The sequence below is a fragment of the Pseudomonas sp. IPO3749 genome (assembly GCF_013386605.1).
In the GTDB taxonomy this organism is placed as follows: domain Bacteria; phylum Pseudomonadota; class Gammaproteobacteria; order Pseudomonadales; family Pseudomonadaceae; genus Aquipseudomonas; species Aquipseudomonas azotoformans_A.
This window is the reverse complement of sequence record NZ_JACARN010000037.1, coordinates 1-56,183: the sequence shown is the minus strand read 5'-3', so window position 1 is coordinate 56,183 and position 56,183 is coordinate 1. Positions and strand designations below refer to the sequence as shown.

The following is a 56,183-nucleotide window of genomic DNA, read 5'->3' as shown; positions in this document are numbered from 1 at the left end:
GCCTTTGTTGCGCTCCATCACGCGCTTGAGCACCTGGGCTTCGCGCTCGGGCCGGTAGAACACCGGCACTTCGCCTTCGGCCAGGGACGCCATCTTCACCCGTGCCACTTCCTGGGCGCACCGCGCACGTTCACTGATCAGCTCCAGGACTTTCTCGTCCAGGCTGTCAATGCGTACGCGCAGGGCCTTGAGTTCTTGCTCAGACATTAGCCGTGTTCCTTTTCGAACTCTGCCATGTAGGCAACCAACGCGTTGATCGCGTGGATGTCGACGGCGTTGTAGATGGAGGCGCGCATGCCACCCACCGAGCGGTGGCCCTTGAGGTTGAGCAGGCCGCGCTCGTCGGCACCAGCCAGGAACGGCTTGTCCAGGCGGTCGTCAGCCAGGCGGAACGGTACGTTCATCCACGAGCGGTCGGTGAGGTTGATTGGGTTGCTGTACAGGCCGCTGGCGTCGATGAAGTCGTACAGGGTGCGCTTCTTCACTTCGTTGAGCTTGCCCATGGCGGCCACACCGCCCTGCTCTTTCAGCCACTCGAACACCAGGCCGGAGAGGTACCAGGCAAACGCCGGCGGCGTGTTGTACATCGAGCCGTTATCGGCCGCGACCTTGTAGTTGAGCATGGTCGGGCACAGCGAACGGGCGCGACCGAGCAGGTCTTCGCGGATGATGTTGACCAGGATGCCGCTCGGGCCGATGTTCTTCTGCGCGCCGGCGTAGATCATGCCGTACTTGGAGACATCGATAGGACGCGAAAGGATGTCCGAGGACATGTCGCACACCAGCGGCACGTCACCGACTTCCGGCACCCAGTCAAACTCCAGGCCGCCGATGGTTTCGTTCGCGACATAGTGCACGTAGGCAGCGTCCTTCGACAGCTTCCACTCGTTCTGACCGGGAATGGCGAAGTAGTCGTACGGCTTGGCGGTACCCGCGACATTCACGTGACCGTAACGGGAAGCCTCTTCAATGGCCTTCTGGCCCCAGATGCCCGTGTCGATATAGTCAGCCGTGCCGTCTTCCGGCAGCAGGTTCAGCGGGATCTGGGCGAACTGCTGGCTGGCGCCGCCCTGCAGGAACAGCACTTTGTAATTGGATGGGATGTCCAGCAAGTCGCGCAGGTCCTGCTCGGCCTTGGTGGCGATGGACACGAACTCATCGCTGCGATGGCTCATTTCCATCACGGAGAGGCCTTTTCCATGCCAGTCGAGGAGTTCACCCTGCGCACGCTGCAGGACTGCTTCAGGAAGCGCCGCGGGACCGGCACAGAAGTTATAGGCTCTCTTGCTCACATCCAATCTCACTCTGATCTGGTGGGGTGGTGCAATAAACGGGTGTTTCAATACTTTCAGAAGGGACAAACAACAAGGGGGCGAATCTTCATCCGCCCCCTGTGTGTCCGCTTATTCCTGCGGTTCTTCTTCGTCTGCGGCAGCGTCGAGGGTCGGCTCGTCGACGTTGTCATCGCCGGCTGCGATCACCTCGCCGTCAAACTCTTCACCTTCCAGCTCTTCGCCTTCGACTTCCGACGGCTCCTGGACACGCTCCAGGCCAACCAGTTTTTCGTCCTTGGCCAGCTTGATCAGGGTCACGCCCTGTGTGTTACGGCCCAGGCTCGACACTTCAGCCACACGGGTACGTACCAGGGTGCCCTGGTCGGAAATCAGCATGATTTCCTCGCCGTCGAGCACCTGCACCGCGCCGACCAGACGGCCGTTGCGGTCGTTGCTGACCATGGCAATCACGCCCTGGCCGCCACGCTTGTACTCCGGGAACTCGCTGATGGCCGTACGCTTGCCGTAACCACGCTCGGAAGCGGTGAGGATCTGGCTGCCTTCTTCCGGGATCAGCATCGAAATCAGCTTCTGCCCTTCCGGCAGGCGCATGCCGCGTACACCGCGGGCGGTACGGCCCATGGCACGAACGTCGGATTCCTTGAAGCGCGTGACCTTGCCGCCGTCGGAGAACAGCATGACTTCACGCTCGCCATCGGTAATGGCAGCGGAGATCAGTACGTCACCTTCGTCCAGCTCCAGGGCGATCAGGCCCACGCTGCGCTGACGGCTGAAGGATTCCAGCGGGGTCTTCTTCACAGTGCCTTTGGCGGTGGCCATGAAGATGAAGTGACCTTCGGTGTATTCCTCGACCGGCAGCATGGTGGTGATGTATTCATCACTGTCCAGCGGCAGCAGGTTGACCAGCGGACGACCACGAGCGGCACGGGACGCTTCCGGGATTTCGTAGGTTTTCAGCCAGTACACCTTGCCTTTGCTGGAGAACAGCAGCAGCGTGGTGTGGCTGTTGGCGACCAGCAGGTGAGCGATGTAGTCCTCATCCTTCACGCCGGTAGCCGATTTACCTTTACCGCCACGACGCTGGGCCTGGTACGCCGCCAATGGCTGGGTCTTGGCATAGCCACCGTGGGAGATGGTCACCACACGCTCTTCTTCCGGGATCATGTCACCCAGGGTCAGGTCGAGGCGGGCATCGAGGATCTCGGTGCGGCGCACGTCGCCATATTCGGCGCGGATCACTTCCAGTTCTTCGCGGATCACTTCCATCAGGCGCACGGCGCTGCTGAGGATGCGGATCAACTCGCCGATCTGGTTGAGGATCTCCTGGTACTCGGCCAGCAGCTTCTCGTGCTCCAGGCCGGTCAGGCGGTGCAGGCGCAGTTCCAGGATGGCCTGGGCCTGTTCCGGGGACAGGAAGTACTTGCCTTCGCGCAGGCCGTATTGCGGGTCCAGGGTCTCTGGACGGCACGAATCGGCGCCGGCACGCTCAACCATGGCCACCACGGCGCTGGATTCCCAAGGGGTGCTGATCAGCGCTTCCTTGGCTTCCGACGGGGTTGGCGAGGCCTTGATCAGGGCAATGACCGGGTCGATGTTCGACAGCGCAACCGCCTGGCCTTCCAGGATGTGGCCGCGTTCGCGGGCCTTGCGCAGTTCGAACACGGTACGGCGGGTCACTACTTCACGACGGTGACGAACGAAGGCTTCCAGCAGATCCTTGAGGTTCAGGATGCGCGGGCGGCCGTCGATCAGTGCAACCACGTTGATACCAAACACGCTTTGCAGCTGGGTCTGGGCGTAGAGGTTGTTGAGGATCACCTCAGGCACTTCGCCACGACGCAGCTCGATCACCACGCGCATACCGTCTTTGTCGGACTCGTCGCGCAGCTCGGTGATGCCTTCGAGCTTCTTCTCTTTAACCAGCTCGGCGATCTTCTCGATCAGACGCGCTTTGTTCAGCTGGTACGGGAGTTCAGTGATAACGATCTGCTGGCGGCCACCGACCTTGTCGATGTCTTCGATCATCGAGCGGGCGCGCATGTAAATGCGGCCGCGACCGGTGCGGTAGGCTTCGATGATGCCGGCGCGACCGTTGATGATCGCGGCGGTCGGGAAGTCCGGGCCGGGGATGTATTGCATCAGCTCATCGACGGTCAGCTCAGGGTTGTCGATGAGGGCCAGGCAACCGTCGATGACTTCACCGAGGTTGTGCGGCGGGATGTTGGTCGCCATGCCCACGGCGATACCGCTGGAACCGTTGACCAGCAGGTTGGGGATCTTGGTCGGCATGACGGCCGGGATCATTTCGGTGCCGTCGTAGTTCGGCACCCAGTCCACGGTTTCTTTATGCAGGTCGGCCAGCAGCTCGTGCGCCAGCTTGGTCATGCGCACTTCGGTGTATCGCATGGCCGCGGCGTTGTCGCCGTCGACCGAACCGAAGTTGCCCTGACCGTCTACCAACAGGTAGCGCAGGGAAAACGGCTGGGCCATCCGAACGATGGTGTCGTACACCGCAGTGTCGCCGTGGGGGTGATACTTACCGATCACGTCACCGACAACACGGGCAGATTTCTTGTACGGCTTGTTCCAGTCGTTACCCAGCTCGCTCATCGCGAACAGCACACGCCGGTGCACGGGCTTCAAGCCATCGCGCGCATCAGGCAGTGCCCGACCGACAATTACGCTCATCGCGTAGTCGAGGTAGGACTGTTTCAGCTCGTCTTCGATATTGACCGGGAGGATTTCTTTGGCCAGTTCGCCCATGAGAAGCCTGATTCCTTTTTCGGGTGAAACCTCGTCACATCCATATGGGACGAACGAAGCTCGCCGCTGCCGGCAGAGTGCCTGACAACGACTTACGACAAATCAACGAGTTATGACACGGATCTGCACGTTATAGGCCACCCCTCGGGGCAACCCTGGAAACCGCCGGATGTTATCACAATCGCCGCCACGCACCTATCCCCCTGATGCGCATGGAGCATAGTAAGTTGACGGATGACAGGCTTGAGGGCGACGAGAGGGGCTCAGAGCTGGATCCAAGCCCAATTTTGAAGACGAATTGGCTTAATGCAGGCGCTTACGGCACATCAACTTGGCCAGCTTGGCAGTGTCCGGCCGTTCGACCACGCCTTTTTCGGTCACGATCACGTCGATCAGGTCGGCCGGGGTCACGTCGAACACCGGGTTGTAGGCGCTCACATCCGCAGCAAAACGCTGGCCGGCGACTTCCAGCAACTCGCCGGTATCGCGCTCTTCCAGGGCGACGTCATCACCCGTGGCCATCATCAGGTCCAGGGTTGAACTCGGCGCCACCACCATGAAACGCACACCGTGGTGCATCGCACACACCGCCAATTGGTAGGTGCCGATCTTGCTGATCACATCGCCATTGGCAGCAATGCAATCGGCGCCGACGATCACCCAGGTCACGCCCTTGGTCTTGAGGATGTGCGCGCCTGCAGAATCGGCATTCACCGTCACCGGGATGCCCTCGCCCGCCAGCTCCCAGGCGGTCAGCCGCGAACCTTGCAGCCAAGGCCGGGTTTCATTGGCGTAGACCTGCTCGACCATGCCTTCCAGGTACGCCGCACGAATCACCCCGAGCGCCGTCCCCACGCCGCCGGTCGCCAGGGCGCCTGCGTTGCCGTGGGTGAGGATGGCCTGGGCATTGCCCTGGTGCTTGCGGATCAGCTCGACGCCCAGTTGGGCCATGGTGAGATTGGCTTCGCGATCACTTTCATGGATGGCGATGGCTTCTGCCTCCAGCACCGCCAGCGAATCGGCGTGCTTTTTGACGCGGTCCAGGCGGTCGCGCATGCGTTTCAACGCCCAGAACAAATTCGACGCGGTGGGTCGGGCATCGGCCAGCAGTGCGTAGTCTTCTTCCCACGCAGCCTGCCAGTCACCACCCTCGGCGATGCGCTCACGGGCGGCCAGCACCAGGCCATACGCGGCGCTGATACCAATGGCCGGCGCACCGCGCACCACCATCGAACGAATGGCGGCCGCCACGTCATCGACCGTCACGCAGGCCACCCAGTTTTCCCGGGACGGCAAGGCACGCTGATCGAGCAGGTACAGCGCGCCATCACGCCAATCGATGGCCTTCACTTTCTCCGCTGCCAACAGTCGATCGCGCATCCCTTACTCCGCACTCATAAACAAAGCCGCCGATTATAGCGATCCGCCAGCCAGGACGCTCGGGTATACTTCGTCCTTCTTTTATAGCTGCCTGGGAAGAAGCCTGCGATGACCGCCACTGCCGCCCCGCTCGACTTATTGTTGCTGCCAACCTGGCTGGTGCCTGTCGAACCGGCCGGAGTGGTGCTCAAGGAACACGGGCTGGGCATCCGCGACGGGTGCATCGCGTTTATCGGCCCACGGGCCGCAGCGTTGAAGCTTTCGTCCAACGAAGTGCGCGAACTGCCCGGCATGCTGCTCAGCCCCGGCTTGATCAACGCCCATGGGCATGCGGCGATGAGCCTGTTTCGCGGCCTGGCCGACGACCTGCCGCTGATGACCTGGCTGGAAAAACATATCTGGCCCGCCGAGGCCAAGTGGGTTGATGAAGCCTTCGTGCGCGACGGCACCGACCTGGCCATCGCCGAACAGCTCAAGGGCGGCATCACCTGTTTCTCCGACATGTACTTCTACCCCAAGGTCGCCAGTGACTGCGTGCACAACAGCGGCATGCGCGCGCAGATTGCGATCCCGATCCTGGACTTCCCGATCCCCGGCGCCAGCACCGCCGATGAAGCGATTCGCCAGGGCGTCGAGCTGTTCGGCGACCTCAAGCACCACCCACGCATCAAGATCACCTTCGGCCCGCACGCGCCCTACACCGTGTGCGACGACAACCTGGAGAAAATCCGCGTTATCGCCGAAGAGCTGGACGCCGCCATCCACATGCACGTTCACGAAACCGCCTTTGAAGTGCAGCAAGCCGTCGAGCAGACCGGCGAACGGCCATTAGCGCGCCTGGGTCGCCTCGGGCTGTTGGGGCCGCGCTTCCAGGCGGTTCATATGACCCAAATCAGCGAGGATGACCTGGCTTTGCTGGTAGAAAGCAACACCAGCATCATTCACTGCCCGGAATCGAACCTGAAACTGGCCAGCGGCTTCTGCCCGGTGGAGCGCCTGTGGCAGGCTGGCGTGAACGTTGCCATCGGCACCGATGGCGCCGCCAGCAACAATGACCTCGACCTGCTGGGTGAAACCCGTACCGCAGCGATGCTGGCCAAGGCCGTCGCCGGTTCGGCCACCGCGCTGGATGCCCATCGCGCCCTGCGCATGGCCACCCTCAACGGTGCACGGGCCATGGGCCTGGAAAGCGAGATTGGCTCGCTGGAGGTCGGCAAGGCGGCGGATATCGTCGCCTTCGATCTGTCGGGGCTGGCGCAACAACCGATCTACGATCCGGTCTCACAGCTTATATATGCCACCGGACGCGATTGCGTGAAACACCTTTGGGTCGCCGGCAAGCAGTTGCTCGACGACCGGCAATTGACCCGCATGGATGAACAACAGTTGACCGCCACGGCCATTGCCTGGGGCCAACGCATCAGCGGGCACAGCGAATAACGAAGGTTTTGAACCCCTGGGTTCAGGACTGACCCAACGATTTATCAGATTTAGAGGATTCACCATGAGCAACGTCGACCACGCCGAAATCGCCAAGTTCGAAGCCCTGGCTCACCGCTGGTGGGACCGCGAAAGCGAGTTCAAGCCACTGCACGACATCAACCCGCTGCGGGTCAACTGGATTGACGAGCGCGTCAACCTGGCCGGCAAAAAGGTGCTGGACGTGGGCTGCGGCGGCGGCATCCTCAGCGAAGCCATGGCCCAGCGCGGCGCCACCGTGATGGGCATCGACATGGGCGAAGCCCCGCTGGCCGTGGCCCAGTTGCATCAGCTGGAATCCGGCGTGAGCGTGGAATACCGCCAGATCACCGCCGAAGCCCTGGCCGAAGAGATGCCCGAGCAGTTTGACGTGGTCACCTGCCTGGAAATGCTCGAACACGTGCCGGACCCGTCCTCGGTGATCCGCGCGTGCTTCCGCATGGTCAAGCCGGGCGGCCAGGTGTTCTTCTCCACTATCAACCGCAACCCCAAGGCCTACCTGTTCGCGATCATCGGCGCCGAATACATCATGAAGCTGCTGCCGCGCGGCACCCATGACTTCAAGAAATTCATCCGCCCGTCCGAGCTGGGCGCCTGGAGCCGCCAGGCCGGGCTGACCGTCAAGGACATCATCGGCCTGACCTACAACCCGCTGACCAAGCACTACAAGCTGGCCAACGACGTTGACGTCAACTACATGATCCAGACCCTGCGCGAGGAGTGAGCCTGTGAAGTTGCGAGCGGTTCTCTTCGACATGGACGGTACCCTGCTGGATACCGCGCCGGACTTTATCGCCATCTGCCAGGCCATGCGCGCCGACCGCGACCTGGCGCCGATCAACCCCCAGCACATCCGCGATGAAATTTCCGGCGGTGCAAAGGCGATGGTGGCCGTGACCTTTTCCATGGACCCGGAATCCCCAGGCTTTGAGGAGCTGCGCCAGGAATTCCTCGAGCGCTACCTCAAAGGGTGCGCGGTCCACAGCAAACTGTTCGACGGCATGGCCGAGCTGCTGGAAGACATCGAGAAGTCCAAGCTGGTCTGGGGCGTGGTCACCAACAAACCCCTGCGTTTTGCCGAGCCGATCATGCAGCAACTGGGCCTGGCCGAGCGCTCGGCGCTGCTGATCTGCCCCGATCATGTGAAGAACAGCAAGCCGGACCCGGAGCCAATGATCCTGGCGTGCAAGATGCTCGACCTGGACCCGGCCAGCGTACTGTTCGTGGGCGATGACCTGCGCGATATCGAGTCCGGCCGCGACGCCGGCACCCGCACCGCAGCGGTCACCTACGGCTATATCCACCCGGACGACAACCCGCGCCACTGGGGCGCCGATGTGGTGGTGGATCACCCGCTGGAACTGCGCAAGGTGCTGGATAACGCACTGTGCAGTTGCTAATCAAGGCTACTTGCGGCTGATGCGCCTTTGTGGCGAGGGAGCTTGCTCCCGTTGGCCTGCGCAGCAGGCCTATCTTTTGGGGCCGCTTCGCGCCCCAGCGGGAGCAAGCTCCCTCGCCACAAAAGCCCTGGCTGCGATCAATCACATGGATTTTCTGTGAATTCTGTCGAGGTTGTTTATGTTTGATTACTCTGCACGTCCAGAACTGCTCAAAGGCCGGGTGATCCTGGTGACCGGCGCCGGTCGCGGGATAGGCGCCGCGGCGGCAAAAACCTACGCCGCCCACGGCGCCACCGTGCTGTTGCTGGGCAAGACCGAAGCCAACCTGGCCCAGGTGTATGACGAAATCGAAGCCGCGGGCCAGCCGCAACCGGTGGTGATCCCGTTCAACCTGGAGACCGCCCTGCCCCATCAATACGATGAGCTGGCCGCGATGATCGAAAAGGAATTCGGCCACCTCGACGGCCTGCTGCACAACGCCTCGATCATCGGCCCACGTACGCCGATCGAGCAGTTGTCCGGTGAGAATTTCATGCGGGTGATGCACGTGAACGTCAACGCGATGTTCATGCTGACCAGCACTTTGTTGCCGCTGCTCAAGCTGTCCCAGGATGCGTCGGTGGTGTTCACCTCCAGCAGCGTTGGGCGCAAGGGTCGGGCTTACTGGGGCGCCTATGGCGTGTCGAAGTTTGCGACTGAGGGCTTGATGCAAACCCTGGCCGATGAGCTTGAGGATGTGGCCGCGGTACGCTCCAACAGCATCAACCCAGGTGGCACGCGCACCAGCATGCGCGCCCAGGCGTATCCGGGGGAAAACCCGATGGAGCGGCCTGCTCCGGAAGAGATCATGCCGGTGTACCTGTACCTGATGGGGCCGGACAGTGCCGGCATCAACGGCCAGGCGTTTGACGCGCAATAACAGGTACGCAAGAGAACTAAATGTGGGAGCGGGCTTGCTCGCGAAAGCGGAGTGTCAGTCAAAAAATTACTGACTGATGTACCGCTTTCGCGAGCAAGCCCGCTCCCACAGTTGTATGCAGTGCTCTCTGGATCTTAGTTTTTCACCACTTCCTCAAGGGTGAAACGCCCCAGCGGGTTTTGCAGGAAGTTGCTCACATTCTTGCGTGAGATGTTGATGTACGGGCTGTAGTACAAGTCGATCCAGTTCACGTCCTGTTTCGCCAGTTTCTGCAACTCGACATACATCTGCTCGCGCTTGACCGGGTCCGCCTCGATGCGCGCCTGTGCCACCAGCGCCTTGACCTTGTCGTTCTTGTAGCGGGTCATGTAGTTCTGGTTGGTGTCGTGGCCCAGCACGAAGGTGGTCTTCTGGTCCGGGTCAAGGATGTCGTTGGTCCAGTACATCACCGAAATGTCGTACTCACCGTCCACCAGCATCTGCCAGCTCTGGGTCGGGTCGACCTTTTGCAGGTTGGCGGTCACACCGACCTTGGCCAGTTGGTCCTTGATGATCACCGCAATCTGCTCGTCGGCTTCGTTGCCGGCGTTGACCACGTAGTTGAGCTTCAAGTCCTTGGCACCGGCCTGCTCCAGCAACTTCTTGGCGGCGGTCGGATCGTACGGGCGTTGCAGGTTGTTGGCGTAGTGGTAGAGCGAGCCCTTTGGAATGTAGGAATAAGCCACGGTGCCTTGACCGTAAGTGGCGGTCTTCACCAGCGATTGTTTGTCGATGGCCATGTCCAGCGCCTGACGCACCTCCGGCTTGGCCAGCAGGCCGTGCTCGTGGTTGATCAGCAGGTGATCCTCACGGGTGGACGGGTCGGCGTGGATCACCACGTTCTTGTCTTTCTTCAGCTCTTCGACCCGCGAGAAGGGTACAAAGATCGCCGTGTCCAACTCGTTGTTCTGCACCATGCGCATGCGCGTGTTGTCGTCGGTCACGGAGACCCACTCCACGCCATCCAGGCTGACGTTCTTGGCCTGCCAGAAGTTCGGGTTCTTCTTGAGGATCACTCGATCCCCCTTGCGCCACTCGTCCACGGTAAACGCGCCGGAGGTCACCGGGTTTTCCGAGTAGGCGTCTTCGCCCATTTTGGTCATGGCTTTTTCCGACAGGATCGACACCGTTGGCGACGCCAATTGCGAGAGGAAGGCTACCGCCGGCGTCTTCAGGGTGACCACCAGGGTTTTCGGATCAGCCGCCTTGGCCGTGTTGATCAAGTTGAACGGATCGGCCCACAGCGAGGCCTTGTTGTCGCGGATGCGCAGCAGGCTGAACGCGGCGTCGTCAGCGGTGATCGCCGAGCCGTCGGAGAACTTCGCATCACGCAGTTTGAAGGTGTAGGTCAGGCCATCCTTGGAAATGTCCCAGCTTTCGGCCAGGCCCGGTTCCATCTTGGTGCCCAGGTTGTCGACGCGTACCAGGGTGTCGTAGACGTTGGCGAATACCCAAGTGTCGCGGTTTTGTGCGCTTTTGATCGGGTCGAACGTGGTGCTGTCTTCACGGCAGCCGATGGTCAGGACGCCGGCGGCGTGGGCCAGCCCGGCAGTGAGGGACCATGCGGTCAATGTAGCGGCGGCGAGCAACTTCAAGTGGCGCGATTGCATGTCATAACTCCTTGTTCATGAATGGCAGGGAAGGGTCAAAGCAAAGGTTCTTCAAGCACGCAACTGTACCGATGCTCGTGCAGGAAATGCGTCGGCGGCAACACCACGGAACACAAGGCTCGGGCATGCCGGCAACGCGGGTGGAAGGCGCAGCCTGTAGGCAAATTCAGCGGACTCGGCGGTTCACCCGGCAAGGGTTCGGCAGGCAATGGCCGATGGGGATCGATCTCGGGAATCGCCTGGATCAACGCCGCCGTATACGGGTGACGTGGCGCGGTAAAGACCGCCTCCACTGGGCCCTCCTCGACGATCTTGCCCAGGTACATCACCGCCACGCGGTCGCACAAACGACGGACGATGGCCAGGTCATGGGCGATGAACAGGATCGCCAGGTTCATGCGCTGTTGCAGTTCCAGCAACAGGTTGATGATCTGGCCCTGGATCGACACATCCAGCGCCGCCACACACTCATCAGCGATGATCAGCCGTGGCTCCACCGCCAGTGCCCGGGCAATGCCGACGCGCTGGCATTGCCCACCACTGAGTGAGCCGGGTTTGCGGCTGGCCAGTTCGGGGCGCAGGCCGACCAGGTCAAGCAGTTCATTCACGCGCGCCGGAACCTGCTCCGGCGCGACTTTGCGCTGCACCCGCAACACTTCGGCAATCGTCTCGCCGATGGTGTGGCGCGGATTCAGCGCGGCATACGGGTCCTGGAAGATCATTGCGGTTTCATGGCGCAGACGAGTGATGTCGATGGCGCTACCGTGAGCCATGTCGATGCCATCAAACAACACCTGCCCGGCGCTGATCGGATTGAGGTGCAGGATGGCGCGACCCAGGGTGCTTTTGCCGCTGCCAGACTCACCGACCAACCCCAGGGTTTCACCCGCCGCCAGGTCTAGCGACACGCCGTTCACCGCCCTCACCCACTGTTTGTTCAAACCAAACAAACCGGTGCCGGATGCGCCAAACTTCACCTCAAGGTCCTTGATCTGCAACAGGCTCATGGGTGCACTCCCAAGGGGTAATGACAGGCGACTCGCGCGCCTTCCGGCAACACCTCGGTGCACAAGGCGCCGACCTGTGGGCAACGCGGGTTGAAGCGGCAGCCGGCGGGCAATGCGTCCAGCAACGGAGGCTGCCCAGGGATCGTGCGCAGCAACGCGTGGCCACTGCTGTGGGCGGGCTGGCAATCAATCAAGCCTGCGGTGTAAGGATGTTGCGGATGCGCCAGCAAATCATATTTGCTGCCGTGCTCACACAGGCGCCCGGCGTACATCACGGCGATGGCGTCGCAGGTTTGCGCGACCACGCCGAGGTCGTGGGTAATCATGATGATCGACAAACCGCGCTGGTCGCGCAATTCCAGCAACAGCCGCAGGATCTGCGCCTGCACCGTTACATCCAGGGCCGTGGTGGGTTCGTCGGCGATCAGCACTTTCGGGTTGCAGCCCAGGGCCACGGCGATCATCGCGCGCTGGCGCATGCCACCGGAAAACTCGTGGGGGTAGTTATCGACCCGCGCCTGGGGATCGGGGATGCCCACCTGGCGCAGCACGTCAATGGCTTGCAGCCGTGCGTCTTTTTTCGAGGCGCCTTGGTGCAGGCGAATGCCCTCGGCAATCTGCTCACCGATGCGCATCAAAGGGTCGAGGTGGCTGCTGGGGTTCTGGAAAATCATGCCCAACTGACCGCCGCGCACGGCACGCATGCCGGCGTCATCCAGTGACAATAGATCCTGGCCGGCCAGCCTTACGGCACCGCCTTGCACCCGCAGATTGGGGGAAGGCAATAAACGCATCAGGCCGCGACAGGCCATGGTTTTGCCCGAGCCGCTTTCCCCGACCAGGCCGAGGATCTCGCCCTCGGCCAGATCGAAGGACACGCGATCCACCAAGGTCACATCCCGCCCGGCGTTGTTGGCGATCACACTGAGGTCGCGCACTTGCAACAGGCTCATGAGCGATCCCCCAGCACTTGCGCCACGCCATCAGCGAGCAGGCTAAAACCCATGGCCAGTGTCACGATGGCCAGGCCCGGAAAGGTGCAGATCCACCAAGCGGTGGTGATGAAGGCCTGCCCTTCGGCCACCATCGTGCCCCATTCGGCGGTCGGCGGTTGCACGCCCAGGCCCAGGTAGCTCACGGCAGCACCATTGAGTAGCACCAACACCGCGTCCGACATGGAAAACACGATGGAGCCGAACATCGCATTGGGCAGCAGGTGCCGGAACAGAATCCGCCCATGGCCAAAGCCCAGGCTCTTGGCGGCCAGGGCAAAGTCGCTTTCCTTGAGCACCAGGATCTGCGAGCGGATCAGCCGCGCATACGACACCCAGCCCACCAGCGCCATGGCGATATAGAAACTCTTCAAGCCCGGACCGAGGATGGCCATGATCGCCAACATCAACACCAGGAACGGAAATGCCAGGATCACATCGATCACACGCATGCAGACACTGTCAAAACGCCCGCCGATGTAACCGGAGACTGCGCCAATGAAGGTGCCGATCATGAACGGGAAGATCACTCCGACGATGGCCAGTTGCAGGTCAATACGTGCGCCCCAGATCACCCTGGAGAGGATGTCCCGACCATAGTTATCCGTACCAAACGGATGAGCCAGGCTAGGTCCGAGCAAACTGAAATCCGTGTTCTGCGCAATCGGGTCGTAGGGTGCGATCCACGGTGCAAACACCGCAAGCACCAGCCACGCCAGCAGAATCAGCAAGCCCCACGCCGCCGTCAGCCGGCCATTGCGAAAGCCAAAGCGCAGGCGCAAGCGCCAAGGGGCAATCAACGGGCGGCTGCTCATTGCATCTTCACCCGTGGGTCAAGGGCCACCGTCGCTACGTCAGCGATGAAGTTGACGATCACTGTCGCGCAGGCCAGCACCATGGCCACGCCCTGCACCACCATGTAATCGCGGGTAAAGATCCCACGCACCAGCAATTGGCCGATGCCGGGGATGGCGAACAGGCTTTCGATCACCACCGTGCCACTGATCAGCCAGCCGATATTGACCGCCAGCAGGTTGACCGCCGGCACCAGGGAATTGGGCAACACATGGCGACGAAACACCGCAGCTTCCGACAATCCACGTGCCCGGGCGGCGGTCACATGGTCGGCCTGCAATTCCATCAACATGCTCGCCCGCAGGTTGCGCACCAGCACCGCCGACAGCGCCAGGGCAATCGTCAGGCAGGGCAAAACCATGTGGTGCGCCTTGTCCAGCCAGGTGCGGCCATAGCCCGACACCGGAAACAAACCCCACTGCACACTCAGCAACAGGATCAACATCAACCCCAGCCAGAACGCCGGCATACCCAGGCCGACGGTGGTGAACACACGGATCAGGTTATCTACCCAGCCGCCTTTATTGCGCGCAGCCAAGGTTGCCATCGGCACCGCGATCAACAGCGCCAGCAGCACACTGCCGAGCACCAGCACCAGCGTAGGTTCGATGCGCGTGACGATCAGCTTGAGGGCGTCGACCTTGTACAGCAGCGATTGGCCGAGGTCGCCCTTGAGCAGGTTCTTCAGAAAGTAGAAATATTGCAGCCACAACGGCTGGTCGAGGCCGTACTGGGCGCGGATCTTCAGCAAGGCGTCCGGTGTGCTGCGCGAGCCCAGCAGCGCACGCGCCGGATCGCCGGGAATCGAGCGCACCAACACAAAGGTGATCAGGCTGATGCCAAACAGCACCGGCAGCAATTGCAGCGGCCGGGACAGCACAAAACGATAGCGCGCCAGGTTCATCCGTCAGCCTCGATGACGCGAGAGGAAGTCCAGCAGCACCGGGAAATACGCCTGGGGCTCTTCATAGAACGGCATATGACTGCTGTTGGGGAAGACGTGCAGTTCGGCGTGCCGGGCCGCGAGTTTCATGCGCATGGCGCAGGCCGGGGTGAGTTCGTCATGTTGGCCGGTGGTGATCAGGATCGGCATTTTGAAATCGGCCATCTCGGGGATGCGGTTCCAGTCCTTGAGGTTGCCGATGTAGAGAAATTCATTGGGACCTTGCATGGTCTCGTAGGGGCCCATGTTCCAGTCGTCGAGGGAGCGTTTGACCGGCGCGGGCCACTCGTCCAGGCGGCACACGTGGCGATAGTTGAGCAAGGTGATCGCGGCCTGGTATTGCGGATGGTCCAAAGTGCCCATGGCTTCGTGGCGCTGCATCATCGCCACGGTTTCGCTGCCGAGGGCGCCGCGCAGGCGCTCCAGTTCCTGGGACAGGTGCGGAATGTCGCCCACGGTGTTTTCCAGGATCAGGCTTTTCAGCGAGTCGGGGTAATGGATGGCGTATTCGATACCGAGCCAGCCGCCCCAGGAATGCCCGAGCAGGTGCACACGGCCCAAGCCCAGGGCCTGACGCACGGTTTCGACTTCTTCGACATAACGGCGGATTTCCCACAGCGAAACGTCGGTGGGTCTGGCTGATGCGCCCGTGCCAAGCTGGTCGAATGCAACCACTCGCAGGTTATGCTCTTTGAGCCAGCCATGGGCGTCGCGCAAGTAGTCACACGGCAGGCCAGGCCCGCCGTTGAGGCACAACAGCACCTCATCGCCTTCGCCAAAGCTGTAGACCACGAGGTTATGGCCGTCGACTTGCACGTTGTACTGCTGGTCGGGGGCAATTTCACGCCACATGCATACATTCCTTGTGTTGTATCGGCCTGGCAGGTAGCGGCCGTGTATCAGGCCAACACTACCGAGGATGCCGTGCGTCCATAACCTAGTATTTCTTATAGGTTTGGCCTGGCAGTCCTTCGCCGGGGCGTGGCATTCTACTTGCCGCAAGTCGAGATTCAAATGAATTCGGGAGCCGAACGGATGCTGGCCAAGCTGACTGCGTTAAATCACCGTCTGATGCCGGGCAGGAGCCTGGACGAGCAGATGGACAATACCTTTATCCTCGCCCAACAACTGGGCTTCGATGCATTGGTGTATGACTACACCCCGGTGCCGATGGACCAGGATGGCGCATTGATCACGCCCTCGGTGCTCGCACTGCGTAATACCCCGCCCGACTGGCATGCCCTGTGGTGCAGCGAAGGGTTCTACCAGATCGACCCGGTGCAGCATCTGGCCCTGAGCACGGTGTCACCGTTCGTGTGGTCCTACGACGTCAAGGCCGATACCCCACTGCAAAAGATCATCGATCCCTGCCATGCGCCGGTTTCGTCCTACTTGCACGACCAGCAATTGACCTGCGGCGTCAGCGTGCCGATCCACCTGCCCCGTGGCGGCTTCGCCTCGCTGACTGGCCTGCGCACCGGCAACGCCCGCACCGTGTTGAAGGATGCGCAGCAGACCCTGTCGGATTTCAGCCTGATTTCCCATGCCTTGCAGGAAGCGGCCTACCCGCTGTTCAGCAAGGAGCTACGCACTTATCCGCATATTCACCTGACCAAACGCGAACGCGAGTGCCTCAAATGGGCCGCCGACGGGCTGACAGCCGCCGAAATTGCCACGCAATTGAGCCGCTCGCTGGCGGTGGTTACCCTGCACTTGGCCTCGGCGATGCACAAACTGGGGGCCAAGAACCGCGTGCAGGCGGTGGTGCGCGCCACCCATTACCGCCTGCTCGAAGACTGACCGGTGGGCAAAACCTAGCTGTTTTGCTAGTTACTTAAATTTCGCCCACGCATTATCGTGTCCCTGATCCTTTTTTCAGAGCAGGGTACGAAATGGAATTCATCGAAAAAATCCGCGAAGGGTATGCGGCGCTTGGCGCCTACCAAACCTGGTACCGCGTCACCGGTGACTTGTCGAGCGGCCGCACTCCCCTGGTGGTAATCCACGGCGGCCCCGGATGCACCCATGATTATGTCGACGCGTTCAAGGACGTCGCCGCCAGCGGCCATGCCGTGATCCACTACGATCAGTTGGGCAACGGCCGCTCCACTCATCTCCCCGAAAAAGACCCGTCATTCTGGACCGTGGGCCTGTTCCTCGCAGAACTCGACAACCTGCTGGACCACCTGCAGATCAGCGATAACTACGCGATCCTCGGCCAATCCTGGGGCGGCATGCTCGGCAGTGAACACGCGATCCTGCAGCCCAAGGGCCTGCGCGCGTTCATCCCGGCCAACTCGCCCACCTGCATGCGCACCTGGGTCAGCGAAGCCAACCGACTGCGCAAATTGTTGCCGGAAGGTGTGCATGAAACCCTGCTCAAGCACGAAGCCGCTGGCACTTACCAGGACCCTGAATACCTCGCTGCATCACGGGTGTTTTATGACCAGCACGTGTGCCGAGTCATCCCGTGGCCAGAGGAAGTGGCACGCACATTCGCTGCGGTCGACGCAGACCCGACGGTGTACCACGCCATGAGTGGCCCGACCGAGTTCCATGTGATCGGCAGCTTGAAAGACTGGAAGTCCACGGGCCGTCTGTCGGCGATCAATGTACCGACACTGGTGATCTCTGGCCGACACGACGAGGCCACGCCGCTGGTGGTCAAGCCGTTCCTGGATGAAATCGCCGATGTGCGCTGGGCGCTGTTTGAAGACTCCAGCCACATGCCCCATGTGGAAGAACGCCAGGCGTGCATGGGGACTGTGGTGAAGTTTCTGGATGAGGTATGTTCAGCGAAGTACAACGTGCTCAAGGCTGGCTGAATCAGTGTGGGGGCTGGCAGGCCAGCCCCCCTTACTTCAGACCTCGGTAGCCTCAGCTTTGGTTGCCCTTTTCGGGGCATCCGGCACCAGCGGAATCTCCCGCCCCTCGGCATCAAACAACTTGCCGCCTTTGAAGTAATCCCCATCGCGCAGTTCCGACACATCACGGAAGCACAGGCTGCGCTCAGTCCCTGCCACAAACACCGACTGCTGGTCTGAGTTACCGGCGGTGAAGTGGTTGAATGCCAGGTTCAGCAGGATCGCCATGATGGCCGACGAACTGATCCCTGAGTGGAAGATGGTCGCGAACCAGGTCGGGAAGTGATCATAGAAGCTCGGTGCCGCAATCGGGATCATGCCAAAACCGATGGAAGTGGCCACGATGATCAGGTTCATGTTGTTGCGGTAATCCACCTTCGACAGCGTGCGGATGCCACTGGCCGCCACGGTGCCGAACAGCACAATCCCGGCCCCGCCCAACACGGAAGTCGGCACCGCCGCGATCACCCTGCCCATGAAGGGCAACAAGCCGAGAATTACCAGGAACAGCCCGCCCGTGGCTACCACAAAGCGGCTCTTGACCCCGGTCACCGCCACCAGGCCGACGTTTTGGGCGAAGGCGCTTTGGGTGAATGAACCGAAGATCGGCGCAAACATGCTCGACAGCATGTCGGCGCGCAGGCCGTTGCCCAGGCGTTTCGAATCGACCTTGGTGTCGATGATCTCGCCCACCGCCAGGATGTCCGCCGAGGTCTCGACCAGGGTTACCATCACCACAATGCACATGGAAATGATCGCGGCGACATGGAAGGTTGGCATGCCGAAATGGAATGGCGTAGGGAAACCGAACATCGGCCCCTGGGTCACGCCGGAGAAGTCGGCCATGCCGAGGAATACCGCAATCACCGTGCCGATGACCATGGCCAGCAAAATCGACAGACGCGAGATAGTCGCGCTGCCAATCTTGCTCAGCAGCAACACCAGCACCAGGGTCAGCGCCGCCAGGCCGATGTTGGACATGCTGCCAAAATCCGCCGCGCGACTGTTGCCGCCCATGGCCCAGCGCGCCGCAACGGGCATCAGGGTCAGGCCGATGGTCGTGATCACGATGCCCGTCACCAGCGGCGGGAAGAACTTGGTGATCCGTGAAAACACCGGGGTTATCAGCAGCCCGATAAACGACGCAGCCATGACCGCCCCGAGAATCGCCGGCACCCCGCCGGCGCCATCACTGCCGACAATCGCCACCATGGTTGCCACACCGGCAAACGACACGCCCTGCACCAGCGGCAACTGACAGCCAAAAAACGGTAGACCCAAGGTCTGCAACAGCGTGGCCAAGCCACCGGCAAACAGCGACGCGGCGATCAGCAGGCCGATATCCGCCGGGGACAACCCGGCCGCCTGGCCGACAATCAGGGGCACCGCAACAATGCCGCCATACATCGTGAGCACATGTTGCAGGCCGTAAGCCATGTTGGCGGCGACGCCGAGATTCTCATCTTCTGGCCGCTGCGGTGACGCCTTCGGGATAGTCATGGTGAGGGGTTCTCTGTTTTTGTTGTGCGGCCACTGTATGCAATGTTTGGACTGGATGTCCATAGAGTTGTATACAATCAATCGAACAAGTTACCCTCCATCGGCGTTACAAAAACAATCCGGCCGTGATGAGCCAGAACGCCAAAGGACCCAGAACAATGAAAAAGGCACTACAGGGCGCAACCGTCGCACTCACCCTGCTCGGCGGCGGGGAGGCCGTCGCAGTGGAATGGATGAACAACAGCGTAGGATTTCGCTACGGCCAGCAGTTCACCAATCCGAATAACCCCGACGAATTCAGCAAGCGCATCTACAGCTTCACCCACGCCAGCGGCTACCAGTACGGCAGCAATTTCCTCAACCTCGATGTGTTCCTGTCCGACAGCCGTGACCCGCGCAAGGGTACTGATCATGGCGGGAGTGAGGTGTACGCGGTGTACCGCCACCAACTGTATGCGTCGCGGGTGTTCGATGTGCCGTTGGGCACCGGCCTAGTCAAGGATTACGCGCTGACCCTGGGTTTTGACGCCAACCGTAACAACAACTTCGCCTCAGCGAAGAAACGCGCACTGGTGATTGGCCCGACAGTGAAGTTCAACACCGTCGGCGTTCTCGACCTGAGCCTGATGTACTACAAGGAAAGGAACCACACCGGCATCCCCGGCGCGAAAGAGTCGAACCACACGTTTGAAGACACCTACATGCTCAACCTGACGTGGATGCGCCCCTTCGAAATCGCCAACCATGCGGCGAAATTCCAGGGTTTCATCAATTACGTCGGGGAAAAAGGCGAGGACTACCACGGCCGTGACACCGCGCCCGAGGCCCTGATGCGTACCGCGTTGATGGTGGCGGTGCGACCGGGCAAAAACGTCAAGCCAAACCTCTACCTGGGGGTGGGTTACGAGTATTGGCATAACAAGTTCGGCGTGGATGGCGGCCGGGGTAGCCGCACATCGACGCCGACGGTGAACCTGGAAGTGACGTTCTAGGCGGTCGCCAGTTCCGAATCACCGGCTTTCGGCCGCGCCAGCCAGTAACCCAACACCGCCAGTGGCGCGGTCGCCAGCATCACGATCACGGTAATCAGCAGCGGCTGGTCGATCATCGACGATACCAGCAGGCTGCTGAGGAAACACAGGCCCAGTTGCAGGGTGTTTTGCAATGCCGCTGCCTTGCCGGAATTTTCCGCAAACGGCATCAGCGCATTCGCCACGACGATGGGGTAACTGGCGCCGTTGACCAGCGCCATCAGGCAGAACGGAATCAGCAAGGTGGTGAGGGTTGGCACCGTCAGCGTGGCAACCAGGTACAACGCCAGCATGCTGATGCAATACGCCAGCAGCAACCAGGGCAACAGCGTCTTGCCCTGGAAGTGCTGCAAGGTGCTGCGGCAACTGTAGCCACCGACCAGGAAGGCCAATGTCGGCAATACGTAGCTCAGGCCAATGTCATTTGGGCTGTAGCCCATGTCGCCCAGGATGAAGGGCGAAGCCGTCAGCCAGGCGAAGAAACTGGCCGAGCAGGCGGCGAAGATCATGACGTTGCCGGTGAACACGCGAGACGTCAGTAACTGCCCATAACCGAGGCGCGAACGCTCACCCGCCTCTGCCGGACGTTTCGCCGTGGTGCGTAGGAACAATGTCGGTAGCAGCAACAGCAATGAGACGCCCAGCAACACGCCGAAGATCGCCTGCCAACCCAAGTGGTTCAGCACCATCGCGCCCAGCAACGGCGCCAGCGCTGGCGACAACGACATCAGCGGCATGATGCTGGCGAACACACGATGAGCCTTGTCGGCCGGGTAGCGGTCGATCACCAACGCCTGCCAAGCGACGGCGGCGGAACACACGCCAATCGCCTGGACAAAACGCAGCGCCAGCAATTGCGGCGCGGTCTCGACCCAGAACATCCCCGCGCAGCCCAGCACAAACAGGCTCAGGCCGGCGAGCAGGACGGGCTTGCGCCCCAGGCGGTCGGACAATGGCCCCCACAACAACTGCCCCACCGCAAAGCCGGCGAGGAAAATACTCAAGCTGGCACCCACCGCGCCTGCGCCAATCTGCAACTGTTCGCCCATGGCGCCGAATGCCGGCAAGTACATGTCCATGGCGAGGTAACCGAGCATGCTCAGCCCCGCCAGATACCAAGTGAAACCAAAAGAATTTTTCATTGAAGCCTTGTTAATCCTGCCATCAAACTATTTGCTGACTGGCGCCCATTATGAAGCTGACAGTTTCTGTGTGAAGCGATAATAATTGGACACTCTTATCAATAAATTTGAAGGCAGCCGCCATGTGGTCAGAATATTCCCTGGATGTGGTCGATGCCGTGGCGCGCCATGGCAGTTTCAGCGCCGCCGCCCAGGAACTGCATCGCGTGCCGTCGGCCGTCAGCTATACCGTGCGCCAGTTGGAAGAATGGTTGGCAGTGCCGCTGTTTGTGCGGCGCCACCGGGACGTGGAACTGACGCCCGCTGGCCGCCTGTTTATCGACGAAGCCCGTGGCGTGATGAAAAAAATGCTCGGCACACGACGCCTGTGCCAGCAGGTGGCCAATGGCTGGAGCGGCCAATTGAAGGTGGCCGTGGATTCCATCGTCAAACCCCAGCGCTGCCGACAGTTGGTGTTGGACTTCTATCGACAATTTCCTGAGGTCGAGCTGCTGCTGGAATACGAGGTGTACAACGGCGTGTGGGATGCCCTGGCCGATGAACGCACCGACATTGTGATCGGCGCGACCAGCGCGGTGCCCGTGGCCAGCCACTTCACTTTCCGCGACATGGGCTTGTTGAACTGGCTGTGCGTGGTCAGCGCGCGACACCCTCTGGCCAGTGTCGAAGGGTTACTGAGTGACGATCAACTGCGCCCCTTTGCCTCGCTGTGCATGACCGACACCTCGCGTAACCTGCCCAAGCGCGACACGTGGACATTGGATAACCAGCGACGCCTGGTGGTGCCCAATTGGGCTTCTGCCATCGATTGCCTGCGCGACGGCCTGTGCGTCGGCATGGCGCCAGCGCATCAGGTGTTGCCGTGGATCGAGCGCGGTGAGTTGGTGGCACTGCAATTGAGCCGGCCGTTTCCGGCCAGCCCGTCGTGTGTGGCCTGGGCGCAGAACAAGCTGTCCCCGGCCATGGCCTGGCTGTTGGACTACCTGGGCGATACCGAGACCCTGAACCAGGAGTGGCTCAACGGCCCTACGCCAGCAACCGAGTAATGGCCCGCACGATCATCTCGACCTCTTTTGCATCCAAGGTCAGCGGCGGCAGCAAGCGAATGATCTTGCCCCGCGTGACGTTGATCAGCAGCCCATGTTCCTGGGCCGCGCGCTGAGCCAGGTCACGGTAGGGGCTGGCCAACTCGATGCCGATCATCAGCCCCTGGCCGCGAATCGCCAGGACCTGCGGGTGCTCACTCAACTCCACGCGCAACCGCGCCAGCAGGCGCTCGCCCTGTTGCGCGGCATTCTTCAGCAAGCCTTGTTCCTCGATGATGTCCAGCACGGTGCACCCCACACGACACGCCAACGGGTTGCCACCAAAGGTGCTGCCGTGACTGCCCGGCGTGAACAGTTGGGCCACGGCGGACCGAGCCAGGCACGCGCCGATCGGCACACCATTGCCCAGGCCTTTGGCCAGGGTCATCACGTCCGGGACGATGCCTTCATGCTGGAAGGCGAACCAGGTGCCAGTGCGGCCGATGCCGGTCTGGATTTCGTCCAGCATCATCAGCCAGCCATGGCCTGTGCAGTGGTCGCGCAGGGCTCGCAGGTAACCCGGTGGCGCCGGCAGTACGCCACTTTCCCCCTGGATCGGCTCCAGCAGCACCGCCGCGATACGCGGACCAAACTTCTGGGTGATCACCTCCAGCGCCTCCAGATCACCAAAGCCCACCTTGAGAAAATCCCCCGGCAAACGCTGGAAGCCCAGCCGCACCGAAGGGCCATCGCTCGCGGCCATGGTGCCGAGGGTGCGGCCATGAAAGGCGTTTTCCATCACCACCACCAACGGCTCTTCGATGCCCTTTTTCCAGCCATGCAGGCGCGCCAGCTTGAGCGCTGTCTCATTGGCTTCAGCACCGGAATTGTTGAAGAAGGCGCGGTCCAGGCCTGACAACTGAGAGAGGCGCTGGGCCAGCCGTTGTTGCCAGTCGATGCTGTAAAGGTTGGAGGTGTGCAGCAAGAGCCCAGCCTGCTCACTGATCGCCGTTACTAGCCGGGGGTGCGAATGGCCGACATTGGTCACCGCCACGCCGGCAACCGCGTCCAGGTATTCGCGGCCCTGCTGGTCCCAGAGTCGCGTGCCCAGGCCGCGCGTGAAGCTCAGGGCCAAGGGTTGATAAGTGGTCATCAGGCAGGCGGCGGTCATGGTGCGGGCTCCAGTGCATCGTAGTGATGGCTGCAGTATCGTTAGCCACCTGAGCTGGATAAACTGCACATTCCTGCAATGACTTTAAATCAAGGCTTTATAATGGATCTGTTCCAGGCAATGTCGGTGTACGTGAAAGTGGTCGAGACCGGCAGCATGACGGCAGCAGCCCATGCCTGCGGGATGTCCACCACCATGGTCGGCAACCATCTGCGTGCCTTGGAGCAGCGCCTGGGCGTGAGCCTGCTCAAACGCACCACGCGCAAACAAAGCCTCACCGAATTTGGCGGGCAGTATTACCAGCGCTGTCTGGAAGTGCTGGGGTTGGTGGCCGACTCCGAACAACTTGCCGAGCAAGCCCACAGCGATATCCCCAAAGGCAATCTGCGCATCACTGCGCCTCCCGTGTTCGGCACCGAACGCCTGACACCGGCCTTGAGCGAATTTTCCCGGCGCTACCCACTGATCAACCTGTACGTGGTGCTGAGCAATGAGCGGATGGACTTGGTCGACAGCGGCTTCGACGTGGCGATCCGTCTTGGTGAACTGGAAACCTCCAGCCTGATCGCCCGGCCAATGCAGGACTACACCCTCACACTCTGCGCGTCACCTGAATACCTGGCACGACGGGGCACGCCGCAAACGCCCGATGAGCTGCAGCACCACGACTGCCTGGCGTTTGCCTACCCGGCAAGTGACAACTGGCGCGACGCCGACAAACTGTGGCGAATGACCGGCGAGGGCGGCGAGGTCGAGGTCCCGGTGTCCGGCTCATTGACCATCAACAGCTCGCAAGGCTTACGCCAGGCGGCCGTCAACGGCATGGGCATCATCATGCTGGCCGACGCCCTGGTACAACCGGACCTGGAAAGCGGCAAGCTGGTGGCCTTGCTCACTGCCTATCGACTCCCCAGCCGCCCCATGCACCTGCTCTACGGCCAGGACCGTTATCGCCTGCCCAAACTGCGCGCCTTCGTGGATTTCGCCATGGAAAAGTGGGCGCGCTAGAAGCTCACGCCCAACGCTCGCAATTGCGCGGCGGTACCTTCGGCCGACACGTGGTGGACCCCCTGCCAGCCGAGGGCGATGGCCGCCTCGATATTGCCAGCAACATCATCGATAAACACCACTTCAGAGGGCTGGATGTCCGGCAGGTGGCCGCGTACCTGACTGAGACTGGCGTTGTAGATCGCCGCATCAGGCTTGATCAGTTTCAGCTCGCCAGACACCACGATCTCGCGAAAGCACTGCAGGAACGGGTAGTTGGCCCGCGCATAAGGAAAGGTTTCCGCCGACCAGTTGGTGAGCCCAAACAACGGCATATCGGCCTGGTGCAGCGCCTTGAGGATCGCCACGCCTTCCGTCAATGGGCCACGCAGCATTTCGTGCCAACGGTCGTAATAGGCCTGGATCAGTCGTTCATGATCTGGGTGCTGCTCGATCAGGCTGCGGGTACCTTCGGCCAAGGAGCGACCAGCGTCCTGCTCGGTGTTCCAGGCCTGGGTGCAGATATTTTCGAGAAACCATTGCCGCTCGTGATCATCGGCAATCAGCTTGCGGTACAGGTGCTGCGGGCTCCAGTCGAACAGGACACCGCCGAAGTCAAAAACCACTGCACGAATTGTCATACGTTCCTCCCATTCATTTGCACGACAGTTTCCCTTGCTGATCGCACTGAGCCGCGCGTCAACACGCGTAGGATCGCTCTGATAATTTCACCGCTCAAACGCAACAAACACCTAGACCGCATCACGTTTGCGCACCGGAACGACCCTCCTCCCATTACGCTTCATACAAGCCGTCATACTTTTTGCTCCCCGCCGAAGAATGGCTTCTTTAATGTCTCCCGTGCAATCGAAGGAATACTGGGGTCTGGAAGGGATCATCCAACATGCCAATAAAACATGATTTGGAGATACACCATGATAGGCGTACTGAGTTCAGCCCAGATACCGCGTCAGCTTGGCTTGAATGCTTTGCAAGGCTCTCCACCGCGTCAGTCGACGGCCACTGCACCAGAGGCAAACGACTCGATAAGGATCGCATTCGAGCGCATCAGGGAACAAACGGGAATAGTCCCCAGCCACCTTGTGCCTTTGCAGGAAATTGCGGCGCAGACCAACTCCATCATCGGCGTGCGTCCAGTCGAAACCGTCGCCACCGGGTTGATAGAAGCCGGCCACCCCACCAAGAACTTTCATATCAAGGGAAAAAGTGCCAACTGGGGACCGCAGGCCGGCCTGATCTGCACGGATCAAGCCTTCAGCAAGCTTGAGAAATTCAAGCACGAAGCCCCCGAGAAACTGAACCGCGCCAATGAGCAAGTCGCGGATTGCATCCGCAAGAACGATGCAGTCGCCATCCCTCTGGAGATCTCACAAAATCGCCTCGGTGAATTGATGAGACTCGGCCACATCGCTGAACTGGCACCCACAGAGCAGGACGGCATACTGCGTTTCAGCGCCCAGGGGCCTAGCCAGCAGGTGTATGCATTCGAAGGCAAACGCACTTCACCCTCAGCAGATAACTATCTGATCAGCCATAAGGGCAAGCCTATTGAAGTGCTGGCGGAACGCGCGGGAGGCAAGGCATTGACGGCCGACTATGACCTGCACATGGTGGCGCCCCATCTCGGCGACTATGGTGCTGAAGACAAGCTGCCGGTGCCCGATGTCGCGCACAGCGTTTTGACGCAAAGGATAGATCGCTACAGACACCGTCATTCAGACCCTGAGGCTTTCCAGGTGCCAATGCAGTTGCGCGCAGATTATGAAAGCGTCGCGCGCTTCTATCAAAAGGAGGACCCCGATCTGGGAAATGCCTCAGCGCGGATAAAGCAAATGATTGAGCTGATTAATCATAGGTTGGTCGGCAATGGCGAGAGGGTGGTCCACCACAACGCGGACTCCGGCAGCCCGGCAACGGATGTCGCCGCCAACTACCCGGCAACGTTCTTCCTACCGACCAAGCTGGGGCGGTTCGATGAAATCTGCATGATCCATGACAGCAAAGAAATGGCGGAATTGGCCGAGACAGCCAAAGACAGCGGCTATCATGTGCCCCTGAATCCGCTGTGGGAGAAAGAAGTGGTGAGTATCAAGCGTACTGGTTTTACCAACGCCCTTCGACTGTTCAACCAAGGCTGAACGCGTGCAGGGGAAGAACAAAACAGCAGCCCCATAATCGAGGCTGCTGTCTATTCCATCACTTAAGCCGAGATGAGACCGTTGATCTTCACGGTCGGATTCACGTCAGCGTCGTAGTCCACGCCGTCGATTTCAAAGCCGAACAAACGCAGGAATTCAGCCTTGTAGCCGGCAAAGTCGCTGATCTCGTTGACGTTGTCGTCGGTGACCTGGTTCCACAAGGCCGCTACGGCGTCCTGGACTTTCGGTTCCAACTCGGCCAGGTCGGCACGCAGGCGGCCATCGGCGTCAAGTTTTGGCTGGCTGCCGTACAGGCTGTCCTTGAACAGACCGTAGACCTGTTCGATGCAACCTTCGTGGGTGCCCTGCTCTTTCATCACTTTGAACAGCAGCGACAGGTACAGCGGCATGATTGGAATGGCCGAGCTGGCCTGGGTGACCACGGCCTTGAGCACCGACACACGGGCGTCGCCCTTGAGTGCCGCGAGGTTGTCGCGCAGGGTCAGGACTTTCTTGTCCAAATCTTTCTTGGCTTCGCCGATGGAGCCGTTCCAGTAGATGTCCTGGGTCAGCTTCTCGCCAAGGTAGGTGAAGGCGGTGGTTTTCGCGCCTTCGGCCAAAACGTCGGCGTCACGCAGGGCGTCGATCCACAGCTGCCAGTCTTCGCCGCCCATCACTTTGACGGTACCGTCGATCTCTTCCTGGGTCGCTGGCTCAAGGGTGGTGTCGACCACAACACCCTTGTCGGTATTGATACCGCGCAGGGTCACGGCCTTGCCGATCGGCTTGAGGGTGGAGTTGTGCACCACGCCTTGCGGGTCGGTACGGCGTGGCGCGGCCAGGCTGTAGACCACCAGGTCGATCTTGCCCAGGTCTTTCTTGATGGTTTCGATGGTCAGGCGCTTGATCTCGTCGGAGAACGCGTCGCCGTTGATGCTCTTGGCGTACAGGCCTTTCTCGACAGCAAACTTCTCGAACGCGGCGCTGTTGTACCAGCCGGCGGAGCTCAGCTTGCCTTCTTCGCCTTCTTTCTCAAAAAACACGCCCAGGGTGTCGGCGCCACAGCCAAAGGCAGCACTGATGCGCGCAGCCAGGCCGTAACCGGTGGAAGCACCGAGGACCAGCACCTTTTTCGGGCCGCCTTCGATGACGCCGTGTTGAGTCACGTAGTCGATCTGTTCTTTGACGTTCGCTTCACAGCCAACAGGGTGAGCGGTCACACAGATAAAGCCACGAACCCGCGGTTTGATGATCATAAAATTTCTGCCTCTTCCAAGGTGCCGAAGGCCAATGGTGGCCATTCAACTTCAATCGTACCGGTCTATGACGTCCAAAAAACCGAAGCGTCACGATAGTCGCAAATCTTCTGTTTACAAAATCCAATCCACTCAGCGCTGAGACGGTTAAAAACTGTGTTGAGCCTTCACAATTTTGCAATATTTAAAACGCCTCTCCAGCGCCGAACGTCTTATCATGACGCAGTTGTTTCAATATGTTTCGAAACCCCACCACTCGCGGCCACGGATCCGGACCTGTCGAATGGCGTCCTGCTGGAGCTGAGTGTCATGAATAACCCTGCTTTGCGTAAAAAAGCGGTATCGGTCGCCTGGGTATTAGGCGTGCTGATGATTATCGATATTTTCCCCGAGACCACGCTGGTATTTTTCGGCCTGGTGGTGATCTGCGGCATTTACGACTTCCTGCGTAATGGCCTCTATGACGCGCCCACCGTCAAAAAATACTTTATTGGCAGTGGCCGTAACACCTGGCTGCTGGCACCGTTCAACACCCTGTTCGACCTGTTCAGTTCACCTAACCGCCACGTCTACACAATGGCCGACCTGCCACCGGCCTGGCGTGAAGACCTGCAACAGGTGCTCGATGACGCCATGGCCCACAAGGACGAAATCATCGGTTACCTGGACGCACGCATGGCCGAGAAGAAGCGCGGCATGTTGTTTTTTCAGTGGTACGGCCAACCCATCGAGACCACGCTCAACATTCCGGAGCTGCGCAAAAAGCTACCGTTCGTGAAGACCATCGGCGTGTCGGTATTCAACGAAAACCGCTCCACCTCCTTCCATTTCGGCCCCCTGCGCATGATGTTCCGCGTGCTCTACAACATGGCACCGGCGCCCCATCATGAAGGCGTCTACATCCAGGTCGGCAAGCACAAGCATTACTGGCACGACGACCCGCTGTTTATCTTCGATGACACCCTGATGCACGCGTCTTTCAACAAAAATGATGCCAAGCGTTACTGCCTGTTTATCGACATCGTGCGGCCGACACCGGTGCCGATGGTCCTTAACGCAGTGATCGCTGGGTTTGCCGGGATGGCCTTTACCCTGCGTCGGGTTTTCTACAAAAACTGGAAGCTGATTCAGTGAGTTCTGCGGCATGATGGTGCTGGACGGTGTTTGCGCTCGGCCTTGCGCCTGAGGTAAATATTCGTCTCGTGCGACCGAATTCGGCGCCCATCATTCTCAAGCCATCGCGGCCCCTTGCGGGTGCGGTGGCTGCGCTTTCAAGGAATCAGAATGCCCCAACGTCATGTCATCAATGCCTCCGTCAGCCCCAAGGGCAGCCTCGAAACCCTGTCCCAACGTGAAGTCCAGCAACTGAGCGAAGCCGGTACCGGCAGCATCTACACCCTGTTCCGCCAGTGCGCCCTGGCGATCCTCAACACCGGCGCGCATATCGATAACGCCAAGACCATCCTCGACGCCTACAAAGACTTTGAAGTACGCATCCACCAGCAAGACCGCGGCGTACGCCTGGAACTGCTGAACGCACCCGCCGACGCCTTCGTCGACGGTGAAATGATCGCCAGCACCCGTGAAATGCTGTTCAGTGCACTGCGCGACATCGTCTACACCGAGAACGAACTGGACAGCCAGCGCATCGACCTGAGCAACTCCCAGGGCATCACCGACTACGTGTTCCACCTGCTGCGCAACGCCCGTACGCTGCGCCCCGGTGTCGAGCCGAAGATCGTGGTGTGCTGGGGCGGGCACTCGATCAACACCGAAGAATACAAATACACCAAGAAGGTCGGCCACGAGCTGGGCCTGCGCAGCCTCGACGTGTGCACAGGCTGCGGCCCCGGCGTGATGAAAGGCCCTATGAAAGGCGCGACCATTTCCCACGCCAAGCAACGCATTACCGGAGGCCGCTACCTGGGTCTGACCGAGCCGGGCATCATCGCTGCCGAAGCGCCGAACCCGATCGTCAATGAGCTGGTGATCCTGCCGGACATCGAAAAACGCCTTGAAGCCTTCGTGCGTGTGGGCCACGGCATCATCATCTTCCCAGGCGGCGCTGGCACGGCCGAAGAGTTCCTGTACCTGCTGGGCATCCTGATGCACCCGGACAACCGCGACCTGCCGTTCCCGGTCATCCTCACCGGGCCGAAACACGCAGCGCCGTACCTGCAGCAGTTGCACGCGTTCGTCGGCGCCACCTTGGGCGAAGCGGCGCAGGCGCACTACCAGATCATCATCGACGACCCCGCCGAAGTGGCGCGCCAGATGACCGCCGGCCTCAAGGCCGTGAAGCAGTTCCGTCGCGAGCGCAACGACGCGTTCCACTTCAACTGGCTGCTGAAGATCGACGAGGGCTTCCAGCGCCCGTTCGATCCGACCCACGAGAACATGGCCAGCCTGCAACTGAGCCACGCGCTGCCGCCCCACGAACTCGCCGCCAACCTGCGCCGTGCGTTCTCGGGGATCGTAGCGGGTAACGTGAAGGACAAGGGCATCCGCCTGATCGAGCAGAACGGCCCCTACGAGATCCACGGTGACCCGGCCATCATGAAACCACTGGACGAGCTGCTACAGGCGTTTGTCGCCCAGCACCGCATGAAGCTGCCGGGAGGCGCGGCGTATGTGCCGTGCTATCGCGTGGTTCAGTAAGCTAGCGCTGCACTGCCACGCATTTGATCTCCACCAGCAGGCCGGGGTGTGCCAGTTCGGACACTCCGATGGTGGTCCAGGCGCAATGCCCGCGCGGGAACAGGCGGTTTTTCACGTCACGGAAAACCGCCATGTGCTCGCTCATGTTGACGTGGTAGGTGGTCATGTCCACCACGTCCTCGAACGTACAGCCACCCTCCTCCAGCACCTGCCTCAGGTTCTCCCAGGCGGCGATGAATTGCGCCTCTGGATCGTCAATCACCGCCAATGCCGCCGTGCGTCCGACCTGCCCCGCGCAGTACAACGTCTTGCCGATCTTGACGGCGGGCACGTAGCCGGCGCGTTCGACAATGGGCTGCATGGCAATAGGTATGATGAGCTGGCGATCGGTCATATGTTGTATCTCTTTGCGGGTGTTTTCGGACGTGCCCGAGGCATAACTCGGGCTATCTTTTTACCTGTTCCGATCAACTCACACCAGAAGAGCAACCTATGGACCAACGGATCTTGTCCTCCATAATTCCTTACCCTAAGGTAAGGAGCATCACGATGGAGATCTTCACTATGGCCACCGCCACGCTTACTTCAAAAGGGCAAATCACCATTCCCGTCCAGGTCAGAACTGCCCTGGGCCTGGAGACAGGCGATCGCGTTGAATTTGTCGAAATGGAAGACGGCAAATTTTCCATGATTGCCGCCAGCAAAACCGTACAGGACCTCAAAGGCCTGATCCAAAAGCCCGCCAAGGCCGTCTCGCTGGATGAGATGAACCGTGCCATCGCGGCACAAGGGGCGAAAGCGGGATGATCGGACTGGATACCAATGTGCTGGTGCGCTATGTCACCCAGGACGATCCCGTGCAATCGCCCAAGGCATCTGAATTGATTGAGTCGCTCACCGCCTTTGCACCAGGCTTTGTCAGCCTGGTGTCCGTGGTGGAGTTGGTATGGGTCCTGCAAAGTTGTTATCAGTCTGCCAAGGGTGATGTGGTGACCGTGCTCGAAACGCTGCTACGCACCCGAGAACTGACCATCGAGCACGCCGAGATCATCTGGCAGGCACTGCGACGATTCACCTCCAGCACAGCAGATTTCGCGGACTGCCTGATAGAACGCTGTGCTCATGCTGCAGGCTGCGAATATACCGCCACCTTTGATTTGAACGCTGCGAAGGCCGCGGGGATGAAACGACTGATCTGAGCCTTTGCCGTTGCGACGCCCACCAGGCTTTGGTAAAAGTCGCGTTCAACCCCCATCGAGAGAAAGACCTACGTGCGCACGCTTCTTCTCGCTACCTTGACGATGGCGTCCGGCACGGTGATCGCCGAATCGATCACCTGGCCCGACCTGCCAAAGACCTGCTTCGTCAGTGGTCGCTCCGCCACCAGCCTGGACGTCGACGCGGGCTGTGCAGCCTTCCTGATCAACGTGAAAGGCCAGGCCGCAGGCACGCCGATCAAGCTGGATATTCCGCAGTACGCCCTGCACGTCGACGAAGCCACCGGCAAAGAAACCCCGGTGATCCTCATCCAGGCAGAAGAGAACGGCGAAATCAAAGCCGTCGGCTACAAGGAACTGGGCACCGATCAACTCGGCGCCGCGCTATTGCGTGAAGTTCGGCTTCTGGGCACGACGAAGCCGATCTGACCAAGGCTCAACGAACCCAGCCACCGCCTTGCCAATGGTAGCCGTCGTTGCGCTGGACCCAATGTGGATGCACGTAGCGATAACCTTCGCGCACCGGCTCCCAGTGGCCGTGTACTGCGACATAGCGCCCGCCTTCCCAACGCCAATAGCCGCGTGACCAAATGTAGCCATAGCGCACCGGCGGCTCGACTTCGATCACCTGCACCGGCGGCGGTTGCGGCGCGATGACTTCCACATATTCGCGTTGTACCGGCCTGCGCTCATGTACGACGCGCTCTTGCACACACCCGGATGCTGCGACGACCATGGCCGTCAATGCCGCATAACGTAGCCACATACAAACCCCTCGGGCGCTGACGCCCAACACTTGCACCGCGAAAAATCCCCCGTTGTGACAGCCGCGCTCCTGCTTGGCTGTGGGTATTTTTAACAGGTGATGTCTGTCAGCTTGCTGAACCCGCAAGCCTCAAGAGGCGCACGCGACGGTCGGTCGTTTCAGACGCACCAACAGCAGCCCGGCGACAACCACGGCAATGCCGGCGCAGGTCGAGGCATGGATCACATCGCCGAACATCAGCGCTGCCCACACCAGCGTTACTGGCGGCTCCAGGTAGACCAGCGCAGCGACGTGGGTCGCGGTCATGACGCGCAGCAGCATCCAGAGGCTCAAATAGGCAACGAAGGTTGAGAACACAGTGAGCCAGACAATTGAGATCAATACGTCTGGGTCGCGGGGAATGCTCAGCGTGTCGGTATAGAGCACGGCGACGGTAAAGCCGATCAAGGTCAGCAACGACTGGATGAACAGCGGCAAGACCAAGCCTGCGTCCTGGCTTTGCACCGTACGGCGCTCATACAGGGTCGCCAGCGTCAGCCCCAGCGCCGCAGCCAAGGGCAGCAAGTAAATGACAAGACCAACGCCTTCCCCGCCACTGCCGTACTGCCCGGCTATCACAATGGAAACGCCAACGAAGCTGATCATCAGGCCAACCCACTGCCAGCCACCACTGCGCTCGGTTGCGCTGCCGGTCGACAACGCCGCCGTCATCAACGGCTGCAGGGCCGCGATGATCGCAGCAATGCCGGGGGGCAAGCCGTTCTGGATCGCGACGTAGAGGCAACTCAGGTACAGGAACTGTGAGAGAAACCCAATGACGGCGTAATGGCGAACCAGCGCCCAAGAAACCTTCAACAACCTGACGTTCAGGAACAGCCCCAGGCACACCGCGACCAACAGGAATCGCCAGAACAACAGATTGAACGCCCCGCCGCCCTGCGTACCCAGTTTGGCGCCGATATAACCGGAGCTCCATGACAGTACGAACGCCACCTGTAACAGCAGTCGCTTTAAGGTTGATCGCGTCATGTAGCCTCCGGTCAGTACGCATTGACTGAAAGGCTAAGGGCCACGCATGATTCTGTATATTTGAATAATCTGCACCATCAATCCATAAAAGCGGAATCATGGCCAAACAACTGAATATCGACCTGCTGCGTACCTTTCACGCCGTGGCGCGCTTTGGACGTTTCAACGAAGCGGCCGAGCAGGTGCACCGCAGCGCGTCCACCGTGACCACACAGATACAAAAGCTCGAAGATCAGGTGGGCCAACGCTTGTTCAGCCGCAACAACCAAGGCGTGGAGTTGACGCTCTACGGTAAGAAACTGCTGGGCGAAACCACCGAATTCCTCAAGAGCCATGATCGCCTGCTGATCTCGCTGATGCCCCAGCGCATGCAGGGCAAGATCCGCCTGGGTGTACCGGACACCTATGCACCGGCCTTCATTCGGGAGTTTTTACCCCGGTTGATCGCTGACAACCCGCTGCTGGAGCTTGAAGTCGAAGCCCGCACCAGCGGCGAGTTGCTCAACCTGTTCACGGCCAATCACCTGGACCTGACCATCACCGTCAGCGCACACCCGCTGGCCCAGGGTGAACGTCTCGGCCCCGTACAACCGCTATGGGTCGCGGCCGAGCACTTTAGCTGTCCGTCGAATGCACCGCTGCCCATCACCGTCCCCATCGCCGGCTGCCCCTATCGCGCCGCCGCCTTGCAGGTACTGAAGGATCACGGGATTTATCACCGGATGCTGCTGGAAAGCCCCAATTCATCCGCCGTCGAGGCCTGCGTTCGCAGTGGCGTGGCGGTAGGCCTGATGGAGGAAAGCCGCATGGGTGAAGGGCTCAGGCAGATAACAGACCTGCCTCCACTACCAGCACAACACCTGTACTTGTTGTGCGATAGCAGCAATGCACTGGCGTTGCATCTGCATGAGCAGCTCAGGCACTTCCAGGTCTGAACGCCAGGGACAAAAAAGCCCGCTGACCGTTACCGGTTCAGCGGGCTTTTTACAGCGACTCGATACTTGGCTTACAGCGCCAGGTCAGAGGCCGGCTTGCTTGGCTCAGCTGCTGGCTTGGCAGCCTCGGCGGCCTTCGGAGCAGCACCTTGCGGAATCGCAGGTGGCGTCGGCAGTTGCAGGATTTCGGCGGTGTACGCCCATTCCTTGGCAACCGCTTCAGGGCTGTCGTTCAGCTTGGTGCCGTAGCTCGGTACGATCTGGTGCAGCTTGGTCTGCCACTCAGGGGTCGCGACCTTGTCCTTGAAGACTTTCTGCAGCACGGTCAGCATGATCGGAGCCGCGGTGGACGCGCCTGGCGATGCACCCAACAGGCCTGCAATGGTGTTGTCAGCGGAGCTGACCACTTCGGTACCGAGTTTCAGGACGCCGCCCTGCTCTTCGTCACGCTTGATGATCTGCACGCGCTGACCGGCTTGCCACAGGCGCCAGTCGGATTGCTTGGCGTTCGGGAAGTATTCCTGCAGCGCCTTGAAGCGGTCGTCATCCGACAGCATCAGTTGGCCAGCAAGGTACTCGACCAGTGGGTATTCACGAATACCGACTTTGGTCATTGGCCAGATGTTGTGAGTGGTGGTGCTGGTCAGCAGGTCCAGGTACGAGCCTTCTTTCAGGAACTTGGTCGAGAAGGTCGCGAATGGGCCAAACAGGATCACGCGCTTGCCATCCAGCACGCGGGTGTCCAAGTGCGGAACCGACATCGGCGGTGCGCCCACCGACGCTTTACCGTAGGCCTTGGCCAGGTGCTGCTCGGCCACGGCTGGGTTATCGGTTACCAGGAACGAGCCGCCTACCGGGAAGCCAGCATATTCCTTGGCTTCAGGAATGCCCGACTTTTGCAGCAGGTGCAGTGCACCGCCGCCCGCGCCGATGAACACGAACTTGGCGTCGGTTTCGGTCTTGGTGCCGTCTTTCAGGTTTTTGTAGCTCACACGCCACGAACCGTCAGCGTTCTTGGTGATGTCCTGCACTTCGCTCGACAGTTTCAGGTCGAACTTAGGGGTGGTTTGCAGGTGAGCGACGAACTGGCGAGTGATCTCGCCGAAATTCATGTCGGTACCCAGCGGGCTCCAGGTCGCTGCGATTTTCTGGTTCGGGTCACGCCCTTCCATCATCAGCGGAACCCACTTGGCGATCTGCGCCGGGTCTTCGGAGTACTGCATGCCCGCGAACAGCGGGCTCGCTTTCAGGGCTTCGTAGCGTTTTTTCAGGAACTTGATATTGTCATCGCCCCACACAAAGCTCATGTGCGGTGTGGTGTTGATGAACGAACGCGGGTTCTTCAGCACGCCCTGCTGGACCTGCCAGGCCCAGAACTGACGGGAGATCTGGAACGCTTCGTTGATCTCGACCGCTTTCGGGATCTCAACGTTGCCGTTCTTGTCTTCCGGGGTGTAGTTCAGCTCAGCCAGGGCCGAGTGACCGGTACCCGCGTTGTTCCAGCCGTTGGAGCTTTCTTCGGCCACGCCATCAAGACGCTCGACCATTTCCATCGACCAGCCCGGCTCCAGCTCATTGAGCCATACACCCAGGGTTGCACTCATGATGCCGCCGCCAATGAGCAGCACATCGACTTTCTTTGCCTCTTCCGCGTGAACGGAGCTGATCCCCAGCGACAAAGCCAGCCCCAGCAGGGCAGTGTTTACTTTTTTAAACATCAGTAGCACCTATGATAAAACGCCATCCGCCCTACCGCCCCTGATCATGGGCAACCCTCCATCGCAGCTGCGCAAGGCAGCACCGCGGGGTTTGCACATTCACGAGAGAACTGCAGGGTGGGCACACAAGGCCGACGTATCGACCTCACTGTTTATGTCCCTTCTGCGCTGACTTCTTATCATTATTGGCTTCAGCTACCTGGGCGACAGCCAATCGCTGGGACGTATGCGGATGTACGCACCCAGGAAAGACTAGACCAAGACGGCGCGCAGAATATCACGGCAAACAGCGTTTATGCGCCGTTTGGCCAATTGACAGCTCTAAATCGCGGCTTTTAATGCTCCGATGTCAAGCCTGGCAGGCGCGACCTGGGGTCACAGGCGCGGAACTCTGCCGAAAAAGGCTGTTCTAGACACCCTCGGCGCCGCTTGCGTAGCATCGACGGCTCCCCTTCGTGCAATCCATTCCAATAGAGTTACCCATGACTATCCAGCAAACACCCGGGCATGTGCTGCCCGCGCGCAGCGCCGCAAAAATGGAAGCTGCCATGGCCGTGGGCGCCTTCGCGATCGGCACTGGCGAGTTCGCCATCATGGGCCTGATGCCCGACATCGCCCATAACCTCAACCTGAGCGAACCCCAGGTCGGCCACGCGATCAGCGCCTACGCCCTTGGTGTGATGGTCGGCGCCCCACTGCTGGCGATCCTCGGCGCCAAACTCCTGCGCAAACATATGCTGCTGTTGCTGATGGGGCTGTATGCCCTGGGTAACCTGGCCACGGCCTTCACCCCGACCTTCGGCTCACTGGTGGCGTTTCGATTTATCAGCGGCCTGCCCCACGGTGCCTATTTCGGTATTGCCGCAGTGGTGGCTTCGAGCATGGTGCCGAACGACAAGCGCGCCGGCGCTGTAGCACGGGTGATGATGGGACTGACCCTGGCGATGCTCCTGGGCAACCCGATTGCGACCTTCCTCGGTCAATATCTGGGCTGGCGCTCGGCGTTTGCGCTGGTGAGCGTCATCGCGTTGTGCACGATTGCACTGGTCTGGCAATTCGTCCCCGACCGCCACGACGAACCACGCAGCGATCCACGCAAGGAACTGCGCGCCTTCACCAAACCGCAGGTATGGATGGCGCTGGCCATTGGCGCCATCGGCTTTGCGGGGATGTTCTGCGTGTTCAGCTACCTGGCGCCGACCATGCTCGAAGTCACCAAAGTCTCGCCGCAATGGATCCCCTTCGGCCTCGCGGCATTTGGCGTGGGTGGGATCATCGGCAATATTGCTGGCGGCAAACTGTTCGACCGCCTGCAGTTTCGCGCAGTGGGCCTGATTTTGGTGTGGTCGATGGCGGTGCTGGTGTTCTTTCCGTTTGCCGCAGGCTCGTTGTGGGGCGTGTTGCTGGGTATCGGGCTGGTCGGCACCATGGTGTCATTGGCGGCGCCGTTACAGATCCGCTTGATGGATATCGCCCATGAAGCGCCGAGCCTGGCAGCGGCATCCAACCATGCCGCATTCAACCTGGCCAACGCGCTGGGCCCGTGGTTTGGCGGGATGGCGATCACGGCCGGGCTGGGATGGACGAGCACCGGGTACATCGGGGCGGCCACGGCGCTGGTCGGGCTTGGCGTGTATCTGGTGGCCCGACGGATGCAGGGCGGACATTGAAATCCGAGCCGCTTGAACGAAGGTGCTGTAGGAGTGATCCTGTGAAAAGTCTGCGCGACTCAACCTAAAAGTCGCGCCGAACCCAACAAAGACGAATTATTCGCATCCAGCACCCATCGCACTATTAAATGGGCGTTTCGTGTTTTTTTCTCTACAATTCCGGAACGCAAATATAGGAATTTTTCGTGAGCAGTCCAACGAATTCTAAAGCCCGCACCAACGATGATGAAATTGATTTGATCCCCCTTGTTCAGGCGTTGTGGAAAAGCAAGATCACTATTATCGCGGCTGCCGCAGTGGGCATCGCGGCTTCACTGGCGCTCTCTGCATCGATACCTGAACAGTGGACTGCCAGCACTTACATCACTAAACCTTCGCTCTACAGCCTTTATAAAGAAGTGAATGAAAAGGACGCGCCTGCTACACCGAGTCCACAGTCGCTGGAAACCAAGCTGTACAGCACCATCCAGAATGACGTTTTCTATTCCGCCATGGGCGTCATGGCTGCCAAATCCGTCAGCTTGAAAGACATCCCACCGAAATCAGGTGCAGGTGAACCTGTGCTTTACATCGCATCAACCACTGCGACCACGGCAGAACAGGCCACTGCGCAGCTGAAATCCGCGATGGCGATTGCCAGTACCGAAGCCGTAGCGCTTAACTTGCCGACACTGGATGCCAGCAATACATTAAAAGCGTTTAACACTCTCGATGACGTAAAAACTTATACCACCAAGAGCACCAAGAAATTTGTTTTCCTGGGCGCTTTTCTAGGGCTGATACTCGGGAGTGTCTTTGTATTGGGCAGATTTTTTATTCGACAATACAAACAGCGTCAGCCGCGTTAGAGCATTTCTTTAATCAGGAGAAACGTAACGCAGACCAGCAGGGAAACAATAGAAACAATAAATAATTGCGCGAAAAAAGTTGTTTTCATCAAGAATACTTTAAAAAATAGAGTGATGGCTTGGCGCCATTATTGCACCGCGCCTAGCTTTTTTCACGGGAATTTTTGTTGAAAACAACACCCTCGCCTCCCCTCAGCCCATTGGGCTGGGGCAGCCTACAAATTAACAGGCAATGAAGAAAGCTGGGCACGCCTCAGGCTTGGTTCAGGAAAGCTGCACGGATCCCATACCTTATTCCTGATAAACTCACACCCCCCGCCCTACCCTGCTCAGATTGCCCAATGTCCCCGACCAGCACCGCATCACACTCTTTTTCCCGCCGCTTCTCCGTCGCGCCGATGATGGATTGGACTGACCGCCACTGCCGGTTCTTCCTACGCCTGCTCTCCAAACACGCCCTGCTCTACACCGAAATGGTCACCACCGGCGCAATCCTTCACGGCGATCACGAACGCTTCCTGCGCCACAACGAAGCTGAACACCCTCTCGCCCTGCAATTGGGCGGCAGCGTTCCCGCCGATCTGGCCGCCTGCGCGCGCATGGCGCAGGCGGCCGGCTACGACGAGGTGAACCTGAATGTTGGCTGCCCCAGCGACAGGGTGCAGAACAACATGATCGGCGCGATCCTGATGGCTCACCCGGCGCTGGTGGCCGATTGTGTGAAGGCGATGCGCGATGGGGTGTCGATCCCGGTGACGGTGAAGCACCGCATCGGGATCAACGGCCGGGACAGTTATGCCGAGCTGTGTGATTTTGTCGGGCAGGTGAAGGACGCAGGCTGCACCAGTTTTACGGTGCATGCGCGGATTGCGATTCTGGAGGGGTTGTCGCCCAAGGAGAATCGGGACATCCCGCCGTTGCGCTATGACGTGGCGGCCCAGTTGAAGCAGGACTTCCCCGAGCTGGAGATTATTCTCAACGGTGGAATCAAGACGCTGGAGCAGTGCCATGAGCATTTGCAAACGTTTGACGGGGTAATGCTGGGGCGCGAGGCTTATCACAATCCGTATTTGCTGGCGGAGGTGGATCAGCAATTGTTTGGCAGCACGCAGCCGGTGATCAGTCGAGCCGAGGCGCTGGCGCAGTTGCGGCCTTACATTGCCGAACATTTGGCCGGAGGCGGGACGATGCACCACATTACCCGGCATGCGCTGGGGTTGGGCACGGGTTTTCCGGGGGCGAGGAAGTTCAGGCAGTTGCTGTCGGTGGATATTCATAAGACGCCGGACCCGCTGGCACTGCTGGATCAGGCGGGAGCGCTGCTGGAAGGGCGTTGAACGTTTTGACGGTTTTGGGGCTGCTTCGCAGCCCAACGGGAGCAAGCTCCCTCGCCACAGGGATCGAGTCTGGCCATTTGTGATCAGGTTGAACCTGCTGACCGTTTTGTCCTCCTATTAAACAGCCAGACCTGCCATTCAAACGGCTGTTTTCAGGTTGTTGCCCTCGCAAACGATCGAACGCATTTGCGCCCTTGAGCGCCTGCCGGCGCTCGGGTAATGTCATCAGACCCATAGGACAGAGCACGCCCATGACTTCCAAGCTGGAACAACTCAAGCAATTCACCACTGTCGTTGCCGATACTGGCGATTTTTCCACCCTCGCCAAGCTCAAGCCGCAAGACGCCACCACCAACCCTTCCCTGCTGCTCAAGGCTGCGTCGATCGCGGCCTATGCCAAGCTGCTGGATGAGGCCGTGCAAGACTGCAACGGTGACGTGGGCCTGGCCAGCGACCGCTTTGCGGTGGCAGTGGGTCAAGAGATCCTCAAAGTGGTACCTGGGCGTATTTCCACTGAGGTGGATGCCCGCCTGTCGTTTGACGAAGCCGCTATTCTCAAGCGTGCACACCGTCTGATCGACCTGTATGACAAAGCTGGCGTTGGCCGCGACCGCGTGCTGATCAAGATCGCTTCCACCTGGGAAGGCATCCGCGCCGCCGAGCAGCTGGAAAAAGAAGGCATCCAGACCAACCTGACCCTGCTGTTCTCCTTCGCCCAGGCCGTGGCCTGCGCAGAGGCCGGTGTGTTCCTGATCTCGCCGTTCGTGGGCCGTATCTACGATTGGTACAAAAAGGCCAATGGCAACGACTACACCGGTTCGGATGATCCGGGCGTGCAGTCGGTGACGCGCATCTACAATTACTACAAGGCCAATGGCTACAAGACCGTGGTGATGGGCGCGAGCTTCCGCAACCTCAGCCAGATCGAAGAGCTGGCCGGGTGCGATCGCCTGACCATTAGCCCGGACCTGCTGGAGAAGCTGGCGGCTGACGAAGGCACGCTGGAGCGCAAGCTGTCGCCAGGCCATGCCGGTGAAGCCCGTGTTCACCTGACTGAAGCGCAGTTCCGCTGGGAGTCCAACGAGGACGCGATGGCGACTGAGAAGCTGGCCGAGGGCATTCGTCAGTTTGCTCGGGACCAGGAAAAACTCGAAGCGCTGTTGTCCGCCAAGCTGTAAAGCAGCCACGGCAAAAAGGGCGGTCACCCTCACGGGGACCGCCCTTTTTTATGCTTCGAATTCGTCTAGATCAATGCCGCTCCAGCGCATTCACCAGGTCGTGGAACGCTTCGCGATTGGACTCGTTGAGGCCCATCAGGATCTTGTGCGCTTCCAACACCTTGACCCGCACCACTTCCTCGGACTGGTCCTGGGACGGCAGGTCGGTCAGGCATTCCGGGCACGGAATCGGGCGGTCAACGATGTTGAACACCTGGTCGAAGCCCATGGACTGCAACAGACGCGTGATGTCTTCGTGGGTGGTGACCACAGTCGGCAGCAGGCCGACCTTCTGCCGAGACAGAATGGACAATTTGGCCAGCAAGCCAAGGGTGGTGCTATCGATGCTGCGGGTTTCGGTCAGATCGATCACGATCGCCGAGAAATTCAACGCTGTGAAGATCCGCTCAATCGTCGCATCCAGCGCCGAACACAAGGTCAGGCGCACTTCACCGACAAATTTCAGGACGAAGGTCCCGTCTTGCTCGGCGAATTGGATTCTTCCGGTACTCATCAAAGATTCCTGCTCAACACCAATAGGGCGATATCATCCGGCATCTCCCCTAGCGTGGCCAATCCAAAAACCTGCCGCAGGCCATCCAGGCTGCCGCCCGCCGACTTGACCTTTTGGGGCAAGGCGGCTTCTTTCTCTTTGAGTGTAGGCTCTGGAAGAAGGTCCAGGATGCCGTCTGACATCAGCGTGAGGCTGAACGTCGGCGGCAGTTCCAGGATATGGTCTTCATAGGTGGCTTCATTGAACAAGCCAACCGGCAGACCACGCCCTTCCAGGTAACGCACACTGTCAGGAGTGTATAAAACCGGCATCGGCAGGTGACCACCGATGCTGTAGGTCAAAAGACCGGTTTCTTCGTCAATCACGCCGCCAACCATCGTCACGTGCTTGCCCAGCTTGCAGCTGATCAGGCCCCGGTTGATGTGGCCCAGCACCTCGGAGGGGGTGAACTCCGGCAAGGTGCCATTGCGCTTGGATTCGAACAGCAACCGTGTGGTCATGAACTTCAACAACACGGTGACAAAAGCAGAGGACGCACCGTGGCCGGAAACGTCCGCCAGGTAGAACGCCACACGTCGCTCATCCACACGGAAGTAATCAACAAAATCACCCGACAGGTACAACGACGGGATGATCTGGTGGGCAAACTGGAAGTCGTCGATGGTCCAGGGGCTGACCGGCAGCATGTTCATCTGCACCTGGCGACCGGCATTCTGGTCTTCCTGGAGCAGGTTGAGGCTGGCTTCGAGTTCGCGGTTGGCGGTTTCGAGCTTTTCGCGGTAGCGCTGGTTCTCCACCAGCAGGCGTGCACGATCCAGGGCACGGCGCACCGAGTGCTCCAGCACCGCCAGGTCTTCCAGGGGCTTGATCAGGTAGTCGGCGGCGCCCAGGCGCAAAGCCTCGACAGCATCGTTCATCACCCCGGCACCCGATACCACGATCACCGGTGTCTGCGGGGCGAGCTCAGTCACCTGGCGAATCAGCTCCAAGCCGCCCATCTGGGGCATGCGCAAGTCGCAGATCACAAGGTCGGGCTGGTCGCGCTCGAATACCTGGAGACCCTGTTGGCCATTGCTGGCCTGCAGGACGCTGAAGCCACTGTCTTCCAAATAGGCCGCGAGGCTCGCGCGCACTACTTCGTCGTCATCGATTATCAGCAGCGTGGCACTGGTTTTTTGCATGTGGGCAAACGGCGCCAGAATTAGGTTGGCGTAGGTGGCGCGACAATGGCCGGGCTCACGTACTGGATTCGCTTTCTAGCCTCTCTGTCCTACAAAGCATTGGGATTTCGCCCATGCACAACGGTAAAGCAGAGGTGCCCTTCTAAGGCGCAGACGGTACTCCCATCCGTCAGGGGTTTCAAGCTCATGCCGATGGTCGCCGGGCGTCTTTACACCGCAAATCACCGGGAGTTATAAGAACAGGCACGACCACAACACAAAGTAAGGATGAAGCCCATGAGCGAACACGAGCGCGACTACGCCGAAAAACGCGATTTCATCCGCATGCGTGTGGATGCAGACGTATCCCTGATCCATGCAGGGCAAGAAATTGCCGGGGTTTGTGTGGACCTTTCCAGTTCCGGCATGCAGGTGCAGGCGCCTCGCCAGTTCAACGTAGGCGACCTGCTGACCGTGCGCATCGATTCGGAGCACGCCGCACTGAAGGGCCTGGAGGCCGATACCGAGGTGGTGTGGGCCAAGGCCAGGGGAGAAGACCAACACCTGGGCCTCAAGATCTTGAAAATGCGTTGAATCCCACGCACAAAAAAGGCGACCGCTGAGGTCGCCTTTTTCATTTCAAAACGTCACGGCTTAGAAGTCGTCGACGACCTTGCCGTCCTTGACCTTGAACTCGCGGTTCTGCAGGTAAGCGTTACGAATGAAGGTGTACTTGTCACCGGTGATCAGCTTCTCGCTGTCGAGCAGGCTCGCACGGGTGTCGACGATATTCAGGCCAAAAGTGCTGTTGCGCCAGCCGATATCGTTCATGTAGCGGTACGGCTGGGTGTAGCTGTCCACGTATTTGGACGGCGCATCACGCAAGGTGCTTGGGCCGAGCAGGGGCAGCATCACGTAAGGACCGCTGCCGACGCCCCAGTAGCCGAGGGTCTGACCGAAGTCTTCATCGCTGCGTTGCAGCCCCATTTTGGTGCCGACATCGATAAAGCCCAGCACACCGAAGGTGGTGTTGACCAGCAAACGCGCGGTGTCGACACCGGCGTTGTGCGGCTTGAGCTGCAGCACGTTGTTGGCCAGGTTGCCTACGTCGCCGATGTTGCGGAAGAAGTTGTGAATGCCATCCTGCACGAACTGCGGCGTCACGAACTGATAGCCCTGAGCCAATGGCTTGAGGGCATAGGTATCTACGGTGTCGTTAAAGGTGAAGATCGGGCGGTTGACGCTTTCCCATGGATCATCTTCCGATGCAGCCTGTGCGGCGAAAGGTGCCAACAAGACAGTGGCACACACCGACAGCTGAGCGAAGTAGTGGCTCCAGCGCATAGCTTTTGCTCCTTGAATGGTCTGTCATGGGCGCTATGCCCTGAATAAGGCCGTCAGTATATGACGGAAGTCGCCAATTAGGCAGCAACTAGGAAACGCCATAGCAAAAATGGACAATTTTCCTACAAATAACAATTGTGTCATCGACTTGTCATCCTGAGTCGATAGCGTTAGAGCTATTTCAGGGATGTCGACATGCCTCACGCCGAGATAGCCATCGCCAGCGCGCCCACCTTGACTGCCGTCCTGTTTGGCTTGAGTGGCTGCCTGGTGGACTTCGGTTCCCGTGCTCGCACCGACTCGCCCTCCCTTGAATCCCAGGCTACGCCCGGCGCCCTGAACATCCTGCGCAGTCTCAAGGAACAAGGCGTCCCGTGCGCCTGGCTGGATGAACTGCCTCCCGCCGTCACCACCCCGCTGGCCGCCACGCTGCCTGCGTGGGTCAAGGCGACACCACCCTCCTCCATTCGCTGGCCTGCGCCCCACGCCTGCTGGCAAGCCTTGATGCAACTGAACATTGAACGCCTGGAAGGCTGTGTATTGGTCAGCGGCGAACCGCGCTTGCTGCAATCCGGGCTCAACGCCGGGTTGTGGACCATCGGCCTGGCCTCCTGCGGTTCGCTGTGCGGCATGGCGCCCGCACAATGGCAGGCGCTGAGCGAACCGGAACGCGAGCACAAGCGCGGCAAGGCCACCGTCGCCCTTTACGGGCTGGGTGTGCACTCGGTGATCGACCACCTGGGCGAACTCGGCACCTGCCTGGCCGACATCAGCCTGCGCCAGCTCAAAGGCGAGAAGCCCTGACACGGATCATGCACAGTCGACGCCAGTGGATTAATCTACAGGTCAGCCCGTAGACCTTTCTCGGCGTGCCGCGGTCTATGCCAGTGCCTATCGATAAAAGGAAACACGTCATGCCTGATCGCAAAAAACTGGAAGAACAGGTCGAAATCCTGCGCGGGCAGTTGGAACAGGAACCGCCGCTGTCGGAAGAAAAACGTGAAGCGCTGGAAGCCTTGATTGCCAAGTTCGAATTACAACTCGAACTGGAGCCGGCCACTCAAACACCGAGTATTTCCGACGATGTGAATCAAGCGGCCATCGAGTTCGATGCCGAGCACCCGGTGATTTCCGGGACCCTGCGCAATATCATGATCACCTTGGGCAATATCGGGATCTGATAGCAAAAAGCCCCGCAATCGCGGGGCTTTTCAATGTTACTGACGAGCCAGGCGCACGTTCTGGAACGCCACATCCTCAGTACTGCGATACGGGTTGATATCCAACCCACCCCGCCGCACATACCGCGCGTACACCGTCAGCTTTTCCGGCTTCAGCAAGCGCTGCAAATCCAGGAAGATGCGCTCTACGCACTGCTCATGGAAGTCCGAGTGCTGGCGAAAGCTCACGATGTATTCCAGCAGGCTGGCGTGATCCAACGCGTGACCACGGTATTGCACCACCACACTGCCCCAGTCCGGCTGGCTGGTCACCGGGCAGTTGGATTTGAGCAGGTGACTGTGCACGCTCTCCTCGACAACGCGCGAGTCATCGCAACGCAGCAGTTCCGGGCGCGGGTGCTCGTAGTTGCTGACGCTGATATCCAAATCATCGATGCATACACCCGGCAACGCCATCACGCCTTCGGCCTCGATCTCGGCCAGGCTGCGGATACGCACGCTCACAGGCGCACCGGCGGCAGCGCTGAGGTCGGTGCGCAAGGTGGTTTCCAGACTGGCAGCATCGGCAAACGCGGTCTGGTTCAGCGAGTTGAGGTACAGCTTGAACGACTTGGACTCGATGATGTTCGGCGAGTCGGCCGGAATGCTGAACTCACCGATGGCCACCACCGGCTTGCCCGACGGCAGCAGCCAGGACAGTTCAAAGCAGTTCCAGAAATCAACGCCCTTGTAAGGCAGGGTTTCGGCGCTCAGGCCCAGCTCGGCCCACTTGGCGGCACGCGGGATCGGGAACAGCAACGAAGGTGTGTAGGTGGAGATGTATTCACTGGACTTGCCCAGCGGCGAATGTTCGGCTGCGGGATGCATGGCGGAAACCTGGCTAAATAAACCGCGCCAGTCTACCAGCCTTTGCCCCCGCGCCTAAGCGCCAGCGGATCAATCGACGTTGAGCTTGCCGACCATGCCCGCCTGGTAATGCCCCGGAAGGTTGCAGGCAAACTCCAGGCCCGTTGCCTGAGTGAACGTCCAGGTCAGCTCGGCGGTTTTGCCCGGCTCAACCAGTACGCTATTGGGATCATCGTGTTTCATCGCACCGTGGCCCATGGCTGTATGATCCATCTTGCCCATGCCCGTTGCCGTCAACATGCCGCTGGCCTGCATCTGCAGCATTTCCTTCTGGTGTTCGGCATGCATCGCCGCGTCGCCCAGGTTGAATTCGTGGAGCAACTGGCCTTTGTTGACCAGTACAAAGCGCACGGTCTCACCGGCTTTCACGTCAAGGGACTTGGGCGAAAAGGAAATGTCCTGCAGGGTTACTTCCACGGTACGCGTGGCTTTGCTCGCCGGCGCAGCTTCGCCGAAGGCATAGGTGTGGGCGGCATCAGCCATCGCTTCAACACTCAATGCCAACAGGCAACCCGCCAACAACAGGGGTGTACGCAACGCCATCGGTCTTCTCCAAAAATAGATAAACAGCTTGGGCAGCACTCTAAGATTGCGTCGCTGCCAGCCAGCTGACTGCTAGATTACAACTTTGTCAGGTTGCTCCCCTGCCCTGGCACCCAAGGTATAAAGCCGTCGTCCACCGTTGCCAAGAGCTGCCCATGAAACTGCTGATCGTCGAAGACCAACCCAAAACCGGCCACTACCTGCGCCAGGGCCTGGCCGAAGCGGGTTTTACGACCGAACTGGTGGCCGATGGCACCAGCGGCCAGCACCTTGCGCTGACCGGGGACTACGATCTGTTGATCCTCGACGTGATGCTGCCGGGCCGTGACGGCTGGCAGATCCTCCAGGCCGTGCGCAGCGCCGGCATGGACATTCCGGTGCTGTTCCTCACCGCCCGCGACGCCGTGGAAGACCGCGTACACGGCCTGGAGCTGGGCGCCGACGATTACTTGGTCAAGCCCTTCGCCTTTTCCGAACTGCTCGCCCGCGTGCGCAGCCTGTTGCGCCGTGGCAGCAGCACACCGCAGGAAACCGCGCTGCAACTGGCCGACCTGCGCCTGGACCTGATCCGCCGCCGCGTGGAGCGAGACGGCCAACGCATTGACCTGACCGCCAAGGAATTCTCCCTGCTGGAACTGCTGCTGCGCCGCCAAGGCGAAGTGCTGCCCAAATCGCTGATCGCTTCTCAGGTGTGGGACATGAACTTCGACAGCGACACCAACATCATCGAAGTGGCGATCCGCCGCCTGCGTCTGAAAGTCGACGACAACTTCCCCAACAAGCTGATCCACACAGTACGCGGCATGGGTTATGTGCTGGAGGAGCGGGTCAATTGATCAAGCGCCTGTCCCTGGCCAGCCGCCTGGCGCTGCTGTTTGCCGCCTGTACCGCCGTGGTGTCGCTGATCGCCGGGGTGCTGTTCAATCGCGCCAGCGAGGCGCACTTCATTGAGTTGGACCAGCAGCAACTCGACAGCAAACTGGTGGCGCTGCGCAGTACCTTGCAAGGTGTCGACTCGCCGGAGGCCTTCGCCCGGCGTGAAGCGCAATTGCGCACCGAACTCAGTCGCCAGCCCGACCTTACCCTGCGCATCACCGCCGCCGGCCAACGCTGGCTGGACGATGCACCAAGCGTGACCTTGCCCGAGGCACCCGGCCTGCACAGCCTGCAAAACGCCGACACCGACTACCGGGTCTACAACGCGCCGTTGAGGGCAGGCCAACCCGACTCACCGCAACTGAGCTTGATGCTCGACATTACTCACCATCAGCACTTTTTGCAGCGCATGCAGCACCTGATCTGGCTCACTGTCGGCCTATCGGCCCTGGCGACCGCCCTGCTCGGCGCCTGGGCTGCGCGCAGCGGGTTGCGGCCACTTCGACGCATGGGCGAAGTGGCCGCCAGTGTGTCGGCACACTCCTTGACCCAACGTTTGCCTCAACAGGAAATGCCCACGGAACTGGCGGACCTGGCCCAAGCCTTCAACGCCATGCTCGGCCGACTCGACGACGCATTCCAGCGCCTTTCAGCGTTTTCCGCCGACATTGCCCACGAACTGCGCACGCCGCTGTCGAACCTGCTGACCCAGACCCAGGTCATCCTCACCCAGCCACGGCCGCTGGAGGACTACCGCGAGGCGCTGCACAGCAACCTGGAAGAACTGCAATGGATGGCGCAGTTGGTCAACGACATGCTGTACCTGGCCAAGGCGGATCACGGCTTGTTGATGCCCAAGCGTGAAACCTTGGTGCTGGCGGATGAAGTCGACGCGCTATTGGAGTTTTTTACATTGCTGGCAGAGGACGGACAGATCAGCCTGGTGCGTGAGGGCACGGCCCGTACGACGGGTGATCGTGGGATGTTGCGCCGGGCACTGTCGAATCTGCTGGATAACGCACTGCGATTTACACCACCGGGTGGCGAAGTGCGTGTGCGAATCGAGGATGGCGTGAGGCTTTCAGTGGAGAACACCGGGGATGGCATTCCAACGGAGTTGCTGCCGAGGTTGTTTGACCGCTTCTACCGGGCAGACCCGGCACGCCATGAAGGCAGCAGTGAGCATGCGGGATTGGGGCTGGCGATTACCCAGTCGATTGTGCGGGCACATGGCGGGAGGATTTATTGTGAATCTGGGGCGGGATGGACAAGGTTTGTGATTGAGTTGCCGACCGAAGTTTGATGCAAGCTGGGCCGGCCTTTTCGCGAGCAAGCCCGCTCCCACATTTGAATGTATTCACAAATCAAAATGTGGGAGCGGTCTGAAGTTTACGAATATCTCAGGGCATGCGCCGGCTCAATCTTCGCCGCCCGATACGCCGGATACAGCGTCGCCAGAAAGCTCAACACAAACCCGGCCGTGCAGATCAGCAGCACATCCCCACCCTGCAGTTCCGAAGGCAGGTTGCTGACAAAGTACACGTCCGAACTGAAGATATGCTGCCCGGTAACCCTCTCCACCCAGCCCACCAGTTCACTGACGTTCAGCGCGGCAATCACGCCCAATACGCCACCGATCAATGTACCGACGATACCGATCACCGTGCCCTGCACCATGAAGATCGCCATGATCTGCCGTGGCGTCGCGCCGATGGTGCGCAAAATCGCAATGTCCGCGCCCTTGTCGTTCACCACCATGATCAAGGTGGCAATGATGTTGAACGCGGCCACCGCGACAATCATCAGCAACAGCAGGCCGATCATGGTCTTTTCCATCTTCATCGCGCTGAACAGGCTGCCCTGGGTGTGGGTCCAGTCGTCAGGCTTGTAGGCGGCGCCCAGGCTGGCGGCGATGTCCGATGAGACCTTGGGGGCCGCGTACAGGTCTTTCACCGCCAGGCGCACGCTTTGCACCTGGTTCGGCTGCCAGTGCTGGATCTCTGCGGCGTCGGCCATGTGGATCATGGCCATGGAGCCGTCCAGTTCAGCACCAACCTTGAAGATGCCCACCACGTTCAAACGCTGCATGCGCGGGGTGATGCCGCCCGGTGCGGTGCTGATTTCCGGCACGATCAGGGTCACTTTGTCGCCCACATTCAGACGGAAGCGCCGAGCCGTGATTTCGCCGACCACCACGCCAAACTCGCCGGGTTTCAAGTCTTCCAGACTGCCGCGCACGATATGCTGGGCCACGATCGACACCTTGCCTTCCTGCGCCGGGTCGATACCGCTGATCTCGATCGGCTGCATGGCGCCCTTGTAGGAGAACATGCCGTCCATTTGCGTGAAAGGTACGGCGGCGGTCACTTCCGGATTCTTCATCGCGGCGGCGGCCACCGGCTGCCAATCGTTAATCGGATTCACGCCGACGATGGTCGCGTGAGGCACCATGCCGAGGATGCGCGAGCTCATTTCGCGCTGGAAGCCGTTCATCACCGACAACACCACAATCATCGCCAACACGCCCAGGGCAAGGCCGATCATCGAGGTCATCGAGATAAACGAGACAAAACGGTTGCGGCGCTTGGCGCGGGTATAGCGCGTGCCGATGAAAATCGATAACGGTCTGAACATTCGCTTGCACCGCCTGAAAAAATGAAAAAGCCCGGCGCTTGAAGCGCCGGGCTTGAAACGGGTCAGATGGCGACCAGATGACCTTCCTGCAGGTGCAACACACGGTCCATCTGGCGGGCCATGCTCATGTCATGGGTCACCACCAGGAACGCGGTGCGCATCTGGGTGCTCAGTTCCAGCATCAAGTCCTTGATGCCCTGGGCGGTGTGGGAGTCGAGGTTGCCGGTCGGCTCATCGAGCATCACCAACCCTGGGTTGTTCACCAAGGCGCGAGCGATGGCCACACGCTGGCGCTCGCCGCCGGACAACTCGGCCGGTTTGTGCTCCAGGCGATGGCCGAGGCCAACGCGCTCCAGCAGCGCTTTGGCACGCTGGCGGGCTTGCGGGATCGCGGTCTTGCCGATCAGCAGCGGCATGCACACGTTTTCCAGGGCGGTGAACTCCGGCAACAGGTGGTGGAACTGATACACAAAGCCCAGCGAACGGTTGCGCAGCTGGCCGCGAGCCTTTTCACCGAGGGCCGACAGTTCTTCACCGGCCAGCCACACGCTGCCCTGGGACGGCGTATCAAGGCCGCCCAACAGGTTCAGCAAGGTACTTTTACCGGAACCGGAACTGCCCACGATCGCTACGCGCTCGCCTGGGTGCAGCTCAAGTTGCAGGTTGGACAGCACCACCACCGACTCCGGGCCTTCCTCGTAGGATTTGCCCAGGTCGCGGCAGCTCAGGATTGCTTTTTCACTCATGCCCGATTCACTCATAACGTAAGGCCTGTGCTGGCTGGGTACGTGCCGCGCGCCAGGCTGGATACAGGGTGGCAAGGAAACTCAGGACCAACGCAGCGCCGCCCACCATCAACACGTCCTGGGCCTGAACCTGGGACGGCAAGTAGTCGATGAAGTAGACGTCGGCGTTGAGAAACTTGTGGCCGATCAGGGTTTCGAGGCCGGCGATGGCGGCGCTCACGTTCAGCGCGGCCAAAATGCCGACGGCCGTACCGATCAGGGTACCGACCACGCCGATCACGGTGCCCTGCACCATGAAGATCGCCATGATCTGCCCCGGCGTGGCGCCGAGAGTACGCAGGATGGCGATATCGCCCTTCTTGTCGTTCACCACCATCACCAGCGTGGAGATGATGTTGAAGGCCGCCACGGCGACGATCAGCAGCAACAGCAGGCCGATCATGGCTTTTTCCATGCGGATGGCCTGGTACAGGTTGCCGTGGGTACGGGTCCAGTCGCGGGCGTAGTACTGGCTTTCACCCAGGTGCTGGGCGATTTCCCAGGCGCCGCGCGGCGCATCGAACAAGTCGGCGAACTTGAGGCGCAAGCCCTGCACCTGGTCCGGCTGCCAGCGATGCAGGCGCGCCAGGTCGGTGAGGTTGGTCAGGCCTAGGTAGCCGTCGATCTCGCCAGCGCCAACGTGGAAAGTGCCGACCACGGTAAAGCGCTTCATGCGCGGGAACATGCCCGCCGGGGTCACGGTGACTTCCGGCGCGACGAAGGTCAGCTTGTCGCCGAGGCCCACGCCGAGTTTGGCCGCCGCCTTGTCGCCGATGACAATGCCGAAGCTGCCGGGCGCCAGGTCGTCGAGTTTGCCCTGCAGCATGAACTTGTCGATGATCGAGACGTTGCGTTCCTGGACCGGGTCGATGGCATTGAGCAGGATCTTCTGCACCTTGCCGTCATGGGTCAGCAACCCCTGCATCTGGGTGAATGGCGCGACGGCCAGCACCTTGGGGTTCTGCTTGACCTTGTCGGCCAGGCTTTGCCAGTCACTGATGGGCGCATCGCCCTCGATGGTCGCGTGGGGCACCATGCCCAGCACGCGGGTGCGCATCTCATGATCGAAGCCGTTCATCACCGACAGCACCACGATCATCACGACCACGCCCAAGGCGAGCCCGATCATCGAGGTCAGGGAAATGAACGACACAAAATGATTGCGACGCTTTGCACGGGTATAACGCGTGCCAATAAATACGAAGAGAGGTCTGAACATGTCGGGGCTTGTTCGGAGGAAAAGAAGACGTCCCGGTGGCGGGGTCTGGTAAGCAGCTTTACACTCTGACCATTACCGCTAGCTGGGGTTCGCCATGTCGACATTAGATGAAGAAGAACGCCGCGAATACTACCGTATCGACGACATGATCGCACTTCAAATCAAAAGCCTGTCTGCCCCCGAGGCGGCGAGCAAGGAAGTGTTGCTGGATGATTCTCCGCTGTTCAATTTACTCAGTGAATTGCACCTGAGCGAATTCGAAGCCCAGCACCTGCTGCGCCAGCTCAGCGAGAAGGATCGCACCCTCGCCGCCTTCCTTCGCGTGCAGAACAAACGCCTGGACCTGCTCAGCCAGATCATGGCGCGCGGCCTGCTGGATGAGGTCGGCGCACCGCAGCCGGTGATCATTTCCGAAGGCGGTATCGACTTCCAACACCCCACGCCCCTGCCGGCTGGCGCACACCTTGCGGTGAAACTGGTGCTGATGCCCCAGGCGCTCGGCTTGTTGCTGCGCGCGCGCGTCACCCATTGCGACCCCAAAGGCGCAGGCTTTGATGTCGGCACGGAATTCGAAGCCATGACCGACGCCCAACGCCAACTGCTGGCGCGCTACATCCTGCAGAAACAGGCCCAGGAACGCCGCCTGGCGCGGGAACAGAGCGACGCCCAAGACACTTGAACCCTCGAATTCACCCCGCCAGACCACCTGGCGTAAAGGAGCAACTGTGACCCTGATCTACGGCCACCGCGGTGCCAAAGGCGAAGCACCGGAAAACACCCTGACCAGCTTCCAGGAGTGCCTCAAGCACGGTGTACGCCGCTGCGAACTGGATTTGCACCTGTCCATGGACGGCGAGCTGATGGTCATCCACGACCCGACCCTCAAGCGCACCGCCGACCGGCGCGGCAAAGTCGTCGAGTATTCCGCGGCCGACCTGGTGAAGATGGACGCACGCAAAGGCGGTCCGGGCTGGGTCAAGCCGTGCCCGATTCCGCGTCTGGAAGAACTGTTCGAAAAGTGCGACTTCGATCACTGGCAACTGGAAGTCAAAAGCGCCTCGCGCACCCGCGCCGCCACCACCGTGCTGGCGATTCGTGAAATGGCCGTGCGTTTCGGGCTGATGGACAAGGTCACCGTGACCTCAAGTTCGCGGGAAGTACTGAAAGCCGCAGTTGAACTCACTCCCGACCTGTCACGCGGTCTGGTGGCCGAATACGCCTGGCTCGACCCGCTGAAGGTCGCGCAGAATTACGGCTGTGAGATTCTGGCGTTGAACTGGACGCTGTGCACCCCTGAGCGTCTGGAAAAAGCCCAGCGCCAGGGTTTGCACGTGTCCGTATGGACCGTCAACGAACCTGCGCTGATGCGCAGGCTCGCCGACTTCGGCGTAGATAGCCTGATTACAGACTTTCCCGGTTTGGCCACTGCCACTCTCGGGAATTACTGAAATCGGTCTCCCCGGCCGGCTCAGGCCACCGGCCGGAGCCGCTCAAAAAAGCCGGTTGAGGCCGTCGTAGGCCGCTACCCGATAGGCTTCTGCCATGGTCGGGTAGTTGAACGTGGTGTTGACGAAATACTTCAGGGTATTGAGTTCACCCGGCTGGTTCATGATCGCCTGGCCGATGTGCACGATCTCCGAGGCCTGATAGCCGAAGCAATGCACGCCGAGGACTTCCAGGGTTTCACGGTGGAACAGGATCTTCAGCATGCCTTGCGGCTCACCGGCGATCTGCGCACGCGCCATGCTCTTGAAGAACGCCTTGCCCACTTCGTAAGGCACTTTGGCCTTGGTCAGTTCGTGTTCGTTCTTGCCGATCGAGCTGATCTCGGGAATCGTGTAGATCCCGGTCGGCACGTCGTTCACGTAGCGCCAGCTGCCATTGTCGACGATGCTGCCAGCGGCCGAGCGACCCTGGTCATGCGCCGCACTGGCCAGGCTCGGCCAGCCGATCACGTCACCGGCGCCGTAGATGTTCGCCACGCAGGTGCGGTAGTTCTCGTCCACTTCGATCTGGCCACGGCTGTTGACCTTGACCCCGATGTTTTCCATGCCCAGCTTGTCGGTGTTGCCGGTACGGCCGTTGCACCACAGCAAGGCGTCGGCCTTGATCTTCTTGCCGGACTTGAGGTGCAGGATCACACCGTTATCCAGGCCTTCGACGCGCTCGTACTCTTCGTTATGACGCACGGTGATGTTGTTGTTGCTGAAGTGGTAGCTCAACGCCTGGGAAATTTCCGAGTCGAGGAAGCTCAGCAACTGGTCGCGGTTGTCCACCAGTTCCACCAGCACGCCCAGGCCGCTGAAGATCGAGGCGTATTCACAGCCGATCACACCGGCGCCGTAGATGATCAGTTTGCGCGGGGTGTGGCCCAGGCTCAGGATGGTGTCGCTATCGTAGATACGCGGATGGTGGAAATCGATGTCCGCCGGGCGGTACGGGCGCGAACCGGTGGCGATGATGATGTGCTTGGCCACCAGCTTCTCGACCACGCCATTGGGGCAGACCACTTCGATGGTTTGCTCGTCGGCAAAGCTGCCGGTGCCGAAGAACAAGTCGACGCGGTTACGGGCATAGTAGCCGGTACGCGAGGCGACTTGCTTGGAGATGACTTTCTCGGCGCTCTTGAGCACGTCCGGGAACGAAAACCAGCGCGGCTCACCAATGGCCCGGAACATCGGGTTGGTGTTGAACTGCATGATCTGGCGCACCGAGTGACGCAAGGCCTTGGACGGGATGGTGCCCAGGTGGGTGCAGTTACCGCCGACCTGGCGACGGCTATCGACCATCGCCACCTTGCGCCCAGCTTTGGCGGCGTTCATCGCCGCACCTTCTCCAGCCGGGCCGGAACCCAGTACCACCACGTCGTAGTTGTAGACAGCCATGCGTACTCCTCAGAACAGGCCAGGCGTACGGTTGGACGCCGGGCTAAATCATGCCGCGGCCAGCGGTCATGAAGGACAATTCGGCTCAAGTGTGTGAACCGGGGCACAGTCTATATAAGGCTCAACGCCGCGAACATTAACCCTTGGTCGCGTCGTAGGCCAGTCTTGCCTTTACTACACCATCAGGAAATTGCAATTACACTGCCAGCAAGCCCCTTTGCAGGACTGGCCATTATGCGACATGTCGCTTTCTGTTTATTACTGATGCTGTCGATCACGGTGCAGGCCAATGAGGCGGATCGGCTGAAACAAGCCGATTTTCCGGCGCAGTCCCAGCAATTGACCTTGAAAAACCAGGCGGTGCTCACCTATCTCTGGGCGGATGTTTACGCGGCTGCGCTGTATGCCCCGTCCGACTTGAGCGCCAAGCAGGCCTGGGCGCAACAGAAAGCGCTGCGCCTGACGCTGTATTACTTTCGCGACATCGACCGCAATGATGTGATCAAAGCCGCCACTGCCACGCTGGAGCGCCAGCAGACCAACGCCCGCCTCAAGCCCGAAATAGACAAACTGCACGCCAGCTTTCGCGATATCCGCAGCGGTGATCGGTATGCCCTGGACTTTCGTCCGGGACGTGGATTGAACCTGGAGATCAATGGGCAGGTGGTGTTCAGCAGTGCTGATGATCAACTGGCGAGGGCTTACCTGGGCATTTGGCTGGCGCCCAAAGGATTGTCCGACAGCTTGCGCGACAAACTTCTCCTATAGGAGCGAGCGTTTTGTGGCGAGGGAGCTTGCTCCCGCTGGGCTGCGAAGCGGCCCCAAAAAGCATGCGGGCGCTACGCACCCGAGCGGGAGCAAGCTCCCTCGCCACAACAACCCCCACCCTGCAAAAGCAGGGAGCATGTCTAGTCCTGAAATAGG

Annotated in this window: 56 protein-coding genes (1 of these 56 running past the window's edge); 28 read left to right on the top strand and 28 right to left on the bottom strand. The window is 60.2% G+C overall.

What is annotated here, in order from left to right; all coding sequences use genetic code 11:
- From pheA to mtnA, 4 genes are all read right to left on the bottom strand, one after another.
- A protein-coding gene (gene pheA, locus HX812_RS15415) for a prephenate dehydratase (protein WP_003172650.1) crosses the window boundary here: on the bottom strand, positions 1–207 show its beginning. Its footprint begins 888 nt before the window's first position; the window shows 207 of its 1,095 coding nt (coding positions 1–207); it begins with the start codon at positions 205–207; the stop codon falls past the left edge of the window.
- Positions 207–1,292, bottom strand: coding sequence for a 3-phosphoserine/phosphohydroxythreonine transaminase (serC, locus tag HX812_RS15410; protein ID WP_016975319.1), 1,086 nt, complete (start codon positions 1,290–1,292; stop codon positions 207–209). Before serC ends, pheA begins: the two co-directional genes overlap by 1 nt.
- Before the next feature lie 111 nt (positions 1,293–1,403).
- Positions 1,404–4,058, bottom strand: coding sequence for a DNA gyrase subunit A (gyrA, locus tag HX812_RS15405; RefSeq protein ID WP_005786294.1), 2,655 nt, complete (start codon positions 4,056–4,058; stop codon positions 1,404–1,406).
- A 303-nt stretch (positions 4,059–4,361) separates the two neighbouring features.
- On the bottom strand, positions 4,362–5,438 hold the full coding sequence (mtnA, locus tag HX812_RS15400) for an S-methyl-5-thioribose-1-phosphate isomerase (protein ID WP_038844472.1): 1,077 nt from the start codon (positions 5,436–5,438) through the stop codon (positions 4,362–4,364).
- Positions 5,439–5,546: 108 nt separating this feature from the next.
- On the opposite strand from mtnA, the gene HX812_RS15395 reads away from it, so the two are divergent.
- From HX812_RS15395 to HX812_RS15380, 4 genes are all read left to right on the top strand, one after another.
- Positions 5,547–6,878 carry a TRZ/ATZ family hydrolase gene (locus HX812_RS15395; RefSeq protein ID WP_038844471.1) on the top strand — a complete coding sequence of 444 codons (1,332 nt, stop codon included), beginning with the start codon at positions 5,547–5,549 and terminating at the stop codon, positions 6,876–6,878.
- Between the two features lie 64 nt (positions 6,879–6,942).
- On the top strand, positions 6,943–7,641 hold the full coding sequence (ubiG, locus tag HX812_RS15390) for a bifunctional 2-polyprenyl-6-hydroxyphenol methylase/3-demethylubiquinol 3-O-methyltransferase UbiG (RefSeq protein WP_003189760.1): 699 nt from the start codon (positions 6,943–6,945) through the stop codon (positions 7,639–7,641).
- A gap of 4 nt (positions 7,642–7,645) precedes the next feature.
- Positions 7,646–8,317 (top strand): N-acetylmuramic acid 6-phosphate phosphatase MupP, encoded by a 672-nt coding sequence (mupP, locus tag HX812_RS15385; protein WP_033902529.1) that lies wholly within the window; start codon positions 7,646–7,648, stop codon positions 8,315–8,317.
- A gap of 178 nt (positions 8,318–8,495) precedes the next feature.
- On the top strand, positions 8,496–9,236 hold the full coding sequence (locus HX812_RS15380; RefSeq protein ID WP_016975315.1) for a YciK family oxidoreductase: 741 nt from the start codon (positions 8,496–8,498) through the stop codon (positions 9,234–9,236).
- Positions 9,237–9,370: 134 nt separating this feature from the next.
- Here the strand turns inward: HX812_RS15380 and HX812_RS15375 are convergent, their stop codons facing one another.
- From HX812_RS15375 to HX812_RS15350, 6 genes are read right to left on the bottom strand one after another with little or no spacing between them, the layout of a single operon-like run.
- Complete coding sequence (locus HX812_RS15375; protein WP_038850386.1) at positions 9,371–10,885, bottom strand: ABC transporter substrate-binding protein; 1,515 nt, start codon at positions 10,883–10,885, stop codon at positions 9,371–9,373.
- Between the two features lie 35 nt (positions 10,886–10,920).
- On the bottom strand, positions 10,921–11,892 hold the full coding sequence (locus HX812_RS15370; protein ID WP_038850385.1) for an ABC transporter ATP-binding protein: 972 nt from the start codon (positions 11,890–11,892) through the stop codon (positions 10,921–10,923).
- A complete protein-coding gene (locus HX812_RS15365; protein ID WP_025999657.1) occupies positions 11,889–12,845 on the bottom strand; it encodes an ABC transporter ATP-binding protein in 957 nt (318 codons plus the stop codon). Before HX812_RS15365 ends, HX812_RS15370 begins: the two co-directional genes overlap by 4 nt.
- The gene (locus HX812_RS15360) at positions 12,842–13,699 is read right to left on the bottom strand and encodes an ABC transporter permease (protein WP_038850384.1); all 858 of its coding nucleotides are present in this window, start codon (positions 13,697–13,699) and stop codon (positions 12,842–12,844) included. Before HX812_RS15360 ends, HX812_RS15365 begins: the two co-directional genes overlap by 4 nt.
- Complete coding sequence (locus tag HX812_RS15355; protein WP_038850383.1) at positions 13,696–14,643, bottom strand: ABC transporter permease; 948 nt, start codon at positions 14,641–14,643, stop codon at positions 13,696–13,698. Before HX812_RS15355 ends, HX812_RS15360 begins: the two co-directional genes overlap by 4 nt.
- 3 nt (positions 14,644–14,646) lie before the next feature.
- Positions 14,647–15,534 carry a proline iminopeptidase-family hydrolase gene (locus tag HX812_RS15350; RefSeq protein ID WP_038850382.1) on the bottom strand — a complete coding sequence of 296 codons (888 nt, stop codon included), beginning with the start codon at positions 15,532–15,534 and terminating at the stop codon, positions 14,647–14,649.
- A 183-nt stretch (positions 15,535–15,717) separates the two neighbouring features.
- Here HX812_RS15350 and HX812_RS15345 point away from each other — a divergent pair, with 183 nt between their 5' ends.
- Both HX812_RS15345 and HX812_RS15340 read left to right on the top strand, forming a co-directional pair.
- On the top strand, positions 15,718–16,482 hold the full coding sequence (locus tag HX812_RS15345; protein WP_038850381.1) for a LuxR family transcriptional regulator: 765 nt from the start codon (positions 15,718–15,720) through the stop codon (positions 16,480–16,482).
- Between the two features lie 92 nt (positions 16,483–16,574).
- Positions 16,575–17,507: a proline iminopeptidase-family hydrolase gene (locus tag HX812_RS15340; RefSeq protein ID WP_038850380.1), complete on the top strand. Its 933-nt coding sequence runs from the start codon at positions 16,575–16,577 to the stop codon at positions 17,505–17,507.
- A 36-nt stretch (positions 17,508–17,543) separates the two neighbouring features.
- On the opposite strand, the gene HX812_RS15335 is transcribed toward HX812_RS15340, so the two are convergent.
- The gene (locus HX812_RS15335; protein WP_033902832.1) at positions 17,544–19,046 is read right to left on the bottom strand and encodes a nucleobase:cation symporter-2 family protein; all 1,503 of its coding nucleotides are present in this window, start codon (positions 19,044–19,046) and stop codon (positions 17,544–17,546) included.
- A 158-nt stretch (positions 19,047–19,204) separates the two neighbouring features.
- Here HX812_RS15335 and HX812_RS15330 point away from each other — a divergent pair, with 158 nt between their 5' ends.
- Positions 19,205–20,038, top strand: a complete 834-nt coding sequence (locus HX812_RS15330) for a nucleoside-binding outer membrane protein (protein WP_038850379.1) — start codon at positions 19,205–19,207, stop codon at positions 20,036–20,038.
- Here the strand turns inward: HX812_RS15330 and punC are convergent.
- Complete coding sequence (gene punC, locus HX812_RS15325) at positions 20,035–21,219, bottom strand: purine nucleoside transporter PunC (protein WP_038850378.1); 1,185 nt, start codon at positions 21,217–21,219, stop codon at positions 20,035–20,037. The two genes, HX812_RS15330 and punC, sit on opposite strands and share 4 nt — an antisense overlap.
- A gap of 122 nt (positions 21,220–21,341) precedes the next feature.
- On the opposite strand from punC, the gene punR reads away from it, so the two are divergent.
- A complete protein-coding gene (gene punR / locus HX812_RS15320; RefSeq protein ID WP_038850377.1) occupies positions 21,342–22,265 on the top strand; it encodes a DNA-binding transcriptional activator PunR in 924 nt (307 codons plus the stop codon).
- Here punR and HX812_RS15315 read toward each other — a convergent pair.
- Positions 22,246–23,415 (bottom strand): aspartate aminotransferase family protein, encoded by a 1,170-nt coding sequence (locus tag HX812_RS15315; RefSeq protein ID WP_038850376.1) that lies wholly within the window; start codon positions 23,413–23,415, stop codon positions 22,246–22,248. The two genes, punR and HX812_RS15315, sit on opposite strands and share 20 nt — an antisense overlap.
- A 102-nt stretch (positions 23,416–23,517) precedes the next feature.
- On the opposite strand from HX812_RS15315, the gene HX812_RS15310 reads away from it, so the two are divergent.
- Entirely contained in the window at positions 23,518–24,423 is a 906-nt protein-coding gene (locus tag HX812_RS15310; protein ID WP_038850375.1) for a LysR family transcriptional regulator, read from the top strand.
- Here the strand turns inward: HX812_RS15310 and HX812_RS15305 are convergent.
- On the bottom strand, positions 24,420–25,043 hold the full coding sequence (locus HX812_RS15305) for an HAD family phosphatase (RefSeq protein WP_038850374.1): 624 nt from the start codon (positions 25,041–25,043) through the stop codon (positions 24,420–24,422). The two genes, HX812_RS15310 and HX812_RS15305, sit on opposite strands and share 4 nt — an antisense overlap.
- Before the next feature lie 294 nt (positions 25,044–25,337).
- On the opposite strand from HX812_RS15305, the gene HX812_RS15300 reads away from it, so the two are divergent.
- Positions 25,338–26,561 (top strand): anthrax toxin-like adenylyl cyclase domain-containing protein, encoded by a 1,224-nt coding sequence (locus HX812_RS15300; RefSeq protein ID WP_080642453.1) that lies wholly within the window; start codon positions 25,338–25,340, stop codon positions 26,559–26,561.
- Between the two features lie 62 nt (positions 26,562–26,623).
- On the opposite strand, the gene fabV is transcribed toward HX812_RS15300, so the two are convergent.
- Entirely contained in the window at positions 26,624–27,817 is a 1,194-nt protein-coding gene (gene fabV / locus HX812_RS15295; RefSeq protein ID WP_010211998.1) for an enoyl-ACP reductase FabV, read from the bottom strand.
- A gap of 309 nt (positions 27,818–28,126) precedes the next feature.
- Between fabV and HX812_RS15290 the strand changes: the two genes are divergently transcribed.
- Entirely contained in the window at positions 28,127–28,951 is an 825-nt protein-coding gene (locus HX812_RS15290) for an aspartyl/asparaginyl beta-hydroxylase domain-containing protein (protein ID WP_038850373.1), read from the top strand.
- Between the two features lie 150 nt (positions 28,952–29,101).
- A complete protein-coding gene (ppnN, locus tag HX812_RS15285) occupies positions 29,102–30,475 on the top strand; it encodes a nucleotide 5'-monophosphate nucleosidase PpnN (RefSeq protein ID WP_038850372.1) in 1,374 nt (457 codons plus the stop codon).
- Position 30,476: 1 nt separating this feature from the next.
- Here ppnN and HX812_RS15280 read toward each other — a convergent pair whose 3' ends face one another.
- Positions 30,477–30,869: a RidA family protein gene (locus tag HX812_RS15280; protein WP_038850371.1), complete on the bottom strand. Its 393-nt coding sequence runs from the start codon at positions 30,867–30,869 to the stop codon at positions 30,477–30,479.
- Positions 30,870–31,024: 155 nt separating this feature from the next.
- On the opposite strand from HX812_RS15280, the gene HX812_RS15275 reads away from it, so the two are divergent.
- The 3 genes from HX812_RS15275 (at position 31,025) to HX812_RS15265 (ending at position 32,121) form a co-directional block, all read left to right on the top strand.
- Complete coding sequence (locus tag HX812_RS15275; protein ID WP_038850370.1) at positions 31,025–31,282, top strand: AbrB/MazE/SpoVT family DNA-binding domain-containing protein; 258 nt, start codon at positions 31,025–31,027, stop codon at positions 31,280–31,282.
- Positions 31,279–31,674: a PIN domain-containing protein gene (locus tag HX812_RS15270; protein ID WP_038850369.1), complete on the top strand. Its 396-nt coding sequence runs from the start codon at positions 31,279–31,281 to the stop codon at positions 31,672–31,674. The genes HX812_RS15275 and HX812_RS15270 overlap by 4 nt, the downstream gene beginning before the upstream one ends.
- 72 nt (positions 31,675–31,746) lie before the next feature.
- Positions 31,747–32,121: a hypothetical protein gene (locus tag HX812_RS15265; RefSeq protein WP_370590802.1), complete on the top strand. Its 375-nt coding sequence runs from the start codon at positions 31,747–31,749 to the stop codon at positions 32,119–32,121.
- A 7-nt stretch (positions 32,122–32,128) separates the two neighbouring features.
- On the opposite strand, the gene HX812_RS15260 is transcribed toward HX812_RS15265, so the two are convergent.
- On the bottom strand, positions 32,129–32,458 hold the full coding sequence (locus HX812_RS15260; RefSeq protein WP_033902551.1) for a YXWGXW repeat-containing protein: 330 nt from the start codon (positions 32,456–32,458) through the stop codon (positions 32,129–32,131).
- A 129-nt stretch (positions 32,459–32,587) separates the two neighbouring features.
- Positions 32,588–33,487 carry a DMT family transporter gene (locus tag HX812_RS15255; RefSeq protein WP_038850368.1) on the bottom strand — a complete coding sequence of 300 codons (900 nt, stop codon included), beginning with the start codon at positions 33,485–33,487 and terminating at the stop codon, positions 32,588–32,590.
- Positions 33,488–33,585: 98 nt separating this feature from the next.
- Here HX812_RS15255 and HX812_RS15250 point away from each other — a divergent pair, with 98 nt between their 5' ends.
- Positions 33,586–34,422 carry a LysR family transcriptional regulator gene (locus HX812_RS15250; protein WP_038850367.1) on the top strand — a complete coding sequence of 279 codons (837 nt, stop codon included), beginning with the start codon at positions 33,586–33,588 and terminating at the stop codon, positions 34,420–34,422.
- Between the two features lie 71 nt (positions 34,423–34,493).
- Here the strand turns inward: HX812_RS15250 and mqo are convergent, their stop codons facing one another.
- Entirely contained in the window at positions 34,494–36,140 is a 1,647-nt protein-coding gene (gene mqo / locus HX812_RS15245) for a malate dehydrogenase (quinone) (protein WP_038850366.1), read from the bottom strand.
- 482 nt (positions 36,141–36,622) lie between these two features.
- Here mqo and HX812_RS15240 point away from each other — a divergent pair, with 482 nt between their 5' ends.
- The 4 genes from HX812_RS15240 to tal all read left to right on the top strand — a co-directional run bounded on the left by HX812_RS15240 (position 36,623) and on the right by tal (position 41,173).
- The gene (locus HX812_RS15240) at positions 36,623–37,810 is read left to right on the top strand and encodes an MFS transporter (RefSeq protein WP_038850365.1); all 1,188 of its coding nucleotides are present in this window, start codon (positions 36,623–36,625) and stop codon (positions 37,808–37,810) included.
- A gap of 185 nt (positions 37,811–37,995) precedes the next feature.
- A complete protein-coding gene (locus HX812_RS15235) occupies positions 37,996–38,658 on the top strand; it encodes a Wzz/FepE/Etk N-terminal domain-containing protein (protein WP_038850364.1) in 663 nt (220 codons plus the stop codon).
- Positions 38,659–38,999: 341 nt separating this feature from the next.
- Positions 39,000–39,995: a tRNA dihydrouridine(20/20a) synthase DusA gene (dusA, locus tag HX812_RS15230; protein WP_038850363.1), complete on the top strand. Its 996-nt coding sequence runs from the start codon at positions 39,000–39,002 to the stop codon at positions 39,993–39,995.
- A gap of 251 nt (positions 39,996–40,246) precedes the next feature.
- Positions 40,247–41,173 carry a transaldolase gene (gene tal / locus HX812_RS15225; RefSeq protein ID WP_038850362.1) on the top strand — a complete coding sequence of 309 codons (927 nt, stop codon included), beginning with the start codon at positions 40,247–40,249 and terminating at the stop codon, positions 41,171–41,173.
- Between the two features lie 70 nt (positions 41,174–41,243).
- Here tal and rssC read toward each other — a convergent pair whose 3' ends face one another.
- Entirely contained in the window at positions 41,244–41,726 is a 483-nt protein-coding gene (rssC, locus tag HX812_RS15220) for an anti-sigma factor antagonist RssC (protein WP_003172602.1), read from the bottom strand.
- Entirely contained in the window at positions 41,726–42,907 is a 1,182-nt protein-coding gene (gene rssB, locus HX812_RS15215) for a two-component system response regulator RssB (RefSeq protein ID WP_016975286.1), read from the bottom strand. Before rssB ends, rssC begins: the two co-directional genes overlap by 1 nt.
- Positions 42,908–43,183: 276 nt before the next feature.
- Between rssB and HX812_RS15210 the strand changes: the two genes are divergently transcribed.
- Positions 43,184–43,480, top strand: a complete 297-nt coding sequence (locus HX812_RS15210; protein WP_038850361.1) for a PilZ domain-containing protein — start codon at positions 43,184–43,186, stop codon at positions 43,478–43,480.
- 60 nt (positions 43,481–43,540) lie between these two features.
- On the opposite strand, the gene HX812_RS15205 is transcribed toward HX812_RS15210, so the two are convergent.
- On the bottom strand, positions 43,541–44,230 hold the full coding sequence (locus tag HX812_RS15205) for a VacJ family lipoprotein (RefSeq protein ID WP_010212030.1): 690 nt from the start codon (positions 44,228–44,230) through the stop codon (positions 43,541–43,543).
- Positions 44,231–44,425: 195 nt separating this feature from the next.
- Between HX812_RS15205 and HX812_RS15200 the strand changes: the two genes are divergently transcribed.
- Positions 44,426–45,034 carry a hypothetical protein gene (locus HX812_RS15200; protein ID WP_038850360.1) on the top strand — a complete coding sequence of 203 codons (609 nt, stop codon included), beginning with the start codon at positions 44,426–44,428 and terminating at the stop codon, positions 45,032–45,034.
- A 110-nt stretch (positions 45,035–45,144) separates the two neighbouring features.
- Positions 45,145–45,411, top strand: coding sequence for a DUF4404 family protein (locus HX812_RS15195; protein WP_005786202.1), 267 nt, complete (start codon positions 45,145–45,147; stop codon positions 45,409–45,411).
- 36 nt (positions 45,412–45,447) lie between these two features.
- Here HX812_RS15195 and queF read toward each other — a convergent pair whose 3' ends face one another.
- Together queF and HX812_RS15185 are read right to left on the bottom strand one after the other, a co-directional pair.
- Complete coding sequence (gene queF, locus HX812_RS15190) at positions 45,448–46,278, bottom strand: NADPH-dependent 7-cyano-7-deazaguanine reductase QueF (RefSeq protein WP_038850359.1); 831 nt, start codon at positions 46,276–46,278, stop codon at positions 45,448–45,450.
- 69 nt (positions 46,279–46,347) lie between these two features.
- A complete protein-coding gene (locus HX812_RS15185) occupies positions 46,348–46,860 on the bottom strand; it encodes a plastocyanin/azurin family copper-binding protein (protein ID WP_038850358.1) in 513 nt (170 codons plus the stop codon).
- Between the two features lie 155 nt (positions 46,861–47,015).
- Here HX812_RS15185 and HX812_RS15180 point away from each other — a divergent pair, with 155 nt between their 5' ends.
- Positions 47,016–47,696, top strand: coding sequence for a heavy metal response regulator transcription factor (locus tag HX812_RS15180; RefSeq protein ID WP_038850357.1), 681 nt, complete (start codon positions 47,016–47,018; stop codon positions 47,694–47,696).
- Entirely contained in the window at positions 47,693–49,039 is a 1,347-nt protein-coding gene (locus HX812_RS15175; RefSeq protein WP_038850356.1) for a heavy metal sensor histidine kinase, read from the top strand. Before HX812_RS15180 ends, HX812_RS15175 begins: the two co-directional genes overlap by 4 nt.
- Positions 49,040–49,125: 86 nt before the next feature.
- Here the strand turns inward: HX812_RS15175 and HX812_RS15170 are convergent, their stop codons facing one another.
- From HX812_RS15170 to HX812_RS15160, 3 genes are all read right to left on the bottom strand, one after another.
- Positions 49,126–50,370 (bottom strand): lipoprotein-releasing ABC transporter permease subunit, encoded by a 1,245-nt coding sequence (locus HX812_RS15170; RefSeq protein ID WP_033902566.1) that lies wholly within the window; start codon positions 50,368–50,370, stop codon positions 49,126–49,128.
- 62 nt (positions 50,371–50,432) lie between these two features.
- Positions 50,433–51,116, bottom strand: a complete 684-nt coding sequence (gene lolD, locus HX812_RS15165; RefSeq protein WP_167351254.1) for a lipoprotein-releasing ABC transporter ATP-binding protein LolD — start codon at positions 51,114–51,116, stop codon at positions 50,433–50,435.
- 7 nt (positions 51,117–51,123) lie between these two features.
- Positions 51,124–52,374 carry a lipoprotein-releasing ABC transporter permease subunit gene (locus HX812_RS15160; RefSeq protein WP_038850355.1) on the bottom strand — a complete coding sequence of 417 codons (1,251 nt, stop codon included), beginning with the start codon at positions 52,372–52,374 and terminating at the stop codon, positions 51,124–51,126.
- Between the two features lie 94 nt (positions 52,375–52,468).
- On the opposite strand from HX812_RS15160, the gene HX812_RS15155 reads away from it, so the two are divergent.
- Together HX812_RS15155 and HX812_RS15150 are read left to right on the top strand one after the other, a co-directional pair.
- Positions 52,469–53,053 carry a PilZ domain-containing protein gene (locus HX812_RS15155; protein ID WP_033902569.1) on the top strand — a complete coding sequence of 195 codons (585 nt, stop codon included), beginning with the start codon at positions 52,469–52,471 and terminating at the stop codon, positions 53,051–53,053.
- Positions 53,054–53,099: 46 nt separating this feature from the next.
- Positions 53,100–53,822 carry a glycerophosphodiester phosphodiesterase gene (locus tag HX812_RS15150; protein ID WP_016975274.1) on the top strand — a complete coding sequence of 241 codons (723 nt, stop codon included), beginning with the start codon at positions 53,100–53,102 and terminating at the stop codon, positions 53,820–53,822.
- A 42-nt stretch (positions 53,823–53,864) separates the two neighbouring features.
- On the opposite strand, the gene sthA is transcribed toward HX812_RS15150, so the two are convergent.
- On the bottom strand, positions 53,865–55,259 hold the full coding sequence (gene sthA, locus HX812_RS15145; protein ID WP_016975273.1) for a Si-specific NAD(P)(+) transhydrogenase: 1,395 nt from the start codon (positions 55,257–55,259) through the stop codon (positions 53,865–53,867).
- A gap of 234 nt (positions 55,260–55,493) precedes the next feature.
- Here sthA and HX812_RS15140 point away from each other — a divergent pair, with 234 nt between their 5' ends.
- Positions 55,494–56,027, top strand: coding sequence for a chalcone isomerase family protein (locus HX812_RS15140; protein WP_038850354.1), 534 nt, complete (start codon positions 55,494–55,496; stop codon positions 56,025–56,027).
- Positions 56,028–56,183 lie beyond the last annotated feature (156 nt).

Bases quoted from the DNA above. Each gene is read 5' to 3' on its own strand.
- gyrA (WP_005786294.1), bottom strand. From the start codon at position 4,058: ATGGGCGAACTGGCCAAAGAAATCCTCCCGGTCAATATCGAAGACGAG.
- mtnA (WP_038844472.1), bottom strand. From the start codon at position 5,438: ATGCGCGATCGACTGTTGGCAGCGGAGAAAGTGAAGGCCATCGATTGG.
- HX812_RS15395 (WP_038844471.1), top strand. From the start codon at position 5,547: ATGACCGCCACTGCCGCCCCGCTCGACTTATTGTTGCTGCCAACCTGG.
- ubiG (WP_003189760.1), top strand. From the start codon at position 6,943: ATGAGCAACGTCGACCACGCCGAAATCGCCAAGTTCGAAGCCCTGGCT.
- HX812_RS15380 (WP_016975315.1), top strand. From the start codon at position 8,496: ATGTTTGATTACTCTGCACGTCCAGAACTGCTCAAAGGCCGGGTGATC.
- HX812_RS15375 (WP_038850386.1), bottom strand. From the start codon at position 10,885: ATGCAATCGCGCCACTTGAAGTTGCTCGCCGCCGCTACATTGACCGCA.
- HX812_RS15370 (WP_038850385.1), bottom strand. From the start codon at position 11,892: ATGAGCCTGTTGCAGATCAAGGACCTTGAGGTGAAGTTTGGCGCATCC.
- HX812_RS15365 (WP_025999657.1), bottom strand. From the start codon at position 12,845: ATGAGCCTGTTGCAAGTGCGCGACCTCAGTGTGATCGCCAACAACGCC.
- HX812_RS15360 (WP_038850384.1), bottom strand. From the start codon at position 13,699: ATGAGCAGCCGCCCGTTGATTGCCCCTTGGCGCTTGCGCCTGCGCTTT.
- HX812_RS15355 (WP_038850383.1), bottom strand. From the start codon at position 14,643: ATGAACCTGGCGCGCTATCGTTTTGTGCTGTCCCGGCCGCTGCAATTG.
- HX812_RS15350 (WP_038850382.1), bottom strand. From the start codon at position 15,534: ATGTGGCGTGAAATTGCCCCCGACCAGCAGTACAACGTGCAAGTCGAC.
- HX812_RS15345 (WP_038850381.1), top strand. From the start codon at position 15,718: ATGCTGGCCAAGCTGACTGCGTTAAATCACCGTCTGATGCCGGGCAGG.
- HX812_RS15340 (WP_038850380.1), top strand. From the start codon at position 16,575: ATGGAATTCATCGAAAAAATCCGCGAAGGGTATGCGGCGCTTGGCGCC.
- HX812_RS15335 (WP_033902832.1), bottom strand. From the start codon at position 19,046: ATGACTATCCCGAAGGCGTCACCGCAGCGGCCAGAAGATGAGAATCTC.
- HX812_RS15330 (WP_038850379.1), top strand. From the start codon at position 19,205: ATGAAAAAGGCACTACAGGGCGCAACCGTCGCACTCACCCTGCTCGGC.
- punC (WP_038850378.1), bottom strand. From the start codon at position 21,219: ATGAAAAATTCTTTTGGTTTCACTTGGTATCTGGCGGGGCTGAGCATG.
- punR (WP_038850377.1), top strand. From the start codon at position 21,342: ATGTGGTCAGAATATTCCCTGGATGTGGTCGATGCCGTGGCGCGCCAT.
- HX812_RS15315 (WP_038850376.1), bottom strand. From the start codon at position 23,415: ATGACCGCCGCCTGCCTGATGACCACTTATCAACCCTTGGCCCTGAGC.
- HX812_RS15310 (WP_038850375.1), top strand. From the start codon at position 23,518: ATGGATCTGTTCCAGGCAATGTCGGTGTACGTGAAAGTGGTCGAGACC.
- HX812_RS15305 (WP_038850374.1), bottom strand. From the start codon at position 25,043: ATGACAATTCGTGCAGTGGTTTTTGACTTCGGCGGTGTCCTGTTCGAC.
- HX812_RS15300 (WP_080642453.1), top strand. From the start codon at position 25,338: ATGATAGGCGTACTGAGTTCAGCCCAGATACCGCGTCAGCTTGGCTTG.
- fabV (WP_010211998.1), bottom strand. From the start codon at position 27,817: ATGATCATCAAACCGCGGGTTCGTGGCTTTATCTGTGTGACCGCTCAC.
- HX812_RS15290 (WP_038850373.1), top strand. From the start codon at position 28,127: ATGAATAACCCTGCTTTGCGTAAAAAAGCGGTATCGGTCGCCTGGGTA.
- ppnN (WP_038850372.1), top strand. From the start codon at position 29,102: ATGCCCCAACGTCATGTCATCAATGCCTCCGTCAGCCCCAAGGGCAGC.
- HX812_RS15280 (WP_038850371.1), bottom strand. From the start codon at position 30,869: ATGACCGATCGCCAGCTCATCATACCTATTGCCATGCAGCCCATTGTC.
- HX812_RS15275 (WP_038850370.1), top strand. From the start codon at position 31,025: ATGGAGATCTTCACTATGGCCACCGCCACGCTTACTTCAAAAGGGCAA.
- HX812_RS15270 (WP_038850369.1), top strand. From the start codon at position 31,279: ATGATCGGACTGGATACCAATGTGCTGGTGCGCTATGTCACCCAGGAC.
- HX812_RS15260 (WP_033902551.1), bottom strand. From the start codon at position 32,458: ATGTGGCTACGTTATGCGGCATTGACGGCCATGGTCGTCGCAGCATCC.
- HX812_RS15255 (WP_038850368.1), bottom strand. From the start codon at position 33,487: ATGACGCGATCAACCTTAAAGCGACTGCTGTTACAGGTGGCGTTCGTA.
- HX812_RS15250 (WP_038850367.1), top strand. From the start codon at position 33,586: ATGGCCAAACAACTGAATATCGACCTGCTGCGTACCTTTCACGCCGTG.
- mqo (WP_038850366.1), bottom strand. From the start codon at position 36,140: ATGTTTAAAAAAGTAAACACTGCCCTGCTGGGGCTGGCTTTGTCGCTG.
- HX812_RS15240 (WP_038850365.1), top strand. From the start codon at position 36,623: ATGACTATCCAGCAAACACCCGGGCATGTGCTGCCCGCGCGCAGCGCC.
- dusA (WP_038850363.1), top strand. From the start codon at position 39,000: ATGTCCCCGACCAGCACCGCATCACACTCTTTTTCCCGCCGCTTCTCC.
- tal (WP_038850362.1), top strand. From the start codon at position 40,247: ATGACTTCCAAGCTGGAACAACTCAAGCAATTCACCACTGTCGTTGCC.
- rssC (WP_003172602.1), bottom strand. From the start codon at position 41,726: ATGAGTACCGGAAGAATCCAATTCGCCGAGCAAGACGGGACCTTCGTC.
- rssB (WP_016975286.1), bottom strand. From the start codon at position 42,907: ATGCAAAAAACCAGTGCCACGCTGCTGATAATCGATGACGACGAAGTA.
- HX812_RS15210 (WP_038850361.1), top strand. From the start codon at position 43,184: ATGAGCGAACACGAGCGCGACTACGCCGAAAAACGCGATTTCATCCGC.
- HX812_RS15205 (WP_010212030.1), bottom strand. From the start codon at position 44,230: ATGCGCTGGAGCCACTACTTCGCTCAGCTGTCGGTGTGTGCCACTGTC.
- HX812_RS15200 (WP_038850360.1), top strand. From the start codon at position 44,426: ATGCCTCACGCCGAGATAGCCATCGCCAGCGCGCCCACCTTGACTGCC.
- HX812_RS15195 (WP_005786202.1), top strand. From the start codon at position 45,145: ATGCCTGATCGCAAAAAACTGGAAGAACAGGTCGAAATCCTGCGCGGG.
- queF (WP_038850359.1), bottom strand. From the start codon at position 46,278: ATGCATCCCGCAGCCGAACATTCGCCGCTGGGCAAGTCCAGTGAATAC.
- HX812_RS15185 (WP_038850358.1), bottom strand. From the start codon at position 46,860: ATGGCGTTGCGTACACCCCTGTTGTTGGCGGGTTGCCTGTTGGCATTG.
- HX812_RS15180 (WP_038850357.1), top strand. From the start codon at position 47,016: ATGAAACTGCTGATCGTCGAAGACCAACCCAAAACCGGCCACTACCTG.
- HX812_RS15170 (WP_033902566.1), bottom strand. From the start codon at position 50,370: ATGTTCAGACCGTTATCGATTTTCATCGGCACGCGCTATACCCGCGCC.
- lolD (WP_167351254.1), bottom strand. From the start codon at position 51,116: ATGAGTGAAAAAGCAATCCTGAGCTGCCGCGACCTGGGCAAATCCTAC.
- HX812_RS15160 (WP_038850355.1), bottom strand. From the start codon at position 52,374: ATGTTCAGACCTCTCTTCGTATTTATTGGCACGCGTTATACCCGTGCA.
- HX812_RS15155 (WP_033902569.1), top strand. From the start codon at position 52,469: ATGTCGACATTAGATGAAGAAGAACGCCGCGAATACTACCGTATCGAC.
- sthA (WP_016975273.1), bottom strand. From the start codon at position 55,259: ATGGCTGTCTACAACTACGACGTGGTGGTACTGGGTTCCGGCCCGGCT.
- HX812_RS15140 (WP_038850354.1), top strand. From the start codon at position 55,494: ATGCGACATGTCGCTTTCTGTTTATTACTGATGCTGTCGATCACGGTG.